42 protein-coding genes and 3 tRNA genes are annotated in these 43,064 nt (G+C 26.2%); 5 read left to right on the top strand and 40 right to left on the bottom strand.

Annotation, left to right across the window (positions count from 1 at the left end):
- Nucleotides 1-180: 180 nt before the first annotated feature.
- The 3 genes from GBG18_RS08890 to GBG18_RS08900 are packed head-to-tail and all read right to left on the bottom strand — an operon-like array spanning nt 181 to nt 1,911.
- On the bottom strand, nt 181-519 hold the full coding sequence (locus tag GBG18_RS08890; RefSeq protein WP_226896483.1) for a cytochrome C: 339 nt from the start codon (nt 517-519) through the stop codon (nt 181-183).
- Nucleotides 520-579: 60 nt separating this feature from the next.
- Complete coding sequence (locus GBG18_RS08895) at nt 580-972, bottom strand: tautomerase (RefSeq protein ID WP_152190328.1); 393 nt, start codon at nt 970-972, stop codon at nt 580-582.
- A gap of 45 nt (nt 973-1,017) precedes the next feature.
- A complete protein-coding gene (locus GBG18_RS08900; RefSeq protein WP_226898696.1) occupies nt 1,018-1,911 on the bottom strand; it encodes an AraC family transcriptional regulator in 894 nt (297 codons plus the stop codon).
- A 131-nt stretch (nt 1,912-2,042) separates the two neighbouring features.
- On the opposite strand from GBG18_RS08900, the gene GBG18_RS08905 reads away from it, so the two are divergent.
- On the top strand, nt 2,043-2,660 hold the full coding sequence (locus GBG18_RS08905; protein WP_152190332.1) for a LysE family translocator: 618 nt from the start codon (nt 2,043-2,045) through the stop codon (nt 2,658-2,660).
- Here the strand turns inward: GBG18_RS08905 and GBG18_RS08910 are convergent.
- The 5 genes from GBG18_RS08910 to GBG18_RS08930 form a co-directional block, all read right to left on the bottom strand.
- Nucleotides 2,649-3,143 (bottom strand): redoxin domain-containing protein, encoded by a 495-nt coding sequence (locus tag GBG18_RS08910; protein WP_152190333.1) that lies wholly within the window; start codon nt 3,141-3,143, stop codon nt 2,649-2,651. The two genes, GBG18_RS08905 and GBG18_RS08910, sit on opposite strands and share 12 nt — an antisense overlap.
- Nucleotides 3,144-3,216: 73 nt before the next feature.
- Complete coding sequence (gene lhgD / locus GBG18_RS08915) at nt 3,217-4,413, bottom strand: L-2-hydroxyglutarate dehydrogenase (protein WP_152190334.1); 1,197 nt, start codon at nt 4,411-4,413, stop codon at nt 3,217-3,219.
- Nucleotides 4,414-4,416: 3 nt separating this feature from the next.
- The gene (locus GBG18_RS08920; RefSeq protein ID WP_152190336.1) at nt 4,417-5,013 is read right to left on the bottom strand and encodes a lactate utilization protein; all 597 of its coding nucleotides are present in this window, start codon (nt 5,011-5,013) and stop codon (nt 4,417-4,419) included.
- A 41-nt stretch (nt 5,014-5,054) separates the two neighbouring features.
- Nucleotides 5,055-7,004 carry a TRAP transporter permease gene (locus GBG18_RS08925; protein ID WP_152190338.1) on the bottom strand — a complete coding sequence of 650 codons (1,950 nt, stop codon included), beginning with the start codon at nt 7,002-7,004 and terminating at the stop codon, nt 5,055-5,057.
- 116 nt (nt 7,005-7,120) lie between these two features.
- A complete protein-coding gene (locus tag GBG18_RS08930) occupies nt 7,121-8,140 on the bottom strand; it encodes a TAXI family TRAP transporter solute-binding subunit (RefSeq protein WP_152190340.1) in 1,020 nt (339 codons plus the stop codon).
- Nucleotides 8,141-8,364: 224 nt separating this feature from the next.
- Here GBG18_RS08930 and GBG18_RS08935 point away from each other — a divergent pair, with 224 nt between their 5' ends.
- Nucleotides 8,365-8,607 (top strand): hypothetical protein, encoded by a 243-nt coding sequence (locus GBG18_RS08935; RefSeq protein WP_152190341.1) that lies wholly within the window; start codon nt 8,365-8,367, stop codon nt 8,605-8,607.
- A 2-nt stretch (nt 8,608-8,609) separates the two neighbouring features.
- Here the strand turns inward: GBG18_RS08935 and GBG18_RS08940 are convergent, their stop codons facing one another.
- The 12 genes from GBG18_RS08940 to nhaA all read right to left on the bottom strand — a co-directional run bounded on the left by GBG18_RS08940 (nt 8,610) and on the right by nhaA (nt 22,508).
- On the bottom strand, nt 8,610-9,314 hold the full coding sequence (locus GBG18_RS08940; protein ID WP_152190343.1) for a response regulator transcription factor: 705 nt from the start codon (nt 9,312-9,314) through the stop codon (nt 8,610-8,612).
- A gap of 16 nt (nt 9,315-9,330) precedes the next feature.
- Nucleotides 9,331-11,961 carry a PAS domain-containing sensor histidine kinase gene (locus tag GBG18_RS08945; protein ID WP_152190345.1) on the bottom strand — a complete coding sequence of 877 codons (2,631 nt, stop codon included), beginning with the start codon at nt 11,959-11,961 and terminating at the stop codon, nt 9,331-9,333.
- A gap of 98 nt (nt 11,962-12,059) precedes the next feature.
- On the bottom strand, nt 12,060-13,928 hold the full coding sequence (locus GBG18_RS08950) for a methyl-accepting chemotaxis protein (protein WP_152190347.1): 1,869 nt from the start codon (nt 13,926-13,928) through the stop codon (nt 12,060-12,062).
- Nucleotides 13,929-14,036: 108 nt separating this feature from the next.
- The gene (locus tag GBG18_RS08955) at nt 14,037-14,483 is read right to left on the bottom strand and encodes a cache domain-containing protein (RefSeq protein ID WP_152190348.1); all 447 of its coding nucleotides are present in this window, start codon (nt 14,481-14,483) and stop codon (nt 14,037-14,039) included.
- A gap of 242 nt (nt 14,484-14,725) precedes the next feature.
- Complete coding sequence (locus GBG18_RS08960) at nt 14,726-15,640, bottom strand: NAD(P)-binding protein (protein WP_152190350.1); 915 nt, start codon at nt 15,638-15,640, stop codon at nt 14,726-14,728.
- 156 nt (nt 15,641-15,796) lie between these two features.
- Nucleotides 15,797-16,321: a 5-(carboxyamino)imidazole ribonucleotide mutase gene (gene purE / locus GBG18_RS08965; RefSeq protein ID WP_152190352.1), complete on the bottom strand. Its 525-nt coding sequence runs from the start codon at nt 16,319-16,321 to the stop codon at nt 15,797-15,799.
- The gene (locus GBG18_RS08970; RefSeq protein WP_152190353.1) at nt 16,314-17,468 is read right to left on the bottom strand and encodes a 5-(carboxyamino)imidazole ribonucleotide synthase; all 1,155 of its coding nucleotides are present in this window, start codon (nt 17,466-17,468) and stop codon (nt 16,314-16,316) included. The genes purE and GBG18_RS08970 overlap by 8 nt, the downstream gene beginning before the upstream one ends.
- Before the next feature lie 24 nt (nt 17,469-17,492).
- Nucleotides 17,493-17,783, bottom strand: coding sequence for a P-II family nitrogen regulator (locus GBG18_RS08975; protein WP_152190355.1), 291 nt, complete (start codon nt 17,781-17,783; stop codon nt 17,493-17,495).
- Nucleotides 17,784-17,786: 3 nt separating this feature from the next.
- Nucleotides 17,787-18,767: a sodium-dependent bicarbonate transport family permease gene (locus GBG18_RS08980; protein ID WP_152190357.1), complete on the bottom strand. Its 981-nt coding sequence runs from the start codon at nt 18,765-18,767 to the stop codon at nt 17,787-17,789.
- A gap of 352 nt (nt 18,768-19,119) precedes the next feature.
- Complete coding sequence (locus GBG18_RS08985; protein ID WP_152190359.1) at nt 19,120-20,493, bottom strand: ATP-binding protein; 1,374 nt, start codon at nt 20,491-20,493, stop codon at nt 19,120-19,122.
- Entirely contained in the window at nt 20,483-21,157 is a 675-nt protein-coding gene (locus GBG18_RS08990) for a response regulator transcription factor (RefSeq protein ID WP_152190361.1), read from the bottom strand. Before GBG18_RS08990 ends, GBG18_RS08985 begins: the two co-directional genes overlap by 11 nt.
- Nucleotides 21,158-21,173: 16 nt before the next feature.
- Nucleotides 21,174-22,508 carry a Na+/H+ antiporter NhaA gene (nhaA, locus tag GBG18_RS08995; RefSeq protein ID WP_152190362.1) on the bottom strand — a complete coding sequence of 445 codons (1,335 nt, stop codon included), beginning with the start codon at nt 22,506-22,508 and terminating at the stop codon, nt 21,174-21,176.
- Nucleotides 22,509-22,685: 177 nt separating this feature from the next.
- On the opposite strand from nhaA, the gene GBG18_RS09000 reads away from it, so the two are divergent.
- Nucleotides 22,686-23,660: an IS30 family transposase gene (locus GBG18_RS09000; RefSeq protein WP_152190364.1), complete on the top strand. Its 975-nt coding sequence runs from the start codon at nt 22,686-22,688 to the stop codon at nt 23,658-23,660.
- 147 nt (nt 23,661-23,807) lie between these two features.
- Here GBG18_RS09000 and GBG18_RS09005 read toward each other — a convergent pair.
- From GBG18_RS09005 to GBG18_RS09065, 13 genes are all read right to left on the bottom strand, one after another.
- Nucleotides 23,808-23,882: transfer RNA gene (locus GBG18_RS09005), tRNA-Asn, on the bottom strand.
- A 30-nt stretch (nt 23,883-23,912) separates the two neighbouring features.
- A tRNA-Asn gene (locus GBG18_RS09010) sits at nt 23,913-23,987 on the bottom strand.
- Between the two features lie 34 nt (nt 23,988-24,021).
- Nucleotides 24,022-24,096, bottom strand: a tRNA-Asn gene (locus tag GBG18_RS09015).
- Between the two features lie 182 nt (nt 24,097-24,278).
- Nucleotides 24,279-25,316 carry a uroporphyrinogen decarboxylase gene (hemE, locus tag GBG18_RS09020; protein ID WP_152190366.1) on the bottom strand — a complete coding sequence of 346 codons (1,038 nt, stop codon included), beginning with the start codon at nt 25,314-25,316 and terminating at the stop codon, nt 24,279-24,281.
- A gap of 31 nt (nt 25,317-25,347) precedes the next feature.
- Nucleotides 25,348-25,860, bottom strand: coding sequence for a YqhA family protein (locus GBG18_RS09025; protein WP_193311106.1), 513 nt, complete (start codon nt 25,858-25,860; stop codon nt 25,348-25,350).
- Nucleotides 25,860-26,897 (bottom strand): aspartate-semialdehyde dehydrogenase, encoded by a 1,038-nt coding sequence (locus GBG18_RS09030; RefSeq protein WP_152190368.1) that lies wholly within the window; start codon nt 26,895-26,897, stop codon nt 25,860-25,862. The genes GBG18_RS09025 and GBG18_RS09030 overlap by 1 nt, the downstream gene beginning before the upstream one ends.
- A 4-nt stretch (nt 26,898-26,901) precedes the next feature.
- The gene (gyrA, locus tag GBG18_RS09035) at nt 26,902-29,514 is read right to left on the bottom strand and encodes a DNA gyrase subunit A (protein ID WP_152190369.1); all 2,613 of its coding nucleotides are present in this window, start codon (nt 29,512-29,514) and stop codon (nt 26,902-26,904) included.
- 140 nt (nt 29,515-29,654) lie between these two features.
- Nucleotides 29,655-29,870, bottom strand: a complete 216-nt coding sequence (locus tag GBG18_RS09040; protein ID WP_152190371.1) for an HP1242/YdcH family protein — start codon at nt 29,868-29,870, stop codon at nt 29,655-29,657.
- A 65-nt stretch (nt 29,871-29,935) separates the two neighbouring features.
- Nucleotides 29,936-31,117, bottom strand: a complete 1,182-nt coding sequence (argJ, locus tag GBG18_RS09045; RefSeq protein WP_152190373.1) for a bifunctional glutamate N-acetyltransferase/amino-acid acetyltransferase ArgJ — start codon at nt 31,115-31,117, stop codon at nt 29,936-29,938.
- A 3-nt stretch (nt 31,118-31,120) separates the two neighbouring features.
- Nucleotides 31,121-32,242: a potassium channel family protein gene (locus GBG18_RS09050; protein WP_152190374.1), complete on the bottom strand. Its 1,122-nt coding sequence runs from the start codon at nt 32,240-32,242 to the stop codon at nt 31,121-31,123.
- A gap of 21 nt (nt 32,243-32,263) precedes the next feature.
- Nucleotides 32,264-32,452, bottom strand: a complete 189-nt coding sequence (gene rpmB / locus GBG18_RS09055) for a 50S ribosomal protein L28 (protein WP_076087535.1) — start codon at nt 32,450-32,452, stop codon at nt 32,264-32,266.
- A 61-nt stretch (nt 32,453-32,513) separates the two neighbouring features.
- The gene (locus GBG18_RS09060; RefSeq protein ID WP_152190376.1) at nt 32,514-33,383 is read right to left on the bottom strand and encodes a glycosyltransferase; all 870 of its coding nucleotides are present in this window, start codon (nt 33,381-33,383) and stop codon (nt 32,514-32,516) included.
- A 9-nt stretch (nt 33,384-33,392) separates the two neighbouring features.
- Nucleotides 33,393-34,139 (bottom strand): hypothetical protein, encoded by a 747-nt coding sequence (locus tag GBG18_RS09065; protein WP_152190378.1) that lies wholly within the window; start codon nt 34,137-34,139, stop codon nt 33,393-33,395.
- A 348-nt stretch (nt 34,140-34,487) separates the two neighbouring features.
- On the opposite strand from GBG18_RS09065, the gene GBG18_RS09070 reads away from it, so the two are divergent.
- Complete coding sequence (locus GBG18_RS09070; protein WP_152190380.1) at nt 34,488-35,714, top strand: O-antigen ligase family protein; 1,227 nt, start codon at nt 34,488-34,490, stop codon at nt 35,712-35,714.
- 1 nt (nt 35,715) lies between these two features.
- Nucleotides 35,716-36,561, top strand: coding sequence for an alpha-1,2-fucosyltransferase (locus tag GBG18_RS09075; protein WP_152190382.1), 846 nt, complete (start codon nt 35,716-35,718; stop codon nt 36,559-36,561).
- 2 nt (nt 36,562-36,563) lie between these two features.
- On the opposite strand, the gene GBG18_RS09080 is transcribed toward GBG18_RS09075, so the two are convergent.
- The 7 genes from GBG18_RS09080 to GBG18_RS09110 form a co-directional block, all read right to left on the bottom strand.
- Nucleotides 36,564-37,565: a glycosyltransferase family 2 protein gene (locus GBG18_RS09080; RefSeq protein WP_152190384.1), complete on the bottom strand. Its 1,002-nt coding sequence runs from the start codon at nt 37,563-37,565 to the stop codon at nt 36,564-36,566.
- Between the two features lie 2 nt (nt 37,566-37,567).
- Nucleotides 37,568-38,641 carry a glycosyltransferase gene (locus GBG18_RS09085; protein WP_152190386.1) on the bottom strand — a complete coding sequence of 358 codons (1,074 nt, stop codon included), beginning with the start codon at nt 38,639-38,641 and terminating at the stop codon, nt 37,568-37,570.
- The gene (locus GBG18_RS09090; protein WP_152190388.1) at nt 38,638-39,651 is read right to left on the bottom strand and encodes an ELM1/GtrOC1 family putative glycosyltransferase; all 1,014 of its coding nucleotides are present in this window, start codon (nt 39,649-39,651) and stop codon (nt 38,638-38,640) included. The genes GBG18_RS09085 and GBG18_RS09090 overlap by 4 nt, the downstream gene beginning before the upstream one ends.
- Nucleotides 39,648-40,661 carry a glycosyltransferase gene (locus tag GBG18_RS09095; protein ID WP_152190390.1) on the bottom strand — a complete coding sequence of 338 codons (1,014 nt, stop codon included), beginning with the start codon at nt 40,659-40,661 and terminating at the stop codon, nt 39,648-39,650. The genes GBG18_RS09090 and GBG18_RS09095 overlap by 4 nt, the downstream gene beginning before the upstream one ends.
- A complete protein-coding gene (locus GBG18_RS09100; protein WP_152190392.1) occupies nt 40,658-41,476 on the bottom strand; it encodes a polysaccharide deacetylase family protein in 819 nt (272 codons plus the stop codon). Before GBG18_RS09100 ends, GBG18_RS09095 begins: the two co-directional genes overlap by 4 nt.
- Nucleotide 41,477: 1 nt before the next feature.
- Complete coding sequence (locus GBG18_RS09105) at nt 41,478-42,563, bottom strand: glycosyltransferase family 4 protein (protein WP_152190393.1); 1,086 nt, start codon at nt 42,561-42,563, stop codon at nt 41,478-41,480.
- 5 nt (nt 42,564-42,568) lie between these two features.
- The coding region (locus tag GBG18_RS09110) for a UDP binding domain-containing protein (RefSeq protein WP_304621419.1) at nt 42,569-43,064 on the bottom strand (496 nt) is incomplete at its 5' end.

The following is a 43,064-nucleotide window of genomic DNA, read 5'->3' on the forward strand; positions in this document are numbered from 1 at the left end:
CTTCGTGTCACTGTGTGTGTCACTTAATTTGGACGGGAATTATAGGAGATTTATCTACCTTTGTCAAGAGGTAAAGCTTAGGTTTTGCTTAAATTTTTAAAGTTCTTATCTTTTAGAGTTTTTACTATGTTTTTCTTGGGTTTTTGTGGTTTTTTTATATTTTACAGACTTCTAATTTTTTTATTCACTAAATTTGTTTTCATATATATATTCAGCTATTTCTTTTAATGTACTTTCATCATAAGCTAAATCAGGCATTAAGCCATACTTTTCTATTTTATCTTGCATTAAAGATGTTTCTTTTTTAGGACTTAGTACCCAGTGTGTCATATAATCTACAAACTCTTTTTTATCTGCAAATGCATTTTTATACTCTTTTTGAATTTCTTGTACTGTTGGAGCTGATTTATTTAAATTATCTGTTTTATGACAAGTTATACAGTTTCCATTGAATAAAAGTTCTGGATATGCTGCATTTAAATTAATATAAATAATTGTAAGTAATAATATATATTTCATATTAGAAGTATAGCCTTATAGTCTTTTTTATTTATTGATTCAAATTAAGAATAAATATTATTAAGCAAGTGGATCTTCACCTCTTTCCCAAGAGCCTAAATATTTTTCTATTAAATGAAAATCTTCACCCTTATGCTCTGTTAATGTTGCATATTGATTTTTTCGATTAACATTAAAAAGATTTTCTACTAAATCCATATATAATAGTACTAGCTCTCTTCGTTTTTCAAGTGTTCTACCTTCTCTTATATCTAAGTTCATTAAGCAAATATCATCTTTAATATCTGCTCTCCCAATTGATAAAGAATATTTATCATATTCTCTAATACTAATTGCAATATGATCAGTACCTGTATCCATAACTTTTGAAAAAATTGACATAACTTTAGTTATAAACTCTTCTTTTATATTATTTTCTATTTTTTTATTTATTTCAAATTGTAAGTGAGGCATATAAACTCCTTTTATTTTTTAATATCCTAACACAAAAAAGTTTATTTATGTATTACAAATTGGAAGATAAAAAGTTGCATCAAGTTCATTGTTTTCTAAAAAATGATTCTTATGCATTATTACATAAGAAGGATCTGTTGTTGTTTCAAATCCACTATTAGGCAACCAATTATGATATACCCATTTTATAAACCAACCTACTTCAGCTTCTTTGCTATAAATATCAAATGCAGCATATAAGCCGCCTTTTAAAATATTTGAGGGTAAGCTTGTATTTAAAAGTTTATCTTCATTATCTAAACTTATGGCTGCAATATAAAAACACTTATTATGTTGAGTAATTGCTGGATTATCATGATAAATACCAATTTGTTGATACTGTTTTAAATCATAAGTCAAAGCCCAAGCTTGTAGTTGTTGCCATTTCTTTTTGCCCTCTTCTCTTATATAACCTTTTTGACGAATATAATATATCTTTTTATCTTCTGTTTTCACTATACGAACTTTTGTTTCATCAAAAGTTGGCATTGAGTTTAATAGTAAGGAGTTCTTTAATATTCTATTTGAATAAACTTCATGTCCTCCATTTCTCCACTCTTTTGGAGTTTGTTCGAAACGATTTTTAAAGGCTTTTATAAATGAAGAATGAGAACTATATCCACATATATTTGCAATTTGAGTAATTGTTGAATATTTATTTGTTAATAATAAATTTGAAGCTTTTTGTAAACGTATGGATTTAATTGATTCATAGATATTAATTTTCATTTGTTTTTTAAAAATCTTATGAAGATGAATTTTACTTATATTAAAACTTAATGCTAAGTCATCAATATTGATTGTTGTATCTATATTTTGGTAAATATAAGACATAGTTTTATTTGTTATATCAATATGTATATCACGAGTATTTTTCTTTTGCATCAGTAATACTATCATAAAAAACAATATTATGTTTAATTTTAGACAATTATATGAATATAAAAAGAGTATTATATTTATAATTTTGATAAAGAATTATATTTTTCATGCAGTTATAATACTCGCAAATTAATTTAAAAAGAGCTTTTATGACTGATATTTATACTATTTCAATGATTATTACAATTGCAGTATTTACATTAACTACACATATTACACCAGGTCCTACTAATATAATACTACTCTCATCAGTACTTAATTTTGGATATAAAAGAAGTCTTCCATTTATGATAGGAAATATAATCTCGTATCCAATAATGATGATTTTTACTGGATTTGGCTTTGGTTTACTCTTAACTCAACATCCTACTATGATGTCTATTTTAAAAGTTTTTGGTATGGCCTATTTATGTTTTATGGCATGGAAAATATTTAAAGATACTCATACCTATGATACAAAAAAGGCTGTAGAAAAAGAACCTTTTACCTTTTGGCAATCTTTAATATACCCATGGCTTAATCCAAAAGCTTGGATTGTTTACTCCTCAACTATTTCAGTTTTTATTACTTCTAGTGAGAATAGCTTTATACAAATGAGTATCATTGTTTTTTTTATATTTATTTCAATGGTTATTACTGTTTATGCATGGGCTTTTGGAGGAGTTATTTTAAAAAAATTTATGAAAAATGAAAAGTTTATTAAAAGGATTAATCAAACTATGGCTATTTTACTTGTGGCTTCTATTATTCCAATCTTAATTAATTAAAGCCATTCGTGAGTATAAACCAGCTGTTGTTGTATACCCAACTTCAGAAAACTTAAGTTCCTTGTCTTTATTAAAAATTAACGTAGTGGGGAATACTTCTATATTAAACTTTCTTGAATAAAAACCATCATCATCGTTTACTACATTGAAAGTAAGATTATTATCATTTAAATATTTTTGTATTTCATCTTTACTACCTGATTGAATTGCAATTGTAATAACTTCATAATCTTTTGATATTTTTTCTATATTTGCTGCTTCAAATTTACAAGTAGGACACCAAGTAGCCCAAAAATGTACTAATATTGGTTTATTTGCTTGCACTTTGTATTCTGTATTGTTAAGAAGTTTAAATTTTTCTATGTTTAAGTTTTCTTTATTTAAATCAAGTGATCTGTAATAACTCATTGCATTCATTGCAATTGTAAGCATTACAACAAAAATTATAGTTTCTTTAAAATATTTTTTAATTTTTTCTTTCATCTCATCCCTTAAATAATATTAAGAAAAGAGTATACATAATTATTGTGTATTAAATATTTAGAAGGCTAAATCTTCATTCACTTTTCTTTATTATATGTTCTTCAACAACCCAGTTTGCAAAAGGCATTGAAGAAGTAAAAGCAGGACTAACTGCATTTAAAACATGTACGGAATTTTCATCAGATTCGACTACAAAATCTTGTACTAATTCTAATGTATTTTTATTTAGTAGTTGTGCTCTAATCCCAGGTGTACTCCATGAATCAAAACCTTTATGATCCATCTTTGTAGTAAGTTTTGTTGCAAGTCCTTTTAAATATGAAAGACTATATTTTTTTATTTCACTATAGGCTAAAGACCTAAATCCAAAAGCATTTGTAATAAATAGTTTAGATTCATAATATATAATTTGCATAAACTCTTTTAAATTAAAATTATCAAAACCTTTATAATTTTCTCTCCAAAAAGCAGGAATTGCTGTTGGTCCTATTTTACTTTCACCATCAACTGTTAATGTATAATGCACTCCTAAAAAAGGATTATCTAAATTTGGTACTGGATATATATTTGTTTTTAAATGTGATTTATTTGTTTTATCTTTTAAATAAATTCCTTTAAATGGTATTATCACGTAATCTTTAGAAAATCCAAAATCTCTTGCAATATTATCAGCATATAAACCTGCACAATTTATTACTTTTTTTGCTTGAAAATCACCTAATGATGTTGATACAACATTACATGAAGAAGAAATATATTTACAATCTAATAAAAGTTCAACACCTAATTCTTCATTTACTTTTGCAAACTCTTTTGTAACTTCTTTAGGATTAACTGTTGCAGTACTTGGACATAAAAGAGCTTTTTTATGAGTTTTTATATTTGGATATAAAGTACTTAACTGCTCTTCATTTAACCATTGAAGTTCAACACCATTTAAATCCCCTCTTCTTTTTAATTCTTCAAGACCAGCTACTTCTTTGTCATCAAGAGCAACAACAACTTTTTTACACTCATTTATTTGTAAGCCTCTTTGTTTTACAAACTCTTTTAAAGCAAGATTACCCTCTTTTGTAAATTTAGCTTTTAATGAATTTACATCATAATAAAAGCCTGCATGTAATACTCCAGAATTTCTTCCACTACTATGCATTGCTACTTCTGGTTCTTTTTCTATTATTAATATTTTAGAGTTAGGAAATCTTTGTTTTAAATTTCTAGCTATATTTAAGCCAATAATTCCAGCTCCAATAATTAAATAATCATACATTTTTTAAAAACCTAACTCTTCATCAACTATAATTAAAACTATTCTATCTTTTTCATCAGCTTTAATATAAGTAAATTTATTTGCTATATTATCAAGATTATGTCTTGGATCTTTTCCCATTTCTATTGATTTACTATTCATTCTATCAATATTTTTAACAGCTGCTACGTCCATTAATCTTTTAAAACCATCTTCTACACTATCAACTATCTTATTTTTTCCTACAACTACTAAAACTTTTTTAGGTCCAAAAATAAGTGCAGCTACTCTATTTCCACTTCCATCTGCATTTACAAGTTTTCCATCTTTTGTAAGTGCATTTGTTCCACAAATATAAAGATCTGTTAAAATTCCTTTTCTTCTTCTATTGGTATTTTCTTCCATTGAAATACCTTTTTCATATTGGTTATATAAAGTAATATCATTTTTGTTTATAACATAATCAAGTAGTCCAATTTGCGAAACACTAGTAGAACCACCAAGTCCAATACTCATACCACTTTTTATATAAGTTTTACTAAGCTCAAATGCCTCTTCTTTTGTTTTTACAAAATGCGGGTCATATCCACAATCTTTTAATGTTTCTAAAAATTCATTCATATTTATATCCTTTTATTTAATTTTATAATATTAGCAAAAAACTACAAAGTAGTGGCAAATTCTCTTTTCTCTTTTGATAATCTTTTATGTAAAAACATTGATGTAGCAAAAATAACAAAACCTATAATATGTGTATTTTGTACAATTTCAAAATGACTTTCAATGTTAAAAGCACTATCTGGTGTTAGAAGTAAAACAGCTGCAAGTGCAAACATAACTCTTTCTAAAATCATCATTCTTTGATCCCAAAAACCTTCCATTACAATTGAAAAAGACATAATTCCCATTAATGCAAAACCAAATACTTCAACTCTTTCAAACCAAGTTCCAGTAATTAACGGAGTAAATGCAAATAATAGAGGAATAATATACATTCCTTTACCTACTTTCCAAGAAACTAAACCAGTTTGCATTGGAGGAGTTTTGGCAATTGCAGCTGCTGCAAAGGCAGCTAGACAAACGGGTGGTGTAAGGTTTGAATCTTGTGATAACCAAAATATAATCAAGTGTGCGGATAATAAATACATCGCAACTTCTGGTATTTCAATTCCTGCGTTTACAAGTGCTGCCATTTCTGGACTTAACATTAAACCAACAAGTGCAGGTGCAGAAAGAACTGATAATACAACATACGATGCAGTTACTGGTAATCCCATTCCTAATACAAGTGAAGCAATTGCAATTAAAACAATTGCAATAAGTAATGAATTACCTGACCATTCCATAATTAACTGTGAGAAAGTAATTCCAATTCCTGAAATGTTAATAATACCAACAATAACACCTACTGCAATAAGTAAAACACCAGTTACAACCATATTTTGTGCACCCAATGCTAAAGCACCAAGTATCTCTTTTATACCCATTCTTTTATTTTTTGTTAAATATGAAGCAAAAATTATTGTAACTATTGCAATACCTGCTGAATATGTTGGTGTAAATCCGTAAATTAATAAACCAACTAAAGTAGATAATGGAATAATAAAATGAAAACCTTCTCTTAATATAGGAAGAATTTTAACATCAGAATTTTCACCCTTAATTTTATGCTCTTTTGCATGAATGTTAATATAAAAAGCAATTGATGCAAAATATAAAATTGCAGGTAAGATAGATACTGTAATAATAGTCACAAATGGTATATGTGTCATTTGGGCCATAATAAATGCACCTGCTCCCATAATTGGAGGCATTATTTGTCCACCTGTACTTGCTGCTGCTTCAACTGCTGCAGCAAAAGTACCTTTGAAACCTGCTTTTTTCATCATTGGAATTGTAATAGAACCAGTTGAAACAGTATTTGCAACTGCTGAACCTGAAATTGTTCCCATTAAAGCAGATGAAAACACTGCAACATGACCAGTACCGCCAGTATATTTACCCGCAACTGCACTTGAAACATCTACAATAAAATCCCCTGCTCCAGATTTTAATAAAAAAGCTGCAAATAAAATAAACATAAATACATAAGTTGAAGATATTGTTGCAATTGGACCAAATAATCCTTCACTTGTATAGAACATTCTATATAAAAATCTCTCAAGACTCATTCCTGCAAATGCAAAAATTCCATCTATATGCTGACCTAAAAATAGTAAATAAGCAATACAAGAAACAATAAGACCTGGAATAATCCAACCTGTAGATTTTCTTACTAGCTCTACGGCTAAAGCAATTGTCATTGAAGCAACAATTAAATCACTTGTTCTCATTTGAGAATTTGCAACAGAGTAAAGAGTCTCTTCAAAAAACATCATATATATAAATGTTGATAATGAAAGTACAGCAAATAATAGATTGAAGTAACTTATCTCATTTTCATTTTTATTAGCTTCATATGTTAAAAAGCCTAAAGAGGCAAGTAAAGCAAAGTGTGCAGAGTTAAACCATAAATCACTAATTCCACCCCATATATTTACACCAAAGTGAAAAAGGGATATACAAATTGCGTATATAAATGTTATTTCTTTAAAATATTTGATTTTAATCATTTTTTATTCCTATATGAGTATAGACAAATATATAGACTACATAAACAATTTTAAATTACTTACATAATCTATATAACAAAAGAAGAAACTTCTTTTGTTAAGTCTTAATTATTTTATTATTTTGCTATTAAACTTGAAGGGATTGTGATACCTTTTTCTTTATAAAACTTTGCCGCACCTGGGTGTAAAGGCATTGGTAAACCTGCAATTGCTTTATCTAAAGACATTGCTTTTGTAGCTTTATGAACTGTATTTAAAAAAGGTAAATTTTCATAAATTGTTTTAGTTAAAAGATATACTGTCTCTTCTGGAGTATCTTTTGTAACAACAAGTAAGTTTGGTTGTGCAATCGTATTAATATCTTTTGTTTGTCCTGGATAAGTTCCTGCTTTAATATTAAAAGGAGTCCATACAGGATAGTTGTTATTAATAGCTTTTAAGTTTTTTTCATCAAAATCTAAAACTTTAATTTTATCATTTCCAATAGAAGCAAATGCATTTGTAACTGCAGATGTTGGAGGACCTGATGGTGTATTCATACCTTGAACTTTACCATCTTGTAAGGCAGTTGAACTTGGAGTATATCCTAAGTATTGAACATTCATTTTATTAAAATCAATATCTAATGAGCTCATAATAGTTTCAGCTGAAACTCTTGAACCTGAAGACCTTCCACCAATTGCAAATCTTTCACCATAAAGATTTTTTAAATCCATAATATTTCCAGTTTTAGCATAATCATTTTTGATTGTAAACTGCTCAACATTTTGCCATAACATAGAAATTGATCTTAAGTTCTCTTTTGGAGCACCTTCATATTTAGCTTTCCCTTGCCATGCCATTGAACCAAAAAGACCTTGTAAAATAGCAAAGTTAACTTCACCTTTTTGTAGCATATCTACATTTTCACCTGAACCTGCTGATGTAATAGCTGAGAATGTTGTTTTATGTTTCTTTGCTAATTTTAATGATGCAATTGTTGCAATTCCAACACCTACTGGATAATAAGTTCCACCTGTACTTGCTGTTGCAATTACATATTTAGTCTCTTTTTTAGCTGCACTTGCACCTGTAATCATTGTAGCTGTGATTGCTGATGTAACAAAAATCTTTTTTAAAATTGAAATTTTAGACATTGTATTTCTCCTTAGTTTTTATATAGAAGAAGTATAACACATTTTGAAACAATATTGTTTCAAAATTGTTTCAAATTTATAAATTTATAAATAATTCCCTTATTTTAGTGACTTGTAGTAATCTTTTCCTGTCTTTATTTGTTTCAAAAGCTATTAATTGTTTCATTTTAGTTTTTTATCACTTCAATGATATAATAAAAGAAATATATTTAAAAGAGGTATTTGTGGCAAGAAAAAATATTGTAATTGGTGGCTTTACAAAAGAACAAAGAGTAAAAGAGTTAGAAAAAACAAAAACTAACTATAAAAAAAAAGGTTATAAATTTTTAAAATTTGAGGAAAATGGAACTTTAAAATCTGTAGCAGTTTTTGAAGTAGATGAAGCAATACTTAAAAAAGAAAAATCTTTACAACTTATTGTAATAGGAATTGGATTTTTAGTAGTAGCTGCTATTTTATATTTTTAAAACTATTCTATAATATATCCTAGACCTTTTTTTGAAACAATAAAATCATCATCATGTACTTTATCTTTCACTCTTTTTATAACTGTACGCATTGTAGCATCAGAAGTTTTTACATCACTCCAAATAAACTCTTTTAAAAATTCTTTTGTTTTTATCTCTTTTATATTACTTGTTAGAGCTTGAAGTAAAAGTATCTCTTTTTTAGAAAGGCTAATTAAATTTTCACCTTTATATAAAAGATTTGTTTTTGTATTAAATGAGTATGTTTTATTTAAATTTATTACTTCAAGTTCAACTTCAACTTTTGATTTATCTTCTAAGACTTTAGTTTTTACTTTTTTTAGAATTTCCATAATATTTTTAACTTCTAAAGGTTTTACAAAATAAGAGATTACATTTAGACCAATTGATTTGAAAAGATACTCTTCATCTTTAAAAGCAGATACTATTATAAACTTTTGATTATCATTTAAATCTGTTATATCTTCAATCATAGAAAGTCCATCTTTATTTGGCATTTTTATATCTGTTAAAACTAAATCAAAAGCTTTATTTTCCTCTAAAGAGTTTTTGTATTTATCAAATCCAATTTGCCCATCTTCAGCAATTTCAACTTCATCAAAAATTGTATCAAGATAAAAACTTAATATTTCTCTTGCGTCTTCTTCATCTTCTACTAATAATACTCTTGTAATTAAATCATTCATCGTAATGTTAAGAAGTTTAAATATTTAAAGTGATGATAAACTTTACACCATCTTTAATATTTTCAACTTCTATTTTTCCTTTCATATTTGTTTCTATAATGGATTTTGTCATATAAAGTCCAATTCCTGTACCTTGATGCTCAAATTTTGTAGTAAAATATGGCTCAAAAATTCTATCCATAATATCATTTTTAATATTACCACCATTATTTAAAATCTCAATCCTTACTTTTTTATTTTCTTGTATTAAAGAGATATTTATACAAGCATTAAAGTTACTATTCTCATCTTTTGTTAATATTGATTTTTTTGAAAGCAAAGCATCTTTAGCATTATTTAAAATATTTAAAATTGCTTGCTTTAACTCATTTTCATAATTAGTAATAACAACATCATTTGAAATAAACTCTATTTTTATATTTTCTGATTCATATTGATTCTTAACCATATTTAAAAGCGTAGAAATACACTCTTTTAAACAAAATTCATTTGGAGTTTTCGAGGGTTTATAAAAGTTTTTAAAATCATCTATAGTTTCACTCATATATTCAATATGTGTATTAGCTCTATTCATAAACTTATCTAATTTTTCACTGCTAACTGCTTCATTTTTGTAATTATCTCTTAAAAATTGTAAAATTAAAGACACATTATTTAAAGGTTGTCTCCATTGATGAGCTATGTTTCCTAGCATTTCACCCATTGAAGCTAATTTACTTTGTTGAATTAAAATTCTATCTTTATCTCTATTTTTTTTAACTTCCTCTTCAACTTTTAATTTTAGCTCTTCTTGACTTACTTTTATTTTAGTAATATCATTAATATACCCATAAAAATGACTTACATCTCCAGAGTGATTTTTAATCAATATAACTCTTGATGATATCCATCTTATTTCATTTGCTGCATTTATTACTCTACAAACTATTGTAAAGTTTGGTAAATCATTTTTAAGTGCTGCATTTATTGCAACTTGCACTTTATTAATATCATCTTTATAAATTAAGTTCATTAAACTCATTTGATTTGATTCAAATTCTTGCTTCGTATACCCAAAAGTCTTAATACTTTTTGATATATATTGTATAGATAAATTTTTATTATTTACAAGTTTAAAGATAACAATCTTTCCATCTTCAACTAAAAGTTCTACATCTAAAAGCTCTTTTTTCATTCTCTTATTTTTATCTATATCCATTGACATCATAAGCATTCTATCAAGTTCATTTTTATCATTTACAAAAGATTTACCACGAGCAAGAACCCATTTAAAACCTTCATTTTTTGTTTTAAGTCTATATTCACAAATAAAAGTATCATCATTTTTAGCAAAGATTTTGTCAAATAAGTTTTTAACTTTTGCTTTATCTTCATTATGAATAAGTTCAAACCAATCTGAAAATGTTTTAACTTCTTCTTTCTTATAACCAAACATATCAAGCCATTTATCTGAAAAATATATTTTTTCTGTTTTAAAGTCAATATCCCATAAACCATCATTTGACGCTATAATTGCTAACTCAAATCTTTTTTTCCAATGCTCTAAAGATACAGTTTTTGTTTGTAATTCATTATCATATTCATTAAATATGCTTTTTATAAAATTTGAAAAGATATATGTAAAAAGAATTAAAACAGCTGTTATAACTAAAATATAAATAAATATTTGAAATAAGAAATTTCTATATTCACGTTTTATATTAAAAACTAAATCTTTGATTTGATTATCTATAATACTTTTATCAAAAAAAGAGCTAATTAAAAAATTATATTTTTCATATATATAAGTTAAATTTTTAAACTTTTCTTTATATTCATAATCAATAAAATAGTGTTCTAATATTTCAAATGACATATTTTCTTTTTTTTCAAGTAAGAGTTCATTTGAATTTTTAAATATTTTGTTATTATTAAAATTATAAGTACTTTGAGAAATTATGTCATAAAACCAAATATTATAAGTATTTGTATTTATTGTATCTATAATGGATTTTTTTGTGATTTCTTTTATAGAACTTATTGTAGAAAAAGATCCTACATAATACTCTTGCTTATCAATAACTATTTTATCAAAGAAACTAAGTCTTACTGTTTTTTGTAAATCATCTTTCCAGTATTGTAAATTATCTTTACCTTGAGAATATATATACTGTAGGATAATATCTTTATTCTTAGGAATTATTTTAGTATTAAATACTAATTTTTGTAAATAATTTATAGATTTTTTACCATATAATATATTTAATTCATTTTTTGTAAACATTACTACTTTAGTATTATTGTTTTTTTCAATTTGTTTTATATAGTTCTTAAGTTCGTCAATTTTATTTAAGTTATTAGCCTGAAAATATCCTATTACTTTATAAGTGATTTTTTTTAGTAATATCTCTTCTTCTAAAAAAGCATTTTTTAGATTTTCTTTAACTTGATTTTTGAATCGTTGAAGTTCTTCTTTTTTATTAAACTCGTAGTTTAACAAAGCTTTTTGTTTTAATAAATCAATTTCTCTATTTTCTTTTGATTCTAAAATAAAAAATGAGATTACAAGTAAAACTAATGCAAGAAGCATTATAAAGAAAACGGGTATTTGTGAGAAAAGTTTTTGAATGTCATTTAAGCTATATTTTTTATTACTTTTAAAAAACATTCATTTACCTTTTTTAGTTTCAAAATTGTTTCAAGATGAATTATATTGAAACAATTTAAAAAACTAAGTTAAGGCTTTAATCTATTTATATTTAAATACTATTTACCATTGAATTCTTTTTCATCAGTTTTTTCAACAACTTGTACTGCAATCTTATTAACTTCCGTAGCAACTTTATTTGCCTCTTCAGCAGATTGAGCATTTTGTTGTGTTACTTGGTCAAGATTATTAACGGTATCATTAATTTGTTCCATAGCAGTAAACTGTTCTTTTGATGAACTAGACACTTCATTAATAAGTGCTAAAGTATTATGAATATTACTATTTAATTTTTCATATCCTTCAATCATATCACTAGAAATTGATTTACCGTCATTTGCTTTTGATGTTGCATTTTCTACTAAATCTTTTATCTCTTTTGCAGCTTCAGCAGATCTACTTGCAAGATTTCTAACCTCTTGAGCAACAACAGCAAAACCTTTTCCAGCTTCACCAGCAGTTGCAGCTTCAACTGCTGCGTTTAATGAAAGAATATTTGTTTGGAATGCAATTTGATCAATTATAGTAATTGAATCTGCAATTGCTTGTGTTTGACCATTAATCTCATCCATTGAAGATGCCGTTTTTGAAGCTAACTCTTGTCCAATTGAAACTGAACTAGATACTTCATTTGCAAAAGAAGTCATTTTTGCAATATTTTCAGAACTATTTTGCATATTTGCAGTTATCTCTTCAATTGCAGCAGCTATCTCTTCTAAAGATGCGGCTTGAGTATTTGCAGAACTTGTTAAATTATCAACGTTTCTAGATAAGCTATTTGAGTTAGAAGATAGAACTAGTCCTATTTGTTTATTCTCAATAAGCATAGTTGTAATTGCATTTCCTAATGTATTTATATCAGAACATAAGGCTTTTAAATCTCCATCCATTGATTTTATATCTATTGCTGGTCTATAGTCATATTTAGCATAATCAGATAATACTCTCATTGCATTTTTGATATTAGTTTCAACAGCTTCTAACATCTCATTAATTACATCTTTTAATTCATTTAATGATGGATTACTTGTATTACCTTCAATTCTAACATCTAAATAACCTTTTTTAGCTTCACTAGCACAAGAAATTGCACTATCAACTAAAACTCTATCACTTTCAACACCTTCTTTTATTCTAGTAATACCTAAGTTTACAGCTTTTGCCATTTCTCCTAGTTCATCTTTTGATTCAACATCAATTAATTTTGCTTCTGAAGTCTCTTTATTCATATACTTAAAGAATTCTAATAAACCTACTTGGAATTTTGCTAAAGGTTTTTTTATAGAGTTTGTAACTGCAATTATAATAATAAAAGATACAATAAAAGCAATTGCTATTAATAAATATAAAGTATATAAAGTACTATCAATTTGAGCTAATGCTTCTTTATAACTCTCTTTATTTTCTTTATCAGCAACATCATTTATCTTTTTTAAATCTTTATTTAAAAGTAAAAAAACTTCATCTGTAACAGATAACATTGGAGTTGCCATCCCAACATCAACAGATAACATATCAATTGCATCTCTAACAGTTAATCTATACTCTTTTTTGTTTTTTTCTATTTCTTTTATTATTTTAATTGTTTTTTTATCAAGTTTCTTCGATGATTTTAATATTTTCAAATCTTCATCCATTGATTTTCCAATACTTGCCAATATTAGCAATTGTTCATCAATTTGTGATTGTTCATAACCATCAGTTGCATAACTAAAAATTTTATACAATACGGAATTATATAAATCTATATCAATAAGTAGTTTTGTACTATCTTTATATAATTCAAACTTTACTTCAACTATTTCATTTAGTGTTTCTTTATCTGATTTTAAAGCATTATTTGAAAAAATCGCTAAAATCACTAAGAAGATAACTGAAATTGCAGGCGCAATTATTAGTTTACTACCAATTTTTATATTATTTAACATTTGTGTTCCTATTTAAAATATTAGTAAAATAAATTTACTCAAAGATAAACTTATTTTATTAATTTTTAAAAAATTCCTGATATTAAAATCAGGAATTTATAATTATTGTTATTCTTTATAGTATCCAGCACCAATTAATTGATTTTCGCCAATACCAATTACAAATGATGATTTAGGTGTTTGTTTTTTAGTTATAGGATGTGCCCATACATAATCACTCCAACCTTTTCCATCAGCCTTAACTACATCAATAAAGTTTTTAAATAATTGATTTCCAGCTTTATCTTTGTATCTAAGTAAGTTTTTACCTTTAAGAGGTTTCTTAGGATGAGCTGTAATTACACCATCAAAGTCATTTGCCCAGATGTATAATTCACCTTTGTCAAATTTTCCACCTTTTTTACCAATTTCTTCAACACATTTAGCAACACCCACTTCATCACAGAAAGCTTTACCTTCCATAACATGTGCTTTAACTTCATCTGCTGTTAATGCAAATGCGTATGTTGCTCCACCAAGTAATAATACTGCACCAAGTTTCATTAATTTGTTCATGTTCAATCCTTAAAGTTTAATATATAATCAGTTTTACATAATAAAATTAATTTTGTCTTAATAAAATTAGTTATTTTTACCTAAACTTAAGTTTTTGTAACAAATTGTAAAATTATCTTTAGATTGCTATTTTATTGCTATTGAAGAGGAAAAAGTTTTATTTATTGATATCTAAAAAAATTATTTTTAAATATCAGAGAATATAAGATTCAAAGATTTTAGATAATAACTTTTAAAATAACTTAAGTTAATTCCTGTTCATATAAACTTTTTGAACTAAGATAAGAACCTTCAAGATTATCTTCTTTAAAAAAATCCCCACAAATTCCAAGAGATAAACTTTCATCATAAATATAATTTTTATCTATTGATTTTGTTACATTAGCATATTTCCAAAAGTGTGGCATTAGATGAAATTCATCTTCAAGTTTTAAGTTCAAAATATCATTAACTATTTTTTGCATATACTCTTTTACCTCATCTTTATTTCTTAAGTTTTGCTCTTCACAAATAGTAGGATTTAAATGAAGAACGTAACTAGAAAAGTTTCCATAATCATATTTTGAAGAATTGTCAACTATCTTTTTAAAACTACTATTATTTACTAATTTTGGATTCATAATATTTTGCAAAGTATAAGAGTATATTAAAAGTGTAGCAATAGATTCATATCTAACTTCTTTTAACTCTTTTTCTATATTTATAGGAAGTTCAATATCTAAATCTAAAATTTGAGGAGTTGGAATTGTAATAATTAATTTATCAAAAGGTGAATATGACATACCATTTTCATCATATAAATGCCATTTATTATCAATTTTTTTACAGCTTACAATTTTCGTATTTTTATAAAAGTCATCTTTATCTAACATTGATGAGCATAATTTATTCATACCCTTTAAAGGATAATAAGTATTATCTTTTTTTACTAAAATATTTTCTTTTACTTTTTTTTCACAAAAATCTATGAAGTCTTGATTATTTGCATTAAAAAAAGGTGTTCCATGATCTATTAACTTATCATTTATATATCTTGTACTGCATCTTCCACCTGAACCTCTAGCTTTTTCAAATATCTTTACACTATTTCCATCTTTTTTTAAAAGATTATATATATTTGTTCCACTTAATCCTGCTCCAATTATGGCAATATTCATTTTTTATCCTAGAGTTTATTTTCTATATATAGACAATTTTATAAAATATTGCAGTTTTTTTGTAGTAGTTTTTTGTTAGTTTATAAGAGCTAGTAAGTATATTCAATAAAGAGATTAAGTTCTTTTACTTAAAAAACTTAATTCACTTTATTCTAATTATTTTGCCATTTGTTTTAAATATTTTTTATATTCAAGTTTATCTAATTTTTTTACCTTAGTTTCTACTTCTTCTTTCATACTGTTTTTATATGCTAGAATTTTCTTTCTTAAACTTGAATCTTTAACTCCAAGTATTTGAGTAGCTAATATTCCTGCATTTTTTGCACCATTAATTGCAACAGTTGCAACAGGAACTCCACCTGGCATTTGAACAATTGATAATAATGAATCCATTCCCTCTAAATTAGAGCCTCTAACTGGAACACCAATAACTGGTAAAGCAGTTAATGCTGCAACCATTCCTGGCAAATGCGCTGCACCTCCTGCACCTGCGATGATAACTCTTAAGCCTCTTTTTTCAGCATTTTTAGAATATTCAACTAATCTATCTGGTGTTCTGTGAGCTGATACAACACTTACTTCATACTCAACTCCGAACTCTTCACACATTTGTGCTGCTGCACTCATAACTGGTAAGTCTGAATCACTTCCCATAATAATTCCAACTAATGCTTTACTCATATTTCTTACTCCCTTTAATTTTTAAAATATCTTTTGCTTTCATTGCTTTTTCTAATGCTACATCAATATCATCATCTAATACCGTTATATGTCCCATTTTTCTAAAGGGTTTTGTAAAACTTTTTCCATAGAAATGAAAAGATAATTCAGGAATCTCTAAAGCATCATGAATTCCTTCAATAAATGGCTCACCTTCATATCCCTCTTCACCAAGTAAATTAACCATAACAGAAGGTGAAATTAATTTTGTAGAACCTAAAGGAAGATTTGTAACTGCCCTTATAATTTGTTCAAACTGAGATGTTGCACATGATTCAACAGTATAATGTCCTGAATTATGTGGTCTTGGAGCTATTTCATTTACTAGTAGTTCTCCACTTTTTGTTAAAAACAGTTCAACTCCAAAAATACCAACTCCATCTAAAGCTTCAATTGACTTAATACATATTTCAATAGATTTCTCTTCGATATCTTTTGAAATTCTTGCAGGTGCCATCACACTATCACAGATATTTACTCTTTCATCAAAAAGCATTTCTACTACAGGATAACATCTAATTTCACCTTCAATACTTCTTGCAACTATAACTGCTAATTCTTTATTTATATCAACAAGTTCTTCAATAAAAGACTCAGCTTTAATAGCAATATTAATATCTGATTCAGATTTAAGCATCTGAACACCTTGTCCATCGTACCCACCCATTTTAGCTTTTTGAATTACAGGAAAACCAAAGGCTTTTAAATCTTCCTTGCTATTAACATTTTTATATTTTGGAACGGGAATACCTTTTTCATCTAAAAGTTTCTTTTGTTCATATTTATTTTGAATTAATTCCATTACATAAGGAGATGGATAAATCTTATGTCCATGGTCATATAATTCTTTTAGAATTGAAGTATCAACATGCTCTAATTCAAATGTTGTTACATGTGTCTCTTGTACTAATTGTTCAAGTTTATCTTTGTCATAGAATCCACCAATTATATGTTTATCTGAAACTTGAGCTGCAGGGCAGTTAAATGTTGGGTCTAAAACTGTAACATGAAAGCCCATTTTTTTAGCTTTTTGAGACATAATCTTGCCCAATTGTCCGCCACCTATTATTCCTAATTTTAAATTAGAATAGTTAAAATCTTTATTCATTAATTATTATCCATTAAAAATTTATTACATAAGTAACATAACGTCACTTACAATACATTTACCACCATATTTTTTAATAAAGCTTCTAATATCTTCTTGCATAATTAGATATTTTTCTTCTTCACAAACAGTAAATATATAATTGTTAGTAAAAACATCAGTTACATCATCTGCTGTTTTTAAACCATGACCACCACAACCAGCTATATCTTTAATGATTGTATATCCAGTAATCCCGTGCCCTTTTAAAAGTTTTAATAATCTATTTATATAAACTGATTCAATTATTATTTCAACTTTTTTCATTTTTGTCATATTCTACCCCCACAATGTATTTATAAAAAAGTAATATAATGGTATTCCCAATGAAATATTAAAAGGGAAAGTAATAGCTAAACTTAATGGTAAATATATTCCAGGATTTGCTTGAGGAACTGAAAGTCTCATTGCTGCTGGAACTGCTATATATGAAGCACTACCACTTAAAAGTGCTAAAAGAAATGCATCACCTTTTGAAAGCTGGAAAAAGTAAGCTAATGTAAGTGCAACTGAAGCATTTATAATAGGCATTACTAAAGCAAATGCAATTAAAAAGAAACCAACTTTTCTAAGTTCATATATTTTTCTAGCTGCTACTAGTCCCATATCTAAAAGGAAGAAAGCTAGGAAACCTTTAAATAAAGTTCCAAAAAGTGGCTCCATTGAAGTCCAACCTTTTTCACCTGTTAAAATACCAATAACTAAAGCACCGATTAATAAATATACTGAAGGATTTAAAAATGCTTCTCTTAAAATCTCTTTCCAATCAGTTTTATTCTCTTTGTCACTATTTTTGTCTTTTGCAAATACAGCAGCAAAAACTAAACCAATTACAATAGCAGGAGATTCCATAAGCGTCATGGCTGCAACCATATAACCACCATATTCTACACCCATTGTTTGTAAATATGTAATTCCTGTAATAAAAGTAACTGCAGAAATAGAACCATAAGTTGCTGCAACTGCAATTGCATTATAAGTATCAAGTTTTCTTTTTAAAATAAAGTAACTATAAATTGGCACAAGCGTTGCCATGAAAATGGCTAATAATAAAGCTTTTAAGACATTTATGTCTAAACCACTTTTAGATAGTTCATATCCTCCATGTAGTCCTATTGCAATTAATAAATATAATGAAAATAGTTTTGGTAGGGGTTGTGGTATTGATAAATCTGATTTTAGAAAAACAGCAAGCATTCCTAAAAAAAAGAATAAAATTGGGGGATTTAGAATATTTTGTAAAATTATATCAATATTCATTCTTATTAAGTCCTTTAAATAATGTAATTAATCTATATTGTTTTATAAATTAAAAGATTTTATCTAATTAATAGTTATAATAAATTTAATAAGATATAAGACCTATAACATAGTACTTTACAAGACTATTTAGCTTTTATTTTATGAAGTTTTTTTTACTTTATTATAAAGTAAAAATATGTCAAGTATATGTCAAGAAAACTACCCTTTTTAACTTTGCAAATATATTCTAAAATTATATTATATAAAATAAAAAAGGAAAAACAATGGACTTCTTAAGAAATTTAATAATAATAAATTTTGTATTTTTTATAGGATTAGGTGTTTTAAGTACTAGTATATCTGGTTAAAATTAAAAATATATACTAAAGATATTATGTGAATCTTTGTATTTGTGTTTTAGCTCAAATCCATGAAGGCTTAATATTTTATTTACAATATTTAAGCCTAAACCATGTCCTTGAACTTGGTTAGGCTCTCTTGTAAAAGGTTGGATATAATATATTAAATCATTAGAAAGTTTATTTGAAATATTTTCAATATAAATTTCATTTTTACTACTATTTATCCTAATTGGAAACTCTATTGCGTATTTCATTGCATTATCAATTAAATTTTTAAGTGAAATTGTTAAGTAATAAAAATCTCCATTAATATCAAAATCATTTTCAATATCTACTATTACCTTTGACTCATCTACAATAGAAAGTTTTGATAAGGATTCAAGTATTAGACTACTTGCTTTAAACTTAGTTATTTTTAAAACTGCAAAATTTAGTTTTTCTCTTTGTAATAGCTTACTTGTAAGCTTTTCTATATCATAAAAAATTGTATTTATATCTTTTAATATTTTATTATCTTTATTTTCTAATTTTTCAATTATAAACTTCCCTTTGGCAATTGGGGTTTTTAATTCATGACTTATATTTCTTAATAATTCTTCTCTTGAATATATAATATCAGCTTGTTTTTCTAAATAAGAGTTTAAATTTTCTGTTATCACACTAAGTTCATTATTTTCACCAATATCAACTTTTATAGTTTTTTCGCTGTTTTTAAAAAGTTGTAAAACACCTTGATTAAGTTTATCAAGCTTATTTTTTATTTCATTTATTATTTTTGATGAAATAATAAAACTAAATAAAAATAAGATAATAAATAAAATCACTAATTCAAGTTTTATAGTATCTAGAAAATTTTCTCTTTTATTTTGTGTTTGATTTAGTTTATCTTGTAAGTATTTTATCTCTTTTTCAAGTAATTTTTGAGTATCTATATTTAGCTCTTCAAACTTTTTATTAAACTTATTAAAGTCATTATTTTGATTAATTACTAAAGGATAAAGCTCATTTTTTATTAGATTCAACATTGTATCAAAATTAGCAAAAATCAAAACTAGATTCTTTTTTTCTTCTATTGACTCAGAGTTATTTATAACTATAGTTTTAAGATTACTTAAACTTATAGAAAGATCACTTGCTTTATTTATTCTTTTATCAACTATTTGTATTTTATCAAAATCAGTAATTATATCAAGGACTACCCAAGAGTAAGAATTACTATACTCTTTTAGTTTTTCTACCTTTATTAGTTGGTCATATCTATGATTTTGCTGGTAGTTAATACTATTTAGATTATAAATTGTATAAAAAAACACTCCAATAATAAAAGTAACAATTAATAAGATTAAAGAGAAAGATATAAATAGTCGTTTTCTAATTGTCATAAAAAAACTTATACCCAATACCCCAAATAGACTTAATATATTTAGGCTCTTTTGAATTATCATCAATTTTATATCTAATATTACTTATATGCATATCTACAGTTCTATTTTTTGTATCTTCATTAAGTGAAGTTTTTTTTACTATATCTTCTCTTGAAATAATGTTATTTAAATTATTAATAAAAAGTAAAAATATCTCTTTTTCAATTTTAGTAAACTCTATTTCAAGACCACTTAAAAAAACTCTTGAACTATTTATATCAATACTTAAATCATGTATTTTAAGAGAATCTGCTTTGTTATATCTTTTTAATGTAGCTTCAATTCTTAAAACAAGTTCTCTTGGTTCATAAGGTTTTGAAAGATAATCATCAGTTCCTAGTTCATAACCATAGATTTTATTACCTATATCATCTCTTGCAGTTGAAATAATTATTGGTATATTTTTTATCTTTTTTAATTTCTTAAATAGATCAAAACCATCCATATTGGGAAGTCCTAAATCAAGTATTACTATTGTAAAATCATCTGGATTTTTTTGGAATAACTCTAAGGCATCCATTGGATTTGAAAAAGCACTACAAGAGTAATTATACTCTTGTAAATACTCATTTATCAAGTTTTGTAAAACTAAGTCATCTTCAATAAGTAATACTTTTTTCATTCTTTTGCCTTTTTTATTATGATACCTTCTTTGCTATGTATTTTAACCAAAAAAAGCCAAATAATCCAGCAAATAAGGAAGCACATAATATTCCAACTTTTGCTTGAAAAATAAGTTCAGGTGAGTTTATAAAAGCCAAGTCTGCAACAAAAATAGACATAGTAAATCCAATACCACCTAAAAAGGAAACACCAAATATTTGGCTCATTGTACTTCCACTTGGAAGTTGTGCTATTTTTAACTTAATTGCAAGCCAAGATATACCAAATATTCCAATTACTTTTCCTAATACAAGACCTGCGATAATTCCTATAGAAACAGGCTGTAGAACAGTAGAACCAATAGAACTAAAATCAATTGCAATACCTGCATTTGCTAAAGCAAAAAGTGGAATAATAATAAGTGCAACAGGTAAATGTAGACTATGTTCTAACCTTGCAGCAGGTGTTCCAATTTCATCTATTTTATCTTTTATATTTAAAAGTATCGCTTTTTGATTTTCATCTATCATATGATTTTCTTGAATAGGATATTTTTCATACTCTTCAATCAAGTTTTTTGTATCTTTTGAAAAAGAAGCTGGAGCTCTTTTAGGTTTTGATGGAATTGTAAGTGCAGCTAAAACACCTGCAATTGTTGCGTGAACTCCAGACTCAAGCATGAAAAACCACATAAATAAACCAACTACAAAATAAGGCAGAATAGCATGAATTCCAAATCTATTTAATACTATCATTATAAAAAACATAGCTCCAGCTAATCCAAGTGGTAGCATATTTATAGTTTCTGTATAAAAAAGTGCAATTACTAAAACAGCTCCTAAATCATCAACAATTGCAAGTGCTACTAAAAATGTCACAAGTGCAGTTGGAACTCTTTTTCCTAAAAGAACAAGTGCACTAATAGCAAAAGCAATATCAGTAGCCATTGGAATTCCCCATCCATTTGCACCTTGGGCACCTGTATTAAAATATAAATAAATTACTGCAGGAAATACCATTCCTCCAATAGCTGCAAGAATAGGTAACATTGCAACTTTTAAGTTTGATAATTCACCAGCTGTTATTTCTCTTTTAATTTCAAGACCAATAAGAAAGAAAAAGATTGCCATAAGACCATCATTTATCCAATGGTGTAAAGAGTGAGATAGAGCCCAAGAACCAACATTGAAATCTATATTAACATGAAAAAAATGTAAATAGCTTTCAGATAATGTAGAATTTGCTAAAATAAGTGCTAAAATTGTCATAAATACTAGTATAAGTCCAGTTGTAGTTTGTGCATGTATAAAGTGTTCAAAAGGGGTAGCAATTCTACGAAATGCTTTTTCCCATGGTGCATATATTTTCATAATACTCCTAATAATTCGTTTTAGTTAAACTTCTAAGTTGAATGGGCGTATTATTTCAGTAAAGATATTAAGTGTCCCCAATTCAAATCATAAATGCATAAATTCTAGAAGTAAGGTGTTAAGAAGGGTTAACTAAATATTAGATATCCTTTTTCACCACAAAATAGGAAAATATTTATGAAAAAATTCACACAGTTAACCCTAAAAGAACGATATCAAATATCTGCTTATATTAAAGTTGGATACACCCAAAATGACATAGCAAAATTATTAGATAAATCTCAATCAACAATAAGTAGAGAGATCAGTAGAAATAGTAAACATAATAAATATCAAGCTGAAGTTGCTGAACAGTTAACTTTTACTAGACACAATAAGAAAAACAAGTTTGTAAAACTCACCAAAAAAGCTAAAATTTATATTCAAGAGAAATTAAAATTAGATTGGTCTCCAGAACAGATATCAGGTGTTATGAAAAAACAAAAGCTTTCATATGCAGTATCTTATGAAACTATATATCGATACATTTACCATAACAAAAGTTGTGGAGGAAGATTATATTTTAGGCTAAGACATAAAAATAAAAAGTATCACAAAAGAAGCAGCGATTATAATACTAGAGGTATTATCAAGAATAGAATTTCTATAGATAAAAGACCAAAAATTGTTGAAAGAAAAGCAAGAGTTGGAGACTGGGAAATTGATACAGTAATTGGAAAAAATCATAAAGGTGCATTAGTTACTATTGTTGATAGAAAATCAAAGTTTGCACTTATAAAAAAAGTACAAAGTAAACATGCCAACATCGTTTCTAAAGCTACTATTGATATGTTACTCCCTATAAAAACCTTAACTCATACAATAACATCAGATAATGGAAAGGAGTTTGCTTATCATGAAGAAATTTCCAAAGCTTTAGATACAGACTTTTACTTTGCGAATCCATATCATTCATGGGAAAGAGGATTAAATGAGCATACAAATGGTTTAATACGTCAGTATTTACCAAAGAAAACAGACTTTACAAAAGTTGAAGATGGAAAGATTAGATTTATACAAGATAGATTAAACAATCGGCCTAGAAAAGTTCTTGGATTTAAAACTCCTGCAGAAGTTTTTTATGCTACAATTTTTAAGAAATTATCAGCTTAATTTAGTTGGAGTTTATGCATTTATCTCTTGAATTGGCGTGTATATTTCTTGACAAGTACTTGACACTTTAGAATTAAGGTATTATTTATAGGCAAAAAAAAAGCTTCTAGATAAAAGAACCTAAGTTCAAATATCTAGAAGCTTTTATGGCTCCGGCACCTGGATTCGAACCAGGGACCAAATGATTAACAGTCATCTACTCTACCACTGAGCTATGCCGGAATGTAAGTATAATTTCTAAATTTAAAAAGATGGCTCCGGCACCTGGATTCGAACCAGGGACCAAATGATTAACAGTCATCTACTCTACCACTGAGCTATGCCGGAATCTAATAAATTTATAAAACATTAAAAAGGTTAATGGCTCCGGCACCTGGATTCGAACCAGGGACCAAATGATTAACAGTCATCTACTCTACCACTGAGCTATGCCGGAATATTGATTCCTCTTTAATGGGGTGGAATTATAGTAAAAAATGTATAGTTTGTCAAGCAATTTTTGATTTTTTTTAGAAATTTAGAATTGAATGTTTTTTTTACTAATTTTTACTAGTTTTTAGAATATTTTTTTACTTTTAAGATTTTTAAATAGGAATAAAATTCCTATTTAAAAATTGATTATTTTTTAGAAACTCTTTGACATTCACTTACAAAGTGCTTTGCATTTTCAACTGGAACATCTGGTAAAATACCATGTCCTAAGTTAAAGATATGTCCCTCACCTTGCATAGTTTCTTGAATCTTTTCTACACATTTAGTAGTCTCTTCTTTAGAATAAAGTCTACATGGTTCCATATTTCCTTGAAGAACATACTTTTCACCAAGTTTTGCTTTTGCCATTGACATAGGTGTTCCCCAATCAACCCCAAATACATCAAAGTTTCCATATACTCCACCCATATTAATAAATGCAGATACGCCTTTAGGGAACATGATTATAGGAATATTAGGATATTTTGATTTGATATAATCAGCAATTTCCACCATATATTTCCACGAGAACTCATCATATTTACCTGGTTCAATAGCAGCTGCCCAAGAATCAAAGATTTGAACAACATCAGCACCCGCTTCAATTTGTTTTATCATATAGAATTTTACAACTTCAGTAACTTTTCTTAAAATTTTATGTAAAAGTTCAGGATTAGAATACATCATCTTTTTACAAAGATTATATGTTTTAGTTCCTTGTCCTTCAATCATATATGTCGCAAGCGTCCAAGGAGCACCTGTAAAACCAATAAGTGCTTTATCCTCTGGCAGTTGTTGCTTTAATAACTTAATAGTTTCATAAACATATGTAAGTTTATCAGCAGCAGCCTCTCCACCTAATAATGCATCCACATCAGCTTCGTTTACTATTGGATCTTTAAAAATAGGACCTTCACCTTTAATAAAATCTAAGTGCATTCCCATTTCATTTGGAATAACTAAAATATCACTAAATAAAATTGCAGCATCAACACCAACAATATCTAAAGGTTGAATAGTTACTTCAGCAGCTTTTTCTGGGTTATGACAAAGGTTTAGAAAATTTCCAGCTTCTGCACGAACTTTCATATATTCAGGTAAATATCTACCAGCTTGTCTCATCATCCAAACAGGAGTATAAGGAGTTTCTTTTCTTAAACATGCATCTACAAATATTTTTGACATTTTTATCCTTCTTCTTTAATCTATAAAATTTTTATTTTTTTCCGACTTTTCCTAAAAAGTAAAGTCCAATTGCAAGTACCATAATTGATAGTGCAAAATACAACATCTCTAAAGCACTTGTATATTTCATATGTAATACTCTTTGGAAAAATCCAACTACAAGTACCATAATAATTACTTTTGCTATTTTATCTTTTAATTGGTCTAGTGAAGAAATAGCAAGGATATTACTCCCTGTCTCTTTATTTTCAGCAACTTCAATTTTAGATATAAAAAGTTCATATATACCAAATGCAAAAATTAACATAACTATTGCAATAAGGTATAAATCAACAGCTCCAATTATTTTACTTACTATTACTTCATGAAAATCTTCTGGATGTAATCCATTTAAATATACGTTTAATGTATAAGATAAAACTTCGTAAATATCAACAGAGGCTACAATAAATAAAATTACTGAGCCTATAAGTCCAAAAACAACTGCAAGAAGAATAAATAATCTACTCTTCCACATAAGGTTTTCAAAAAGTTTTTCAATCATTAGATATCATTTTCCATTTCAATCCATTTTAATGCAATTCTAACTGAATTAGTTGCAGCTCCAACTCTTACTTGATCTGCTACATTGAAATAATGAACTATATTTGGAGCATATACATCTTTTCTAATTCTTCCAACATAAGTAATATCTGTATCAGTTGAAACAATTGGCATAGGGTATGCATTATTTTCTAAGTCATCAATAACTTCAACATTTTCAAACTCTTCTAATGCAGTTCTAACTTCACCTACACTTACCTCAACATCTTCATTAAATGTAACTGTAATTGATTCACTATGAGATCTTAAAACCGGAACCCTAACACAAGTAGCAGCAACTTGAATATTCTTTTTAAGAATTTTTTGAGTTTCATTTACCATTTTCATTTCTTCTTTAGTAAATCCATTCTCTTGTGCAACATCTATTTGAGGAATAACATTTAAAGCAATTTGGTGAGCAAATGCTTCTTTTTTAGCATCATCTAAATTAAATGCAAAAAATGCTTGCATTTGTTTAACTAACTCTTCCATACCAGCTTTTCCAGCACCTGAAACAGCTTGATAAGTTGAAACATCAACTCTTTTAATTCCATATAATTCATCTAAAGGTTTTAATGATAAAACCATTTGAATTGTTGAACAGTTTGGATTTGCAATAATTCCAGTTTCTCTCCAAAGTCTAATATCTTCTGGATTAACTTCTGGTACTACTAATGGAACTTTTGGATCCATTCTAAAATGACTTGTATTATCAATTACAACAGCCCCAGCTTCAACAGCATATTTTGCAAATTTTTCAGAAATAGAACCACCTGCAGAAAAGAAAGCAATATCAACTTCATTTTCTTCGAATGCAGTTTCAGTCAATTCTAAAACAGTATATTCTTTACCAATATACTCAATTTTACTTCCAGCACTATTAGCACTTGCTAATGGCACTATATTATTTACAGGAAAGTCATATGCTTCCATAACTCTAAAAAGTTCTTCACCTACTGCACCAGTTGCACCTACAACGGCAACATTAAATTTTCTCATTTATCTAGTCTTCCTCATTTTTTTCTATATCATCCATTAAAGATGGTTCGCTAATTTCAGTATTTTCAACAGTTGAAGATACTTGATCAGCACTTGATAATTCAATTTTTTCTGCTGGTATTATTTCACCATCTTCTGTATATCTAATAACATTTCCATTTTCATCAACTTCAATCTCTTCTGCCTCTTTTGGACACTTAGCAATTGAAACAACTTTATCACCTTTGTCAACATTAACAATAATAACTCCAGAAGTATTTCTTCCAGCTTTTCTAATTGTTTGCATATCAACTCTAATCATTTTCCCAATAGAAGTAAGTGCCATTAAGTCTTGAGTTTCATCAACTAAAACTTCTCCAACAACATTACCAGTTTTATTTGATAATTTCATTGATATAACTCCAGAACCTGCTCTGTTTGTTAACCTATATTCAGAAACTGTTGTTCTTTTTCCAATACCTTTTTCAGAAATTGGCAATAACTCTTGGTTTTCATCAGAGATTACATCAGCATCAACAACATAATCAGAATCATGTTTAAATTTAATACCTCTAACACCTCTTGTACTTCTACCTTGCTCTCTTGTTTTTTCTATATCAAATCTAATACATTGACCTAAAGATGTAAAAATCATTAAGAATTGTGACTCAACATCTGTAATTTTTGCAGTTACTACTTCATCTGCATCATCAAGAACAATAGCTCTCACACCATTTGATCTAATATTACTAAATTCAGATAAAGATGTTCTTTTTACAATACCATTCTTAGTAAAGAATGCTAAAGATTTAGACTCATCAAAATCAGTTGTTGGAATAATTTCCATGATTTTTTCATCATCTCGTAAGTTGATTAAGTTAACAACTGCTTTACCTTTTGCAGTTCTTGAACCTTCAGGGATTTTGTATACTTTTAACCAGTATAATTGACCCATATTTGTTACAAACATTAAAGTATCATGTGTATTTGATACAAAGAATCTTTCAATGAAGTCATCATCGTGAGTAGTAACAGCTGTTTTACCTTTACCACCACGTCTTTGTTTTTCATAAGATTTAATTGGTACTCTTTTTACATAACCATTATGAGTAATAGTAACTACCATTGGTTCATTAGGAATTAAATCTTCAATATCAATTTCATCATAAGAATCTTCAATATCTGTTCTTCTTTCAGATGCAAATTTATCTTGAACTTCAACTAACTCTTCTTTAATAATTTCATTTAATCTATCTTCAGATTTTAAAATTGCTTCAAGGTAATCAATTAATTCTAATAATTCTTGATATTCTGCTTCTAACTTATCTCTTTGAAGACCTGTAAGTCTTCCTAATCTCATATCTAAAATAGCTTGAGATTGAATATGGGATAAAGAGAATCTATTTTGTAATTTTTCTCTAGCATCTGCATCATTTGATGAAGACTTAATAATTTGAACAACTTCATCAATATTATCAAGTGCAATTTTAAGACCTTCAAGTATATGAGCTCTTGCTTTTGCTTTTTCTAATTCAAAGATAGTTCTTCTAATAATTACAGTTTTTCTATGTGATAAGAATACTGTTATTAATTCAGGTAATGTAAATACTCTTGGCTCTTTATTATGAACAGCTAAAAGAATAATTCCAAATGTATTTTCCATTGGAGTTGATTTATAAAGATTGTTTAAAACAATTTCACTCATTGCATCTTTTTTAAGCTCAATTACAACTCTAATTCCATCTCTATCAGATTCATCTCTTACTTCTGAAATTCCTTCAATTTGCTTATCTTTTGCTAAGTTTGCAATTTGTTCAATTAGTCTAGATTTATTTACTTGGTATGGTAATTCATCAAGAATAATTATTTCTTTTTTACCCTTAGTTTCAATATGATGTTTTGCTCTAATTCGAACTCGACCACGACCTGTATTATAAGCATCTATAATTCCACGTCTACCAAAAATTGTTCCACCTGTTGGGAAATCAGGTCCTTTAATAAATTCCATTAATTCATCAGCAGTAGCTTCTGGATTATCAACCATATGCAAAGTAGCTGCTAATAATTCATTTGAGTTATGAGGTGGTATTTTTGTAGCCATACCAACCGCAATTCCTTCAGAACCATTTAAAAGTAAAGTTGGAAGTCTAGTAGGCATAACTGATGGTTCTTTCATAGTATCATCATAGTTAGCTGTGAAGTTTACTGTATCTTTATCAAGATCTTTCATAACTTCTTCTGCTACTTTAGTCATTCTAGCTTCTGTATATCTCATTGCTGCTGCATTATCACCATCAACAGAACCAAAGTTCCCTTGACCGTCAATTAAAGGAGCTCTCATTGAGAAGTCTTGTGCTAATCTAACTAATGCATCATAAACAGAGTTATCACCATGAGGGTGATACTTACCAATAACATCTCCAACAATTCTTGCTGATTTCTTATAAGAAGATTTAGAGGTTATATTTAAATCATGCATAGCATATAAAATTCTTCTGTGTACGGGTTTTAATCCATCTCTTGCATCAGGTAATGCACGTCCGATTATTACACTCATTGAGTAATCTAAATAAGACGCTTTAACAGAGTCTTCAATATTTATATCAATAATATCTTGGTTTTCGAAAAGGTTTTCCATTAACAAAGGCCTTTGTTTTATAAAATTAAGTTATTTTATCTAAAAAGCGCTTAGCATAAGTTGTAAGAAAGATAATGCATAGAAAAATGCATAAAAAAAGGGTCTAAAGAAGACTTTAGACCCTTTAAATTAGAAGAAAACTACTTCGTTTTTTTATAAGTTACAATCATATTATAAAGTTCATCTTTAAGCTTTAGTTTTTCTTTCTTTTTAGTTTCAATTATTACATCATCTGTATGAGATTGAACTAGTTTTGTAATTTCATTATCTAAATCATTATGCTGATCAAATAGTCTATGAAAGTGCGCATCTTTCTGTTTTAATTCTGTTATTATTTCTCTATCTTCATGAAACATTTTTCTGTCCTATTCGTTTATTTTCTTATTTAATTATACTATTAATCTTCTTAAAATTATTTATATTAAGTTCTATAATCAGCATTAATTTCTACATACTTGTAGCCTAAATCACAACCATAAGCAGTAAAAGAGCTATCTCCTAAGCCAATGTCACAAATAACTTTATATTTATCATTTTTTAATACTTTTGAGGCTTTAGCTTCTTGAATTCCATCAAAACACAGTTCACCCTTATTATAAACAATAACATCATTATATGAAATCACTAAAGTCTCTTCATCACATGTAATTCTACTAGCTCCAATTGTTGAGGCAATTCTTCCAAAGTTTGGATCTTCTCCAAAAAGAGCAGTTTTTACAAGTAAAGAGTTTGATAAAGCTTTAGCTACAATTTGTGCTTCTTCAGTAGATATGGCATTAATAACTTCAAAAGCAACTGCTTTTTTAGCACCCTCACCATCTGCTACCATTAACATAGCCATATCATGCATTACTAATCTTAAAGCTTCTATAAATGCTTCTTTATCATATGCATTTGACTTTTTGTTTGCTAATAACATTACCGTATCATTTGTTGAAGTATCACCATCAACTGAAATTGCATTAAATGTAGTTTCACTATTTACAATTAAAGCTTCTTTCATATCTTTTGAGGGAACATTTGCATCAGTACAAATAAAACACAACATTGTTGCAAGATTTGGATTTATCATCCCTGCACCTTTTGAAACAGCTCCTATTTTAAAAGAACTTCCATCTTCTAAGTTTACTTGATACATACAAGTTTTTGCATATGCATCAGTTGTCATAATAGCTTTAGATAAATTCTCTCCTGAGCTTGCAGATAAATCAAAAGACTTTGCCCCAGCAACAATTTTTTCTATAGGTAATGGATTTCCAATAACTCCAGTTGAGCTCATAATTGGATTAATTAAGTCAAAAGGTAGTGAATTAAATATAGTATTTATATCTTCAATACCTTTTTTTCCAGTCATTGCATTTGCATTTTTTGAATTTATTAAAACAAAATTTGTTTTAAAATTTTCTTCATATTGTAAAAAATGTTTTAAGGGCGCTGCTTGAAATTTATTTTCTGTAAAAACAGCTTGAACATCACAAGGTGTTGAAGTGTAAATAAAACCTAAATCTTTATCTCCACTTGGTTTTAAACCTGCACTAATTCCATCGCAGTTAAAACCATCTATTTGATCAAGATAACCTTTTATAGGTAAAATTGTAAACATTATTTATATATCCTCTGGTTTAATAGTTAAATTAATAATTCTTTTAGATCTAGCAATACCTTTTTGAGAACCTACTAATAATAGTTTAGATTTTGCACTAATAACTATCGTTCCTTTTGGCATTTGGATAAATCTACCTTTTTCTTCTGTAATACCTATTACAGATACTTTTAATCTGTCTCTTAAGTGTAAATCTTTTATCTCTCTATTCACAGCCCATGAATCTTCATTTACAAAAATTTCTTCCATATCAATAGGAGTATCTCTTTTATATAAAAACTCATCAAGAACATTTTCCATATCTGGTCTAATTGCCATTGCTGAAACTCTCTTTGCCATTAAAGAAGGAGTTGCTACAACTTTATCAGCTCCTAGTTTTTTAAGTCTGATTTTTTCATTTTGTGTTTCAGCATTTGCTATGATTAAGAAAGGTTGTCTTCCTAACTCTTTTTCATATAATCTAACTGATGCAATTAAAGTAATATTATCAGAAATATTTTTTGATAAAGAGATTGCACCTTTTGCTGAAGATAAATGTGACTTTAAAAAAGCCAACTCTTTATATGGTTCTTCTTTTACAAAATAAGGATAGTCATTCTCTTTTGCTATCTGTTCAATGTTTTCACTTGGGTCTACTACAACAAAAGGAATATGATTCTCTCTAAATTGTTTAGCTAATTGAGCTGTATATTCGTTGTGATAAAAAATCACGAAATGTTTTCTTAATCTTGCAATTTTATAAAGCATATTTCTTTCCTTATACAAATCAATTAATCGTCCTTTTACTATTGCATCAATTAAAATAGCTGTTGATACAGTAAAAGTAGCAAATCCAAAAATGATTAATGTAATTGTAAAAAATCTACCTGCTGATGATATTTCTTTAATTTCTCCAAAACCTACAGTAGTAAAGGTAATACCAGTTTGATAAATAGCATCTAAAATAGGGAAATCATCGATAATAATATAGCCAAGTGTTCCTATCATCATGATAACTTGAACTAAAACAAGGGGTAGTCTAAATGGTCTTAATTGTGAGTAGATTACGGCATTTAAGTCGTATTCAGGCTTGGCTGTTCTTATTTCCCAGCCAAGAGCTTTTTTGATTCTTCGTAAGATGCTCATGAAAGCACTTTCACGAGCCTTCTATGAGTGTTTTTTAAGAGTTCTTAACTCTTTTGCAGAAATTCTAATTTTCTGAGTTGTACCATCTTCTAAAGTAACTCTTACAGTTCTTAAGTTTGGTAAAAATCTTTTTTTAGTTCTGTTTTTTGCGTGACTTACGTTGTTACCAACCATAGGTCCTTTTCCTGATATTGCACATCTTCTTGACATTTTTGTTCCTTCTATAGTGAAAAATATTTGCGTATTCTACCTAATTTATCTTAATTCTAATTTAAATATTATCAAGTACTCTGTTTAATTTATTCATATTTTTTAACAATTCATATTTCTTTGCAATTTTTCTATTAGCTTTTTGAATAAGCTTTAAATCTTCAGGTCTTGATAATAAAGCATCAAGTTTAAAAGAAGTAGATGGATCACTTGGATTTTCCATTGTTGCAAATACATCAATTAATTCAGAAGCAGGGTTAGATGTAGGCGTAAGAACTGCACATTTAAAGTACATTGCTTTTAAAACATTTGTAGCAAAACTTTTATTATTTGTAGGAAGAAGAAATATATCAGCAGCTAAAAATAGTTCATTTTCATTTTTATAATCTTCTAATAATAAAACTTCATCTCCAAAGTTATATTTTGATATTAAAAACTTAAGACTTGTTATCTGGTTTTTATCAGATGAAATGATTATTTGTTTATTCATAGAGTTTAAAGAAACAATAATATCAAAAAACTCTTTTACCCCAGATGTCTTTAAATTATTTGCAGTAAAGTAAATAATTTTTGGAGTTGAATCAATATCAAACTCTTTACATATTTTTTCTTTTATTTTTTTTGGTTTTTGATAATTTAATTTTATACTTGGATATATCACTTTGACTTTTTCATCTAAAATATCTATTTTTTCAAGAATATCATTTTTTTGCTTTTTACAATTTACAATAGTTTTTTTTGCATTTTTAATATTTAAGATTGAAGTATCATCCAATACTCCACTATGAAAATAAATATCAGCATACTCTTTTTTAGAAAAAGATAGTTTTTTAAACAAAGATTGCTTTTCTAAAACACTTATTCTTTCATCTTTTTCAAGCTCTTTAATTAAGTTTGTTTTTGACTTGTATGATATTGTGATTTTATTCATTTATTCTCTTTATTCGTGAAATGCATATATTGGATTTTTTGTGATTTTAATATCTTTTTCTAATAAATTTCCAAATTTATCATAAACTTTTGTAAAATCTGTTAATTCTATTTCTCTATTTGAACTTAACCAAATAATATCAAACTTTTTATTCTTTTTTTCACAGGTAATTACATATAAATCTTTTGAATTAGAAAACTTTATAAATTTTGAATCTTCAAGATGTAAATTAAAAGTATCATATACTTTTAATATATTTTTATCTTTTATAGAATCTTTTAAAAGAAAAATAGTATCAATTTTTCTTGAAGAATAAGCAATTAAAAGATGTTTGAAAAAGTTATTGATATTTTCATCATTAAATTTTTTATTTACTAAGTTAAAATCAAATAATAAATTATCATTTGAAACTCTTGAACTTAACATAGAGACAGAATATAACATATCTATTTTTTTAGCAAAATCAAAAATACGAAACTCTTTTATCTCAGGACTTTTATCTAAATTAAGAGTATAGTCTATCTTTGTTTTATCAAACAATAAAGAGTCTTTATCAAAAAAATATTTTATTTTATTTTTAAAATCAAAAGTATCAATATTTATACTTAAAATATTTTCATTTTGAGAATTTTTAAAAGAGTTTTGAAAGAAACTTTTATATTCTTCTTTTTTCCCTTTTAATAAATATGAAAACATAAATATTAATGGATAGATTAAAATTGTATGTATAGAGGATTTTAGTTTGTTTATTGACATTGTATAAATCTTTTATTTTTCTTGATAATATCAAATTATTATATAATTTCAAATTTAATTGATAGTATTTTTAATACAAAAAGAAATAATTATTCTAAATATAGAGATAAATATTTCTATTCCGATTATTTAATAATAGACTTATTATAAGCATGATGTGATTTTCTCCAACTATCATCAAATCTATTATGTGTAAATAATCCTTCACTTACACCTATTCTTTTTCAAAATAAAGTGAATATCCTGCTATTTTATAATATTCAGTGTGCTTTTCTAAACTAAACACTATTTAATATTGTTTAGGTAAAATATTATTTATTAATACTCTTTTGCCCACAGGATTTTTCTTTGCATTTAATTACCATAATTAAAAATATTTCAAGAATAGATTATATAAACTATTTAATTTTATTTTATGCATTCTTACTACCATTATCATTAGATATAACAAGAACAATTTCCATTATCTTAATAATACTTTGGATTAGTGGAAAAGATAGATTTGAGACCTCTATTCCAAAACCACTTATAATATTTTTAGCTTTTATAGGAATTTCTTTTATCTCTTATTTTTGGAGTGATTCAACCTTTCAAGAAGTTTTCAAATATATCAAAAGATATTGGTATTTTTTTCCAGCTTTTATTATTTATAAATACATAAAAAAAGTATATATAGAATATGCAATAAGTACTTTTCTACTAGGTATGTTCGTAAGTGAAATGATATCATTTAGTATTTATTTTCATATAATAAGTCCTTTTGGTTTAGCTAATACAACTACACCATCACCATTTATGCAGCATACAATGTATAGTATATTTCTAGCAGCTACTTCAATATTTTTACTAGGAAGACTTTTGTATGAAAAAAATATTAAATATCAGATAGTATATTTTTTATTTTTTTTAAGTGTAGCGATTAATTTATTTATAAATACAGGAAGAACAGGTCAGATTGCATTTTTTGGTGCATTAATAATACTTTTTATATACAAATATAAACTACGTATTAAAAGTATTTTTCTTTCTTTTTTGACTATTATTTTTATACTTTTTGCAGCATACAACTTTTCACCTAATTTTGAAAATAGAATGAATCAAACTGAACAAAGTGTTAATAAAATGCTAAAAAAAGATGATTATTCTACATCTTTTGGAATTAGAGCTGCTTTTTGGATTATTAGTAAAGAGATGTTTCTAGATTCACCTATATTAGGAGTTGGAACGGCTAATCATCTAAGTAAAATGAAAATAACTATAGAGGAAAAACTACCACACTTAAAAATTAATAAAGGATATCTTCATTTCCATAATCAATACTTAGAAGTTTTAGTTCAACTTGGAATTATAGGATTATTTATATTTTTATTATTTTTATATAGTATTATTAAAATAAAAATTTTAAATTATGAAATTCACTTGCTAAAAATTGGTTTTATTTCAGTATTTATTTTAGGTATGATAACAGATAATATTTTATGGCTTAATATGACTATCATGTTATTCTCATTTATTTTAGGTTTACTTCTTGCACAAAATAAATATGAACAGAAAAGATTAAAAGAGGAAAATTAATATGGTCATTATAAGAATAATTGGAGGATTAGGTAATCAAATGTTTCAATATGCATATGCAAAAGCATTACAAAAAAAAGGATATAATGTAAAAATTGATATTACTGCATTTGAGACATACAAATTACATGGTGGGTACCAACTTAACAAATTTGATTTAGATTTAAAAGAAGCGACGAAGGAAGAGATTAAATCATTTTATAAAAAAGATATTATTTCTCAAATATTAAATAGATTAAATATCAAACATACAATAATTAAAGAAAAGGGATTATCTTTTAAGAGAAGACTTTTAAAACCAAGTGATAATACATATATACAAGGTTATTTTCAATCTGAAAAGTACTTATCAGATATTACTAATATTAATGAAATTTTTACAATTAATAATCCAATATCAAACTACTCTAATGAAATTAAAAAAGACATATTAGATTCTAATAATAGCTGTTCAATACATATAAGAAGAGGTGATTATATAAATGATCCTATATTTGAAGTATGTGAAATAGATTATTATGAAAAAACAATGAAGTTTATGGAAGAAAAAATTGGGAATATAACCTATTTTGTATTTTCCAATGATATAAAATGGGTGAAAGAAAATATAAAAGCAAAAAATATAATCTATATAAATTCAGATGAGCCAAGGATTCCACATGAAGACATATTATTAATGTCTTTATGTAAGAATAATATAATTGCAAATAGTAGTTTTAGTTGGTGGGGAGCATATTTAAATCAAAATAAAGAAAAACTAATAATTGCACCTAAAAAATGGTTTAAAACTGCAAAAAAAATAAAACAATCAAAAGATTTAGTACCAAAAAGTTGGATTAGATTATAATTTTAGAAATACTTAATTAAATTTATTTTATCTCTCGTTCTTAACTTAATATGTTTAAAAAGGTTCATCTTTTTGTACTCATTATAAAGTTTGAAACCAAAGATATTTAAATCTTTTTTATAAATCCAAAATAATAAATTTGCACAAGACTTTTCAAGTTCTACTTGATTATAAATCTTAGTTGTTTTATTTTCTTCTAAAATATTTTCCAAGTTTTTATTTAATTCCTTAAAAGAATCAATACTTTTAAATTTATTATCATGGTAAAATAATTCATCACTAATTATATTAAAATCATTTAAAGAGGATTTTATTACTTCAACAATATAAAAATTTAATATATCTTTCTTTTTTATACTATTGTTATTATGTTTTCGATAATGAATTAATAACATATCTAAATTAATTAATTTTGAAACTTTACTAATTCTTCTCCATAAATCTAAATCTTCAGCCATACGTAAAGACTCATTAAAGAATAAATTATGCTCATGAATAAGCTTTTTTCTTAGCATTACACTAGAACAAGCAATAGAATTTGAGAAAAGGATATTTGCTTTTATGTGTTCAAAAGATGATGATAACTTTCTTAGTTTTCTTTTTGTAAAAAAGCCATAATTAGTAAAGCTTTCATAGTGACCACCAGCTAATCCATAATCTTTATTATTCTCTAAAAATTCTACTTGTTTTTCAATTCTATATAAAGGACTAATATCATCTGCATCCATAAATGCTATATATTTTCCTTTTGCAATTTTCATTCCTCTATTTCTTGTTGCGCTAACTCCTATATTTTTTTCATTAGGTTTATAATTAATTTTTGTTGATTTATTTTTCATTTTATTGATTACATTAATACTGTTATCTGTTGAACCATCATCTAATATTATTAATTCAATATTTTTATATGTTTGTTCTATTATGGAATTAATAGCTTCTTCTAAATATTTTTCACCATTAAATACTGGCATAATAACTGACACAAGTGGATTATTTAGATTCAAAGTTATTCCTTTATCAAACTTATTAATGACTTATAAATATAATCTTCATTAAATTTATTTATCAGTTCTTTTTTTATTTCAATTTTTTTATTTAAAGCCTCGTCAATTTTAAGAGCCAATTTTTTTGAATCACCTACAGGAACAAGCCATTTAGATAAATTCTCAGTTAAAATTTCTTTGGGTCCTGTTGGGCAATCTGTACTGATGACTGGTGTATTTAATATAAGTGATTCAATTACTACTGTTGGTAAACCTTCTCTACTAGAAGAAAGTACCAAGAGTTTTGCATTATTTATATACTTATATGGGTTTTTTTTAAAACCCGTAATAATAACTCTTTTTTCAAGTTTTCTATTCTTAATCATCTGAGATAATTCTTGGTTATATTCTGCTAATATCAATAATTTAATATTTGTATTCTTTAAAAGCTTGAAAGAATCTAGCAAGATATCATATCTTTTTTCTTTCCTAAATGCAGAAGGTGAAATGATATAGTCAAATTCATAACGAATATCCTCTTCTCCTTTTTTTATAATATCTATAAAATCAAATGGATTGTAAATTGTTTGTATCGTTTTTGGTTTAATATCTAAAGATATGAAATCATCTTTCATTTCATTGCTTATTGTAATTAAATTTTCATTATTATATAAATACTTGTAAAGCTTTATTTTTTTATTTGCAAGTTTTTTTGAAAAGGCTTCTATTTCAGCTTTATATGATGTATGAATAACAAAATATTTATTATTATGCTTTAACTCTTTTACTGTTCTATCTGATCTTGGAAGATTTGATAGAACTAAATCAAAGTCACCAAATAATTTCATTTTAGACGCTAAGATTTTAGCATAAAGTTTATATCCAAGTTTTCCAAATAATTTAAATTTATTTTTTTTATTAGTTAATGGAATAACTGGAAATCCTAAATTTTCTGTGTTATAAGATTTTATGTCCTCTAATAAAAATAAAACAACTTTATTACTTTTTTTATGAAATAGTTTTGCTTGTGTAAGTGCTATTTTTTCACCTCCACTTCCAGCTAAATTAGTTACTACTACAGCTATTCTTTTATTCATATAAGTAGTTTCATTTTTAATTTTTTTTCTAATTTCTCAGATAAATTTTCAATTCTAAAACTTTTGTTATCAAAATCATTTTTTTCTAAATTAAAAATTCTTTTTATTTTTTTCTCATTTTCAAACTTTTCTAAGATTCTATTATAATTTGTATTATCAGTATTTAGATTATTACTTATTGTAAATACAGGTTTTAATGAAGTAATAGCTTCACTAATCATTGAAGCACTCTCTTCTGTAACAAATATAAACTTAGATAATCCAAGAAATGACAATAAAACTTTTTCTTCTTTTTTATTAAAAGAAACAAAATATGTACAATAATCAAATAGTTCTTTTTCTAATTTGTTCTCAATATCTAGTGAAGTCCTTCTAGATGTTGTAATAAGCCATTTTATATTTTTTTCTTTTGATACTTTTTTTACAAAGTAAATAAGTTTGTTATAAAACTCTTCATCATATTTGTATCCACTTCCATCTCCACCAATTAACAATGCGTAGTGAATAATTTTTTTATCAATGATATTGGCTTTTAGAAACTCTTCAGATTTTTTCTTTAAACTATCTTCATTAATTATACTAGGAGCAACGTCAAGTATAATTTGATTTTTATATCCTAAATCAATTACAGTAGTAATACAAAAGAATAATTCTTCTTTTAAACCTCTTAGCGCACCATTTAGAATATTTTTTGAATTATATGCTTTACTTAACCATACATTTAAATTTGCAGTATTTCCACCCGTTGAAATTATCAAGTCAGGTTTTGATAAAGGTAAATTATATTTTTTAAAAAATAGAGATAAATATTTTAAATTGAATCTATTAGTAAAAAAAAATGTAAACTTATTTAATAAAAATTTTAAAAACTTTCTACTTATTTTATTTTTTATTTCTACTTCAATAAATTCTATATTAGAATTTGGATAAATATTTTTTAAAGCAACTAATAAACCTTCTGTTTGATTATAATGTCCTGGTTTATCATCTCTTATAATTAAAATATTCACGTTAAAACCTTCTCATAAATATTAATAGTTTCATTAGTCATATACTTTGTAGTAAATTTTTCTTGTGATTGTTTATAAATTGGCTTAAAATAAGAATTAGTTTTTTCATAATCATTTTTTATATCATTAATTTTAAGAGCTAATGCCTTATTGTTATCATATTCAATAATAAAATCACTTCCTATTATATCTTTAATATCTGAAACATCAGTAGAAATGATAGGTGTTTGGCAAGATAATGTCTCTATTAAAGTATAAGGAAATCCTTCTTTTTGTGACGTCATTACAAATAAGTTACTACTTTTTATTATTTCTTTTGCTTTTAAATTATTTAAATTTCCTGTAAAGGTAATGTTTTTATCTAAAGATAAACGAGTAGCTAGTTTTTTTAATTTACTTTCTTCTTTCCCCTCACCAACCAAAATTAAATGAACATTGTCGGTATACTTTAAAGAAGAAATTAATACATCAAATCTTTTAACAAAACTTAATCTACCAACAGAACAAATAATGAATTTTTCTTTAGGAATATTATATTTATCATATAAATTAATATTATTTATATTTTCTAGTTTGATCCCATTATAAATTGTAGTTTTATTTTTAATATTCAAATTTTCTGCAATTTTATTTGATACGGAAATAACATAATCTGATTTATAAAATGATGATAAGTTTTTTTTATAACTATGAAGAGTAGATACAATTTTTGAGTTAATAAACATTTTTAATTTAACAACTATTGAAGTAGCTTTATTAGCTTGAGAGTGAATAATATCAAATTTTTCTTCTCTTAAAATTTCATATAATTTGTACAACATAAATATATTATTTCTACTTTTTGTTAAATCAAATGATATAAATCTAATTCCATCAAATTCGCTTTTGAATTTTTCATGTGCAATTACTGTAATATCAAAATTTCTTTTTTTTAATTCTTTCGATAATTCTATAGTGTGTTTTTCCAAACCACCATCTTCATTACCAGCAAGGACTTGACAAATTTTCATTTATTAACTCCTCTTAATCCTCTTTTAATTTTGATTTTAAATGCAAATATATTATCTTTACCACTAATTGTAACTCTTTTCAATTCAAAAAGAGTTTTATTTTTTAAATCATCAATTCCTTTTTCAGTTGTAGTTGCATTTGTATAAGCGACTTCTCTTACAATGCTAACATCTTCCTTATCATAAATTCCAAAAGGATAACAAAAAGAATTACACTTTATGTTGAACTCTTTTTCAATCTCTTTTTTTGAATTAAATATTTCATGCTCTTTTTCTATTTTAGATAAAGAAGATAAATTATCATGAGTCATTGTATGAGAACCAATTTCTATTAATCCTGATTCAATTAATTCTTTTACTTGATTATTTGATAATTTACTTTCTCTTTTAAGTTCACCAGAACTATTTTTCTTTTTTCTTTTTGAAGACCACTCTCTGTCATGTCTATCAACAACTAAATATATTGTTGCTTTTGCATTATATTTTTTTAATATTGGTAAAGCATTAGTATAATTATCTTCATATCCATCATCGAAAGTAATTGCAATTGACTTTTCAGGCAAATTATCTTTATTTAATATTAATTCATTCATTGTAAAAAAGGTCCAATTGTCATCATTTAAAAACTTAATTTGTTTTTCAAATTCTAAAGGAGACACTCTTAAACCATTGAATTTAGTACCTTTTTTATGTTCACTTATCATATGATACATAAGAACTCTTGGATAGGAGAAAGAAACACTCTTTGTCCACCAAGCATATTTATAAGAATAATAAATAAAAATAAGAACAAGAATTAAAAATAACCATTCCAAGCTAAATTACCTTTTTATAAACATCTAAAGTTTTATCTAACATATTATTCAAAGAAAAACTATTAGAAATATAATTATATCCATCAAAACTTAAGCTTTTTGATTTTACTATTTTCTTAGCTAATTCTTTTTCATCTCCCACTTCAAAGAAGAAGCCATTTTCATTTTCAATTATTATATCTTTTACACCACCATGATTTGTAGCAACAACAGGAGTATTTAGAGCAATTGATTCAGCAACAGCACGGCCAAAACTCTCTGCTTTCTTTGAAGAGCTTACAACTACATTACTTAATGCATATATTTCTGCTATTTTATTTTGACTTCCTGTAAAAATGATATTTTCTTCTAAATTATATTCTTTAATTAGTTTTTTTAATGAAGATAAATAATCTTCTTTATCACTTCTTACTCCACCTACTATTAGAGCTTTTACATTATGATTTTCTTTTTTTATAATAGAGATAGCCTTTATAAATGTTTCATAATCTTTTAATTGAGTTATTCTTCCTACAGTTGAAACAATAAATTTGTTTTCTAAATCATATTTATTTTTAAAATCTTTTATAAAAGCATTATCAATATTTGATAAGTTAAATAATTCTAAATCAATTCCTCTAGGAATTACTGCTATTATTTCATCTTTTGTTTGATAATTTTTTTGAATATACTCTTTAATACTATTACTTACGCAAATAACTGCATTTGATTTTGTCATTATTTTACTATAAGAACTAACTGAATTAAAGCCATGTACGGTACTTACAACTTTGATATTTAAACTTTTATTTGCAAAATATACTAACCATGCAGGAACTCTACTTCTTACATGTAAAATATCTGGATTTAACTCTTTTAATATATTTCTTAATTTAAAAACTCTTGAAATTGAAGTAAAAATATTTTTACTACATACATCAAAAGTTATATGTTTACCACCATCTAAATCAATTTGATTTGATAGTTTACCTCCATTACTAATAACAATAGATTCAATATCTAATTTTGAATACTCACGGTTAAGTTCAACAACACCACGTTCAACTCCACCTTCATTAAGTTCAGGAAGTAACTGTATTACTTTCATGTTTTTTATAATTTCCAATCAGGATTAGGAACTATTCCTTTAACATCAGTTATTAAAACTTCACCATTAATAATACCTTCATACTGTTCTTGAGTGATTTCTTTAAACTTATCATGTCCAACTGCTACAATTATTGCTTCATATTTTTTATCATTTTCTAAAGGATTATTAACAAAGTTATAATCATAATAATCTTTATCTTTTTCATCTATCCATGGTTCATATACATCTATTTTTGCACCATATTCTTGTAATTCATGAATAATATCAACTACTTTTGTATTTCTTATATCTGGGCAGTTTTCTTTAAAAGTTAAACCCATTACTAAAATATTAGCATCTTTAATAAGCTTACCTTTTTTAATCATTAGTTTTATAGTCTTTTCAGCTATATATTTACCCATACCATTATTGATTTGTCTTGCACCTAAAATTAGATTTGGTTTATATCCTAATTCTTCTGCTTTAAAAGTAAGATAATATGGATCTACACCAATACAG

Origin of the sequence: Poseidonibacter ostreae, from assembly GCF_009208075.1 — a bacterium.
GTDB classification, from domain to species: Bacteria; Campylobacterota; Campylobacteria; order Campylobacterales; family Arcobacteraceae; genus Poseidonibacter; species Poseidonibacter ostreae.

What these genes read in the sequence shown, in the direction of transcription:
- GBG18_RS08890 (WP_226896483.1), bottom strand. Translation starts at nt 519, where the DNA reads ATGAAATATATATTATTACTTACAATTATTTATATTAATTTAAATGCA.
- GBG18_RS08895 (WP_152190328.1), bottom strand. Translation starts at nt 972, where the DNA reads ATGCCTCACTTACAATTTGAAATAAATAAAAAAATAGAAAATAATATA.
- GBG18_RS08900 (WP_226898696.1), bottom strand. Translation starts at nt 1,911, where the DNA reads ATGATAGTATTACTGATGCAAAAGAAAAATACTCGTGATATACATATT.
- GBG18_RS08905 (WP_152190332.1), top strand. Translation starts at nt 2,043, where the DNA reads ATGACTGATATTTATACTATTTCAATGATTATTACAATTGCAGTATTT.
- GBG18_RS08910 (WP_152190333.1), bottom strand. Translation starts at nt 3,143, where the DNA reads ATGAAAGAAAAAATTAAAAAATATTTTAAAGAAACTATAATTTTTGTT.
- lhgD (WP_152190334.1), bottom strand. Translation starts at nt 4,413, where the DNA reads ATGTATGATTATTTAATTATTGGAGCTGGAATTATTGGCTTAAATATA.
- GBG18_RS08920 (WP_152190336.1), bottom strand. Translation starts at nt 5,013, where the DNA reads ATGAATGAATTTTTAGAAACATTAAAAGATTGTGGATATGACCCGCAT.
- GBG18_RS08925 (WP_152190338.1), bottom strand. Translation starts at nt 7,004, where the DNA reads ATGATTAAAATCAAATATTTTAAAGAAATAACATTTATATACGCAATT.
- GBG18_RS08930 (WP_152190340.1), bottom strand. Translation starts at nt 8,140, where the DNA reads ATGTCTAAAATTTCAATTTTAAAAAAGATTTTTGTTACATCAGCAATC.
- GBG18_RS08940 (WP_152190343.1), bottom strand. Translation starts at nt 9,314, where the DNA reads ATGAATGATTTAATTACAAGAGTATTATTAGTAGAAGATGAAGAAGAC.
- GBG18_RS08945 (WP_152190345.1), bottom strand. Translation starts at nt 11,961, where the DNA reads ATGTTTTTTAAAAGTAATAAAAAATATAGCTTAAATGACATTCAAAAA.
- GBG18_RS08950 (WP_152190347.1), bottom strand. Translation starts at nt 13,928, where the DNA reads ATGTTAAATAATATAAAAATTGGTAGTAAACTAATAATTGCGCCTGCA.
- GBG18_RS08955 (WP_152190348.1), bottom strand. Translation starts at nt 14,483, where the DNA reads ATGAACAAATTAATGAAACTTGGTGCAGTATTATTACTTGGTGGAGCA.
- GBG18_RS08960 (WP_152190350.1), bottom strand. Translation starts at nt 15,640, where the DNA reads ATGAATATTGCCATAATTGGAGCAGGATTAAGTGGAACAAATATATAT.
- purE (WP_152190352.1), bottom strand. Translation starts at nt 16,321, where the DNA reads ATGAGTAAAGCATTAGTTGGAATTATTATGGGAAGTGATTCAGACTTA.
- GBG18_RS08970 (WP_152190353.1), bottom strand. Translation starts at nt 17,468, where the DNA reads ATGAATAAAGATTTTAACTATTCTAATTTAAAATTAGGAATAATAGGT.
- GBG18_RS08975 (WP_152190355.1), bottom strand. Translation starts at nt 17,783, where the DNA reads ATGACAAAAATGAAAAAAGTTGAAATAATAATTGAATCAGTTTATATA.
- GBG18_RS08980 (WP_152190357.1), bottom strand. Translation starts at nt 18,767, where the DNA reads ATGAATATTGATATAATTTTACAAAATATTCTAAATCCCCCAATTTTA.
- GBG18_RS08985 (WP_152190359.1), bottom strand. Translation starts at nt 20,493, where the DNA reads ATGACAATTAGAAAACGACTATTTATATCTTTCTCTTTAATCTTATTA.
- GBG18_RS08990 (WP_152190361.1), bottom strand. Translation starts at nt 21,157, where the DNA reads ATGAAAAAAGTATTACTTATTGAAGATGACTTAGTTTTACAAAACTTG.
- nhaA (WP_152190362.1), bottom strand. Translation starts at nt 22,508, where the DNA reads ATGAAAATATATGCACCATGGGAAAAAGCATTTCGTAGAATTGCTACC.
- GBG18_RS09000 (WP_152190364.1), top strand. Translation starts at nt 22,686, where the DNA reads ATGAAAAAATTCACACAGTTAACCCTAAAAGAACGATATCAAATATCT.
- hemE (WP_152190366.1), bottom strand. Translation starts at nt 25,316, where the DNA reads ATGTCAAAAATATTTGTAGATGCATGTTTAAGAAAAGAAACTCCTTAT.
- GBG18_RS09025 (WP_193311106.1), bottom strand. Translation starts at nt 25,860, where the DNA reads ATGATTGAAAAACTTTTTGAAAACCTTATGTGGAAGAGTAGATTATTT.
- GBG18_RS09030 (WP_152190368.1), bottom strand. Translation starts at nt 26,897, where the DNA reads ATGAGAAAATTTAATGTTGCCGTTGTAGGTGCAACTGGTGCAGTAGGT.
- gyrA (WP_152190369.1), bottom strand. Translation starts at nt 29,514, where the DNA reads ATGGAAAACCTTTTCGAAAACCAAGATATTATTGATATAAATATTGAA.
- GBG18_RS09040 (WP_152190371.1), bottom strand. Translation starts at nt 29,870, where the DNA reads ATGTTTCATGAAGATAGAGAAATAATAACAGAATTAAAACAGAAAGAT.
- argJ (WP_152190373.1), bottom strand. Translation starts at nt 31,117, where the DNA reads ATGTTTACAATTTTACCTATAAAAGGTTATCTTGATCAAATAGATGGT.
- GBG18_RS09050 (WP_152190374.1), bottom strand. Translation starts at nt 32,242, where the DNA reads ATGAGCATCTTACGAAGAATCAAAAAAGCTCTTGGCTGGGAAATAAGA.
- rpmB (WP_076087535.1), bottom strand. Translation starts at nt 32,452, where the DNA reads ATGTCAAGAAGATGTGCAATATCAGGAAAAGGACCTATGGTTGGTAAC.
- GBG18_RS09060 (WP_152190376.1), bottom strand. Translation starts at nt 33,383, where the DNA reads ATGAATAAAATCACAATATCATACAAGTCAAAAACAAACTTAATTAAA.
- GBG18_RS09065 (WP_152190378.1), bottom strand. Translation starts at nt 34,139, where the DNA reads ATGTCAATAAACAAACTAAAATCCTCTATACATACAATTTTAATCTAT.
- GBG18_RS09075 (WP_152190382.1), top strand. Translation starts at nt 35,716, where the DNA reads ATGGTCATTATAAGAATAATTGGAGGATTAGGTAATCAAATGTTTCAA.
- GBG18_RS09085 (WP_152190386.1), bottom strand. Translation starts at nt 38,641, where the DNA reads ATGAATAAAAGAATAGCTGTAGTAGTAACTAATTTAGCTGGAAGTGGA.
- GBG18_RS09095 (WP_152190390.1), bottom strand. Translation starts at nt 40,661, where the DNA reads ATGAAAATTTGTCAAGTCCTTGCTGGTAATGAAGATGGTGGTTTGGAA.
- GBG18_RS09105 (WP_152190393.1), bottom strand. Translation starts at nt 42,563, where the DNA reads ATGAAAGTAATACAGTTACTTCCTGAACTTAATGAAGGTGGAGTTGAA.